This window comes from Lacticaseibacillus sp. 53-4, assembly GCF_016861805.1.
In the GTDB taxonomy this organism is placed as follows: domain Bacteria; phylum Bacillota; class Bacilli; order Lactobacillales; family Lactobacillaceae; genus Lacticaseibacillus.
In genome coordinates this window covers 1-53,510 of record NZ_BOLT01000017.1, presented here as the reverse complement: position 1 = coordinate 53,510, position 53,510 = coordinate 1, and the positions used below count along the sequence as shown (strand labels likewise).

Sequence of the window (53,510 nt, the reverse complement as noted above, 5' to 3'; positions counted from 1 at the left end):
ACTCCACCCGCACAGCGGGTGGTTTTGAGCCTCGCGCGTCTCCGCGCGAGCCCGGCTAAAGCCTCTATAAAAAAAACACCCACCCGACAAAAGTCGGATGGGTGTTTCCCAACGCTGTAGATTACAGCTTTGTAACGTTAGCAGCTTGTGGGCCGCGGTCGCTTTGTTCTACTTCGAAGCTAACAGCTTGGCCTTCGTCAAGCGTCTTGTAGCCGTCGCCTTGGATGGCGGAGAAGTGAACAAATACGTCCTTGCCGTCTTCACCAGTGATGAAGCCGTAACCCTTATCAGCGTTGAACCATTTAACAGTACCCTGTTGCATAATGTGTGAATCTCCTTCATTAATACTAAAGTGACAAAACAACTTGGTAATCGCTGAAAGAAATCCATTATGCTAGCACAACTGTTTCAGTTCATCAATTACTTGAACCTAGTATAACACGGACCACCAAGAAAAACTAATCAAATGTCCACGCAAACGAAAAGATTCGCGTTACAATCAAAAGCAGCGCTATTACATAGCAGAAAGCAGGTCTTTTTTTGAACGACATTAAACCTCTTACGATCAAGCCCAATCTCTTTCACCTGTTCTTCCAGCTGCTGGTCGGTTTCGCGCTGGTGTTCGCGGCCGGCGTCATTGTGACCCGCCAAGGCGCCGTCATCGGCGGCGGGGTCGGCCGCACGATCATGATCGCCGGCTGGGCGATTCTGGCCGTCGCCATTGCCTACTTCATCGTCCAGCTGCTTTCCGGCCTCAGCCACCCGAGCCTGATTTTTGACCACGCGGGCATCACCGACAACACGGCGGTGTTCGCCTGGCGCGGCAATTTCCTGCCCTGGGAAAAAGTGTCCGGCATGGCGGTGATTCACTCGACGTTGATCCTCAAAGTGAAAAATCCCCCGCGCCAGCGCCGCAACGCCTTGATGAAGCAGCTCAGCCGCGAGTTTGACGCCAATTACACAATTGACATCAACCTGATTGCCGAAGCGGACCTGGAAGCCATCAAGACCATCGCCAACCAACTCGATCAAAAAACTGGTGTCTGGCAGCACCTCGGTGAAAATGACTAAATGAACGCCTGACCGTCTGCAACTTCGCAGACGGTTTTCTTTTTCCGCCAGCAAAAAGGCGCTTGCTTCGCGGCAAGCGCCTAAAACTCATTCCATCAGCTTACCAGCCCTGGGCCATCATCGCGTCGGCGACCTTGGTGAAGCCGGCAATGTTCGCGCCGGCATCGTAATCCTCACCCAAGTCGTATTCCTTGGCCGCGGCCACGGACTTTTGGAAAATGTTGACCATAATGTCTTTCAGCTCGCCGTCGACGGTCGCAAAGCTGTCGGCCTGGCGCCGCGAATTCTGACTCATTTCCAGCTCGGACACCGCAACGCCGCCGGCATTGGCAGCCTTGGCCGGACCGAACAGCAAACCGGCCTTCTGGTACTCGGCGATGGCTTCAGGGGTGCTCGGCATGTTGGCGCCTTCGGCCACGGCGATTGCACCGGCCTTAGCAATGCGCGCCGCCTGCTCGCCGTTAATTTCATTTTGGGTCGCACACGGCAGCGCGATGTCGTACGTCAGGCCTTCCGCATCCCACAGCGACCCGGTATGGTACGTCGCGCCGGACACGGCGTTGGCATAGTCGCTCATGCGGCCGCGCTTGACCTCCTTGACCTTTTTCAGCGTCGGCAAATCGATGCCGGCTTCTTGGATCACATAGCCGGTGGAGTCGGACGCGGAAATTACCGTTGCGCCCAGCTCTTGGGCCTTTTGAATCGCATAAATGGCGACATTGCCAGCGCCAGAAACCACGACGCGCTTGCCCGCCAGCGTCTGGTCATTGTGCTTCAGCATCTCGTCGAGGTAATACAGCAGGCCAAACCCGGTTGCTTCAGTGCGGGCCAAGGACCCGCCGTAGCTGAGGCCCTTGCCGGTCAGCACGCCGCGGTCGGACTCGCGCAGCCGCTTGTACATGCCGTACAGGTAACCGATCTCGCGACCGCCAACGCCAATGTCACCGGCCGGCACATCGAGGTCAGGACCGATGTATTTTTGCAGCTCGATCATAAAGCTCTGGCAAAAGCGCATAATCTCGGCGTCGGACTTGCCCTTGGGGTCAAAATCCGAGCCGCCCTTGGCACCACCGATTGGCAGGCCAGTCAGCGAATTTTTGAAGATCTGCTCAAAGCCCAAAAACTTGACGATGGACAGGTTGACCGACGGGTGCAAGCGCAAACCGCCCTTGTACGGGCCGATGGCAGAGTTGAACTGCACGCGAAACCCGCGATTGACCTGCATGTGGCCCTGATCATCCTGCCAGGCGACTTGGAACTGAACCGCGCGCTCGGGCTCGGTCAGGCGTTCCAGAATGCTTGCCGCGATGTACTCGGGGTGCTTGTCGAACACCGGGGTCACCGCATCAAGAAAATTGAACACTGCCTCTTGAAACTCGGGCTGATTTGGGTCGCGCCGCTGAATCGTCTGCTTCACTGCCTCAATATATGCCGTTGCTTGACTCATCGTATCACCTATCTTTCGTTAGATTGCTCAAAGTTTACCATAATCAGGCTGGTAATGACGGCGCTTACCGAAAAAAATCAGGGCCGTTTCCTATTTGAGCCAAAAAAAGTCGCTGCACTCTGGGTGCAGCGGCCGGTTTGTGCAATTAGTTTTCTTGAGGGGCGGCGTCGCGCAGCGCGTCATCCGGTTCAGGCTGGTGTTCAGCGGCGCGCACGGCCGCCTTCATGTCGACCGGGTGGCCATTTTTACGGGCGTCGGCGTATTCGGCCGTTGCGGTGAACAGCAGGTCTGAAGCGGAGTTGACCGCTGTTTCCACGGAGTCCTGGATGACCCCAATGATGAAGCCGATGCCGACCACCTGCATCGCAATATCATTGTTGATGCCAAACAGCGAAGCCGCCATGGGAATGATCAACAGCGACCCGCCGGCAATGCCGGAGGCGCCGGTGGCGGCCAGCGCGGTCAGCAGGCACAGCAGAAACGCGAGTGGGAAGGACACGTGAATGCCCAACGTGGTGCAGGCGGCCAGGGTCATCACCGAAACCGTGATGGCTGCGCCGCCGCTGTTGGCGGAGCCACCGAGCGGAATCGAGACCGAGTAAGACGACTTGTTTAGCCCGAGATCCTCGCAGGCCTGCAGGTTGATTGGAATGTTGACGGCCGAGCTTCGGGTGAAGAACGCGGGAATGCCCGAGCGCTTCAAGGTCCACAGCGTCAGCGGGTAAGGATTCTGATGCGTCAGGCCAAACACCATCAAGGGATACACGACCAGGTAGACAAACGTCATCGTTCCGACCAAAAGCAGCACCAGCTGGCCATAACGCGCGACGCCGGCAAACCCGGTTTCGCTGATAGTGTTGTAAATCAGGCCGGCGATCCCGAACGGCGCGAACTGGATGACCGTTTGCGCCACGCCGGTGATGGCGCCGGAAATCTCCTTGATCACCGAGCGCGTCTGCTTGGAGGTCAGCCGCAGCGCAAAGCCGATCATTAGCGCCCAAAACAAAATCGACAGGTAGTTGGCGTTGACGATCGCGGCCAAGGGGTTCCCCACCGCGTTTGTCAGCAGATCAGACAGGACTTTGCCCAAACTTTTGGGGGCAGCGGCCGCCGCGACGTGCGCTGCTTTAGGCAAAACCAGGTGAACTGGGAACAGGTAGGAGGCGCCGACTGCGGCAAATGCCGAGAGCAAGGTCGCGCTCAGGTACAAAATGATCACAGTGCCGAAGTGATTCGTGGCGCCGGACTTGTACCCCGAGACTGCCGACATGATCAGGAAGAAAACCATGACCGGCGCGATACCCTTCAACGCGCCGACAAAGAGTTGGCCTAAAATGCCGATTGCTGTCCATGAAGGAACCAGCCAGGCCAGTAGCGACCCCACGGCCAGCCCAATAATGATGCGAACAATCAACGACACAGATTTGTACTTGGCATACATACGCCTCGCCCCTATCAGAAGTAATAAACCGTATTGTACTCGTATCATAAACGACTGTCCAGCAATTAAACACATAAAGCGATTAATTCAAGGATTTATGCCAGGCTTCAGACGCCGTGAGCGCTGACTTTACAGCATAGGTAGCGGTTTCTCACCAGGAGCGCTATTCTAAAGGGGAAACATTTTTGAAAGGCGGGACAAGTATGATTTTAGGTTCGATCGAAGCAGGCGGCACCAAGTTCGTCTGCGCGACAGGCACGGCAGACGGCAAGGTGGAAAAGCAGGTCCGCATCCCCACGGGTACGCCCGAAGAAACTATTCCGGCAGTGATCAAGTTTTTCCAGGACAACCCGGTGGACGCCATTGGGATTGGGACATTCGGCCCAGCCGACATCGACCCGGGCAGCCCCACATACGGCTATATCACGTCGACCCCTAAGCCCGGCTGGCGCGACTACAATTTTCTCGGTGCGATGAAAGCCGCGATCGACGTGCCATACGCCTTCACCACCGACGTCAACGAGGCCGGCTACGCGGAGTGGCGCGCCGGCGCGGGTAAAGGTCACAAGAATATGTTGTACTGGACCGTCGGCACCGGCATCGGCGCCGGCTACATCCACGATGGCAAGCTGCTGCAGGGCTTCTCGAACCCAGAAATGGGCCACATCATGATGCCGCAGCTGCCTGGTGACACCTACAAGGGCCGCTGCCCATACCACGCGAACCACTGTTTGGAAGGCCTGGCGGCCGGTCCCGCCGTTGAGGAACGCGCCGGCAAAAAAGGCACAGAGCTGGCGCCAGACGACCCGGCCTGGGACCTGGAAGCCGACTACCTGGCAATTGCCTGCGTCAACGCGGCCATGATCCTGTCGCCTGACATCATCGTCTTTGGCGGCGGCATCATGCACCAAAAGCAGCTCCTGCCAAAGATTCGCGCCAAGTTTGCCGAGCACAACAACGGCTATGTCGCGACCCCTGACTTGGACGATTACATCGTTCGCATCGGCCTGAACGACGAAGCCGGCGTAATGGGTGGGTTCTTCCTGGCCGCCGACGCATTGAAATAAGTCAAAACGAGCGGCTCACTGAAATTTTCAGTGAGCCGCTCGTTTTATTTTACCTGACGGTCTTTCTCATCACGCCACAAAGCCCAAATCACAAACGGCGTGAACAGCCCAGACACGACCAACTCCATCCATAGATCACCATTAAGTCCATGCGCGAAGTACTGCCAACCCAGCAGCGCTGAGAGCACGATGATTATCAGTAAGCTCCGTTTGACCCACCCCGTTTGCTGGTGATGGCTCATGTCAAAATATCGTTTTTTGACTGCCGGCAATACCGTGATATTGGCTAACAGCATCACGGCAATCAGCAGACCGCCAAGAGGTGTCGTTTTGACTCCGTTCCAGCCAACCAAATTGGCCGCCAAAAAGAAGGTCAAAATCACATCGATCAGCAGCGATGCGCGATACACCTTCCGCGCGTTTTTAACAATTCGTTCTTGGTTCTTCAGATCCTCAACCATATCGGATCCCTCCTTCAATAAAGTATCGAGGGAGACGTGATACAGTCGGCTCAAGTTCAGCAGGCTTTGAATATCCGGAAACGAGCGACCCGTCTCCCAACTGGACACGGTTTGCCGCGCCATGTGCAGATCATCTGCGACCTATTGCTGGGTGAAGTGAAGCTGCTTTCTCGCCTGACTGAGTTGTGCACCGATTGTGATCATATTTGCCTCCGCGACTAAAATTAAAGGAACTTGTCCAAGCATACTAGCAACCAGCTGTGGCGACTAGTATTTCTCGGGAAATGATCGCGCCAAGTTTCTCAGCATCACGCAAAAAGCCGCCTGCGACGTGCGGTCGCAAGCGACTTGATCAAATCAAAAGTAGTTAGGCATTGTCGCCCAGGTGACGCTTCTTTGGGGCGACCTTTGCTTTATCGGCATCGGCGTCCTTGTAACCAAAGAAGTAAGTCAGCAGGAATGCGGCAACCAGTGTGACCGCCGAGGCAATCGCCCAGTTCCAGATGTTCATCGGGTGCGTCCGGCTAACGAAGGACGGGAACCCGATCAGCGAACCGGTGAAACCGTACATGTCAACACCCAAGATTCCGTTGACCAGACCACCGATGGCAGCCCCGATACTGGAAGTGATGAACACGCGGCCGTACTTCAAGTTGACACCATACATCGCCGGTTCCGTGATCCCGAAGAACGCGGAAATCGCGGCGGAAAGTGACAGACTCTTCAGGTTCGGGTTGTGGTGTGTCTTGACCCAAACGGCTAAGGCCCCAGCACCTTGCGCGATCATGGTGACGGACACAATCCCATTCAGGACACTGTGCGGGTCAGCGGAGGACAACTGCGCGGTGATAACAGGAATGACGGCCCAGTGCAACCCGAAGATGACGAGGACTTGGTACAGTCCGCCGATAATCATCCCCGACAGCGGCAGGCTCAAGTGCAGCAACCACTGAATGCCTGCATTTAGTCCAGCCGACAGCACGGTGATCAGTGGCCCGACAACGATCAGGACCGTCAGTCCAACCAAGAAGATCTCGACCAACGGGCTGAAGATCATCCGCAAAACGACCGGCATCCATTTCTTGATCCATGGTTCAACTTTCGATGCCATCCATGCGGCAAAAATCATTGGGAAAATTGAATAGGTGTAATTTGGAATGTGGATCGGAATGCCAAAGATATTGGAATTGATTGTCATCCCCAACACGGTCCCAAAGCTGGCCTTGCCGGTCGCGATCGACACAAGGGACGGATACATCAGAAACGCCCCAATGACCCCTACAATGACGGGATCGGCGCCGAGTTTCTGCGCAGCGGTGAAGCCGACGAGCACTGGCAGGAAGTAGAACGTCGCGTCGCCCATCGCCGAAATAATCGTGTAAGTGGAAGACTTGTCAGACATGCCGAGCATGACCAGGATCATCAAAAGACCCTTCAACATACCACTGGCAGCTAACAGCCCGATCACTGGCATCATGGAACCGGTGATGGTCCCAATCAGCGCACTTGCACCGTGCTTGATGTGGCCCCACGGGGTTATGTATTTCTTCGCGTCAGCCTCTTTTTGCGTTTCCGCCATCACTTGCGCGGTCGCTTCTGGGTTCGCCTTGTTGCTGCCCATTTGCTTAATGGCTTCATCATAAACGTCACCGACGGTTTGGCCGATCACGACTTGGTACTGACCACCGGCACGGGCGACCGAAAGTACCCCAGGAATGTTGGACACTTTGTCGTCATCCGGAATTTGATCGTCCTTCAGGTAAAAGCGCAACCGCGTGATGCAGTGGATCAGGCTGTTGACGTTTTCCTTGCCGCCGACATCCGCGATGACCTGGCGGGCGATGCGGGCGTACTCGTTGTCATCCTTAGCCCCAACTTCGACCTGTGCCTGCTTGACGTCCTTGAGCTCGAGCTCAGCCGCCTCGGCGCCGCCTCTGACTTCGCCTGGCGTCAAGGTCAGGTTCTTCAACACGTCGTTGGTGTTGGTGATTGCGACGATGATCGTGGTCTTCTTGCCGGCCGCGCGGATCGCGTCAAGATCCATCGACCCGATCGCATCGCCGGCCTTAACGACCATGTCAGCGCTGGTGTCGATTTCAAATGGGGCGCCTTTCAGCTCCACCGTGTCGATGCCGAGATGTACCAGCACCTCAACACCGTCATCGGTCCGAAAGCCGATGGCGTGTTTGGTGTCAGCCACCATGACGACCCGGCCACTGACTGGGGCGAAAATCTGACCATCAGTTGGTTCGATTCCAAAGCCATCACCCATAGTTTTGGCCGAAAAGACGGGATCTTGCACCTCGTTGATCGGCATGAGCGTCCCGGAAGTCGGGGCGTATAGTTTCACTACTCCGCTCATTGCTGTTCCTCCTTTGATTCTCTGTATAAGCCAACTGTCGTGTAGGCCGGCATCGTCATGGTGGACCCAAGCTGCAGGTCCGGCACATTGGTGATCAGCACCTGTGCATTTTGGTAAGCCGCCGGCAGCGGCACAATAATGTCATGATCCGCAAAATTATTCAGTGCCAGCAGCCGGGCATCCCCCAGCCGCCGCTCGTACCCGTACAGCCAATCGATATCGTCGCGGTACGGCCGGTAGTCGCCGTCTGCGATCACCGGATAATGCTTGCGCAGTGCGATCAGCTTTTGATAAAACGGAAAGATCTCGCCGTGGGCCAACTCGTTTTGCACGTTGATGGTTGCCTGATTGGTTGGCCGCAGCCACGGCGTGCCGGTCGTGAACCCGGCGTTTGGGCTCTCATCCCACTGCATCGGAGTGCGTGAATTGTCGCGGGCCTTGCTGTGGACGATGGCGAATGCCTCGTCCTTGGACTTACCCTGGGCGATCAAGGTACGATAGGCGTTTTGGGCTTCCACATCAATGTAATCAGCCATCGAGTGATAATCGGGATCCGTCATGCCGATCTCCTCGCCCATGTAAATGTATGGAGTGCCGCGAGAGAGGTGAATGCTGGCGGCCAGCAGCTGAGCAGAGCGGACCCGGTAATGCGCAGCGTCGCCGAAGCGGTTCAGTGCTCGCGGTTGGTCGTGGTTGTTCCAGAATAGCGCTTGCCAACCGCCGCCTTTGTCCAGGCCGGTGCCCCATTCATTGAACAAAGCCCGCAGCTTGGGAAAATCGTATCGCGCGTTCGTCCATTTCTGACCGTTCACGTAGTCCGTCTTCAGGTGGTGGAACTGGAACACCATGCTAAGCTCGTGGTTGGCAGGTTTGGTGTACGCCGTGGCACGTTCAAGGGTCGTGGAACTCATCTCACCGACCGTGATACTGGCTGGGTCCTGACCAAACGAGTTGGCCGCCAGCTCCTTGATGTCCTCTTCAACCACGGGGGTATCGGTGTACAAATATTTGCTCTGGGTCCCTGGCGCAGCATCGACTAGCTTGTCGGCCTTGCCAATGACGTTCAGAACGTCGAACCGGAAGCCGGTCACCCCCTTGTCCCGCCAGAAGTTAACGATATCCACGGCCTCTTGCCGCACCGCCGGGTTGTGCCAATCCAGGTCCGCCTGGGTGGGATCGTATAAGTGCAGATAATACTTGCCAGTATCCGCGAACGGTGCCCAGGCGGGGCCGCCGAACTTCGATTCCCAGTTCGTCGGCAGGCTGCCGTCCGGTTTCGCCGAACGAATATAGTAATACGCCTGGTACTTGGGATCACCGGCCAGCGCCTTTTGGAACCACGCGTGCTGGGTGCTGGTGTGGTTCAGCACCATGTCGAGCATCACCTCGATATGGGCGTTTTTGAGCGCCGCCATCAGGTCCTCGAAGTCCTGCATCGTGCCGAACCGAGGATCGATGCGGCGGTAATCCGCCACGTCGTAACCGTTGTCATTTTGCGGCGAAACAAAGAACGGGTTGAACCAGATCATGTCGACGTGCAGGGACTTCAAGTAGTTAAGCTTGGCAATAATGCCGCGCAGATCACCGATGCCGTCGCCGTCGCTGTCATAAAAAGACTTGGGATAAAGCTGATAAATCACCTTTTGTCCGAGGGTCATGTTGCGCCTCCTTAAAACTGAAAAATACCGTGAAACTAAATCCGCCGGGCAAACTCCTGGAACCGGAAACGGTCCGGCCGGTGCCGCGACTCGGTGTACTGAAAGGTCGTCGTGTCCGTTAGCGAGGTGGCACTGCGCACCACCACGACCACCGCGTTTTCGCCCAGGTGCAGTAGTGCCTGGTCTTGCGCAGTTGCAGGCTCAACGGTGATCTCCTTTTTTGCATAGGCTATCACCAGGTGCAGCTCCCCTTCAAAGTATTGATACAATGAATCCTCCGCGACCGCTTTGCTGATGCTCGGCACCACCGCGGAATCGATGTAGTCGGTATCGATGATCACCGGCTCGTCGTTTACGATCCGCAGGCGGGTAAGCTTATGGGTCATGATCGGCTTGCAGTGGGCATCGACGTCCTCGAACACGTCTGCCGGCAACTTGGCATCCACCTGCTCGATCAGGCGGGTCTTAGAGTTGATGTGTTGGCGCGTGATCAGCTCTTTATAACTGACCACGCCACCAACTGGGAAAACGTACTGCTGCCGGTTAATAACGGTCGAGCCCTTGCCTTTTTGCGATTGAATGTAGCCTTCGCTTTTCAGGCGGGCCAATGCCTTGCGAATCGTGTCCCGCGAGGCCCCGTAAAGCGTCATCAGCTGGCTTTCACTCGGCAGCAGAGCATCGGTCGCGTATACGCCTTGATTAATTTTCTCCATTAAATCCGAGTGGACTAAATCGATTTTGGTCATTTCACGCCTCCTGTAACCGTTTTCCATGGTTCTATCGTATACCTGTACGTACAATCTGTCAAAGCTTTAAGCCTTATTATATAGGCACTTGTACCGTCCTGTACGTACAGATTCTTTCAAAAAAAAGGGCCACTGCACCCAGCCGACGCCAGCGCCTTGACCTAGCGGTACGAAGGAAGCCGGCTACACCGGGCTTTTGCCCGAACCACAAAAAAATTGGCCTGTCCCTTGGTGCACACCAGGTCAGGCCAAGCAAAAAGGCGACCGCGGCCGCCTACGTATGACTATTCAAACACCATTTGGTTCCGGTACAACTCGGCGTAAAAACCGTGCTGAGCCAGCAGTTCCTGATGACTGCCCTGCTCGATGATACGGCCGTGTTGCAGCACCACAATGCGATCCGCGTTGAGAATCGTCTTCAGCCGGTGCGCGATGACAAAACTGGTGCGCCCCTGGATCACGTTATCCATCGCCGCTTGGATCTTGGCCTCGGTGACGGTGTCGACGTTCGACGTGGCCTCGTCGAGGATCAGCAGCCGCGGATCGGTCAAAATCGTGCGGGCGATGCTCATCAGCTGCTTTTGGCCGGCCGAGAAAATGTTCTGTTCATCGGACACCTTGGTCTCGTATCCTTCCGGCAGGCTTTCGATAAAGTCGTGAATGTTGGCCTGCTTGGCCGCGTCGATCACGCGGTCCATCCCCGCCTCCGGTTCGCCGAAGCGAATGTTATCGGCAATGGTGCCGGTGAAAAGCTGCGGGTCCTGGAGCACGATACCGACTGTGTGCCGCAGCTGCGCCAGGTCGAACTCGCGCAGGTCGGTGCCATCGATGGTGATGCTGCCGGAATCCACATCGTAGAAGCGATTAAGCAGGTTCATCACGGTTGTTTTGCCGGAACCAGTGGGACCGACTAACGCCACCATCTGCCCTTTTTGCACGTCGATGGTCACGCCGTGAAGAATCTCCTTGCCCGGCAGGTAGGAAAAGCGGACGTCATCGATTTTCAGGGCATGGTCGATGTGGTCGATCGGTTTCCCATTGGCCGGCCGAACCTCGTCAGGCTGGCTGCGAACCTCGTCGACCCGCCGCGCGCCAGTGATGGCCAGCTGGATCATGCCGTACAGGCTGGTCAGCGTGATGATCGGCTGATAGTACTGCTGGGCGTAGTTGACGAACACCACGACCAGCGCCAGCGCCGCACCGGTGCTCAAACTGCCGCCCAGTGCCAGCCACGAGCCGGCAAAAATCACGATGGCGGTGTTGAGCAGTGACATCCCGGACAACAGCGGGCTGAGAATCCCGGACCAGATTTGGCCCTGAGTCGCCGTCTTGCGCACGCGCTGGTTGTAGGTGTTGAAGCCTTCAACCGAGTCGTGCTGCAGGCCGTTGGTGATGATCACCTTCTGGCCGGTGACCTGCTCGTTGATGTAGCCGTTCAAGGCGCCAATGTCGGTTTGCTGCTGATCCACGGCGACGGCGGCTTTTTTCATCACCAGCGCCGCAATCAGCAGCGCCACTGGCGTCGTGCTCATCGTCACCCAGGCCATGGTGGTGCTTTGGTTGAACATCATAATGAGAATGCCGATCATCTGGGCGATCGCCAGCAGAAAGTCGATCAGGGCCTGGTTCAGCGCGTTGAAAATGTTATCCAAATCACTGGTGTAGCGCGCGAGAATGTCCCCGTCGGAGTGCTGATCGAAGTACTCGACCTTCATCCGCTGCATCTTGCGAAACAGCCCGATGCGCATGGTCCCGGTCGAATACGCAGTGACCTTGGCCAGCAGCCACGACGCAATCAAAAGCGACGACGCATCACCGAAGTAAAACAGCATGTAAAACAGCAGCGTGTGGTGGAACGTGGTCAGGCTGGCGCCGGCCCGCGTGGCCGGGTTCGTCCAGGCCTGCACATAGGTGGTCAGCTCGCTGATGGCACGGCCCAGGTAGGTCGGGGCGATCACGACGCAGGCCGTGCTGATGCCAATGAGCACCGCACTCCAGAAGAACGGCCAGCCGTAAGGTTTGAGGTAATGCCAGTAGTAACGCCCGGCAAGTTTGATGTCTTTCATTACGCCGGCAGCCTCCCTTCCTTAGCTTTTTGCGTTTGGTAAATTTCCTGATAAATCGCATTATCGCGCACCAGCTCCTGGTGCGTGCCCTCGCCGACCACGCGGCCGCCGTCCAGCACCAGGATCGAGTCCGCGCGAATGATTGACGAGATCTTTTCGGCGATGACCACCGTGGTCGTGTGCTTCAGGTCGCGGTCCAGCGCTTCCTGCACCAGCTTCTCCGACTTGGCGTCCAGCGCCGAGGTTGCGTCATCCAGGATCAAAATCTCGGGATTGGCAATCACGCCGCGCGTGATGGCCAGACGCTGCTTTTGCCCGCCGGAAAAATTGGCGGAGCGCTCTTCGACCGGTGCGTCGTACGTTTCCGGCAGGCGCTCGATAAACTCAGCGGCCTGGGCGATTTCCGCGGCGCGGTGCATGCTGGCGGCCGTTGCCTCTTTTTTGACCTGGCGCAAGTTCTGGGCGATGGTGCCGGAAAACAGCGTCGAACGCTGCAGCACAAAAGCTACGGCGTCGCGCAGGGTCGCTTCCGGCAGCTCGCGCACGTCGACGCCGCCAATCAACACGCGCCCGGAATCCGGATCAAACAGCCGCGCGATCAGCTGGGCCAGGGTCGTTTTACCCGACCCAGTCGCGCCGACAATGCCAAGCATTTGGCCGGCCGGCACAGTGAAGGACACGTCTTTCAGCGTTGGCGTTTCGTCGCCGGGATACGTGAAAGTGACGTGGTCGAACGTGATGTCACCGGCGACCTTTTTTTCCGGGCCGTCCACGAAGTGCATGCTCGGCTGGTGATCAAACACCTCTTTCACCCGCCCCATTGAAATGAACGCACGCGAGGCGAAGGTCATGATGAACGAACCGTTGATCACGGCAAAGAGAATCTGGCCGAGGTACGAGGTGAAGCTGGACACCGCGGCGATGTACGCCGGGTGCGCCAGGACCTGCGTGCCGACCAGGTAGACCGAACCGGCAATGGCCACGTTGGCGGTCAGGAAAAAGGTCGGCATCAGCACGGCGAACAGCTCACCGATGCGCGTGGTGACATCGCGCAGCTCATCAGACGGCTTGGCGAAAGTTTTGATCTGGTTGTCCTCCTGCACGAAGGACTTGACCACGCGAATGCCCATCAGATTTTCCCGGGCGACGGTGTTGACGTTTTCGATCAGCTGCTGGGTGCGGCCAAAGAGGCTGCTCATCTGCCGAAAGGCGACCACGGCGACCAGGACGATAATCACCAGCATGGCGAGGATCACCCACCACTGCTGCGGCATCGTGGTCAGCGCCAGGGCCAGCGCGCCAAAAAACAGCAGCGGAATGCGCGTCACCTGCTGAAAGGCGGCCATCACCGCCCCTTGGATCTGCTGCACGTCGTTGGTCATCCGCACCACCAAATTGGACGCCGAGAAAGTCTCGATGTCCGCGTACGCGAACGACTGGACGTGGCGGTAAATGTCGGCCCGCAGATCGGTGGCCACACCCAGCGCCAGGCGCGCCGAGTACACGGTGTTGACGATCCCGCCGGCAATGCCGACCACTGCCAGCACAATCAGCCAGATGCCGTTTTGCCACACCGCCGTGCGGTCATGCGCCATGATGGCGGTCATCACCGTTTGCAACAGCCGCGGCTGCCACAGGGTCGCAAAGACCAGCACCAGCACGGCCAGCGTCGAAATAAGGGCGTCCTTTCGGTATTTTTTCAGGTACGGTAAAAGCACTTTCATGTGGTTTCTCCTTAAAATCTCAGTTTGACCAGCTTACCCGAATTTTTAATAACTAGCAAGTCAAAAAGGGGCCGGTGCTGCTGCCAGCGCCGAACCCCCCAAACCTTCACATAAACTTTTCTGCACTTCCGGCCGGCACGCGCACCAAGTCGCGTGCGACCAGTTCCTCAGCGATTTGCACCGCGTTCCAGGCTGCACCTTTCAGCAGGTTGTCCGACACGACCCAGAGGTTGTACGCGCCTGGGGTCTCCTGGTCCGGCCGGATGCGGCCAACAAAGGTGTCGCGCGACCCCGCCGCGTTGATCGGCTGCGGGTAAACCTGGTTAGCCGGGTCATCCTGGACGACCAGGCCCGGAAAGCCGCTCATGGCCGCGCGCAGGTCGTCGGCACTCGGCGTATTGCCCTCGCCAACTTCAAACCACACGGACTCGCCGTGCGCGATCGGCACCGGCACGCGGACGCAGGTCGCGGTGACCTTGATGGCCGGCGAGTTCTTGTCACCCAGCATGATTTTCTTGGTTTCGTGGATCATTTTCCACTCTTCATGCGTGTAGCCGTCTTCCTCGAACACGTCGATCTGCGGCAACAGGTTGAACGCCAGTGGGTAGGGGTGCTCGGCGCCTTTCACAGGCAGCACGGCCGCGTTCATCGGCTTGCCTGCCAGGTAATCGCGGGCCTCGTCTTCGAGTTCATTGATGGCGCTTTGCCCGGCACCACTGGCCGCCTGGTAGGTCGAGACAATGATGCGGCGCAGGCCGAACGCGCGGCGCACGGGCTCCAGGGCCATCATCATCTGGATGGTCGAGCAGTTGGGGTCAGCGATGATGCCGTTGTGGTGGTTGAGCGCGTCGGGATTGACCTCGGGCACGACCAGCGGCACGTTGTCGTCCATGCGAAAATGTGACGTGTTGTCCACGCACACGGCGCCGCGTTTAACGGCCTCGGGCAAGAGCTTGGCGGAAACCGAACCACCAGCAGAGGCCAGCACCAAGTCGACGCCGTTAAAGGAATCGGGTGTCGCTTCCTCGACCGTCACCGGCTGGCCCTTGAAGGTCAGCGTTTTGCCGGCAGAGCGCGACGACGCCAACAGGTGGACTTCCTTGACGGGAATCGTCGACTGTTCGAGTTGTTCGATCATGCGCGTGCCGACCGCGCCGGTCGCGCCTAAAATTGCCACCACATATGCTTTTGCCATTGTGCTACTCCTTTTGGGCCACGAAGCGCTGGATGCGCCTTGCCGCCTCAGTCAAATTCTCGGTCGACGCCGCGTACGACAGGCGCACGTGCCCCTCCCCGCCTGGGCCAAACACCGAGCCGGGCACCAGCCCGACCTTGGCGTGTTCAGCCAGGTCGTACACGAACTGCACATCATCGGTGCCAAATTGGGCCGGCAGCTTGGCGAAAATGTAAAACGCCCCGGCCGGCTTTGGCGCTGAAAAGCCGACCTGCGTCAGGGCCGCCATCATGAGGTCGCGCCGCTGTTGGTAGACTTTTTTCATTGCCTCGGCATCGCCGTCTCCAGCCGGGCTCATCGCCTCTTCAGCCGCCTTCATCATCGGGCTGGCCGCCGTCGTCACCATAAACTGGTGCATTTTGCCGGCCAGCTTGATCAGCCGCGCCGGGCCGGCCAGATAGCCGATGCGGTAGCCGGTCATCGCGTGGGACTTGGAGAGACCGGAAATCAGCAGGGTCTGGGACGGCAACAGGTGCGCCAAGCTGAGGTGCTTTTCCTCGTAGCTGAGTTCGGCGTAAATCTCGTCGGACAGCACCAGCAGGTCGGTATCGGCGATCACCGCCGCCAGCGCGCGCAGCTGCGCGTGCGTGTAGGTCGCCCCGGTCGGGTTGCTCGGGTAATTCAGGACCAGCCCCTTGGCGTCTGGGTGCGCCGCCAGCGTGGTTTGCAGCAGCTGCGGCGTCAGCAAGTAATCCGGCGCGGTGTTGACCTGCACCACGTTCAGGCCAGCCACGGTCGCGACCGCCTCGTACAGTGGAAACGTCGGCGTGGGAATGATGATGGTGTCGCCGGGGTTGAACAGCCCCGCGATGGCCGCGTGAATGCCTTCGGTGGCGCCAACGCTCACGACGACTTCGCTTTGCGCGTCGTAATGCGCGTCAAACGTGGTCGCCAGGTAATCGGCGATCTCCTGGCGCAGCTTTGCGTAGCCAAACGACGGCGCGTAATGCGACCAGTCGGCATCGATGGCGGCGTCCGTCGCCTGTTTAATGTGCTCGGGTACCGCAAAGTCCGGCTCGCCCAGGGTCAGCTTGATGATCCCAGGAATCGGGGAAATTTTGTTGTCGACCTCGCGGATGGCGCTGGGCGGCACGGCCGCCACCTGGCGATTGCCGAGGCCGGCCAGACTTTTTTTCAATTCAGGCATAATCAGTTTTCCTTCTATCTAATGAATTTACAGCAGTGCATCCAGACCCACGGTCAAACCGACCGGCAGCGTCTTGACCTGGCGCGCGGCCAAGGCCACGCCCGCCATGAAGCTCGAGCGGTCAAAAGAGACCTGCTTGATCGACAGGCTTTCCCCTGCGGCCCCGAACACGACTTCCTCCTGGGCCACATAGCCCGGCAGGCGCAGCGCGTGCACTGGCACGTCGTCCAGCCACTCGCCGCGCGCCGGCGCATCTTGGTGCGGGGCAGCCGGCTTTTTGGTCCGAGCGTCGGCAATCAGCTTGGCGGTCGCCTTAGCGGTGCCGGACGGCGCGTCCAGCTTGTCGGAATGGTGCGCCTCAACGACCTCGGCGTCCGGGAAGTACTTGGCAGCCTTGGCGGCAAATTGCATCATCAACACCGCCGAAATGGCAAAGTTCGGCACGATCAACAGGCTTTGCTCGTTGCCCTGGGCAATCGCGCCCAGCGCCTCTTGGTCGCCTTGGCTCAGCCCACTGGTGCCAATCACGGCGTTCATGCCGTGGCTGAGCGCATACTCGGCGTTGGCGCGCGCGGCCTGTGGCAAGGTAAAGTCCACCCAGACGTCGGCTTGAACGGTGATGTCAGCCAGGCTGGTGAAAACCGGAAACGCGGCCTGCTCTTTGGCCTCCGGCGCCAAACCGCCAACGATCGTCAGGTCCTGTTCGCCGGCCATCATGGCTGCGACCTGCCTGCCCATTTTGCCGAAAACGCCGGCTAGAAAGACGGTTGTCATTGCGCGACCTCCAATTCTCCCAGTGAATCTAGGACGACCTGAGTTTCCGTTTCGTTCAGCGGCACCATCGGCAGGCGCAGGCGGTTTTGAATCTCGCCGCGCCGGCCCAGCGCCATTTTCACCGGTGCCGGGGACGGATAGGCAAACAGCGCGTGCATCCGCGGCGTCAGCCAGGCCATCTGCTGATCGGCGGCCGTGATCGCACCGGCGGCCAGTTCGTCGATCACTTGCTGCATCTGGTTGCCGTACAGGTGCGACGCGACGGAAATCACGCCGCGCGCCCCCACTTTCAGCGCGTCTTCGAACTGATCGTCGTCGCCAGTGTACACGGCAAAGTCCTTTGGCAGGTGCTGGACCAGCCAGGCGAGGTCTTCAACCGTCGTGCATTGCTTGACGCCTTGAATGTTCGGGTGCTTGGCCAGCTGCGCAAGCGAAACGTTCGACAGCTGGACCACCGAACGGCCCGGAATGTTGTAAATGATGACGGGTTTGGCACTGGCGTCGGCAATCGCCGTGAAGTGGGCGATCATCCCTGCCTGGCCAGGCTTGTTGTAGTACGGCACCACGGCGAGCACTGCGGTGATGGCGGAAATCGATGAAACCTCCTTGGCAAACGCGACAGACTCACGCGTGGAGTTGGTGCCAATGTTGGCGACCAGCGCCGCGCGGCCTTTGAGAACCTGACCGACGTGCTCGAACAGGCTGACTTTTTCCACGTGCGACAGCGTTGGCGATTCGCCGGTGGTCGCGCCGACCACCAGCCCCGTGGTGTGCTCGGCGAGCAGCCGCTCGATCAATTTGTCGAGCGCCGGGTAGTCAATTTCGTCGTGTTCATTAAACGGCGTAATCAGCGCTGTCAGGATCGGATGATTTTCTAACATATTATGCTTCCTCCATGCGATGCTTTAAAAAGCCAACAAACGCGTCCACGCCCGGTTTCAGGGCCGCCTCGTCGGGGGTGAGCTCAGCCGAATGCAAGCTGTGCGCCGGATCGTTCACGCCCAGCCACACCATGGTGCCGGGAAACTGCTGCAGTAAGAACCCAAAGTCCTCACCGGTCATGGCCGGGGCAATGTCGGCAAAATCAACGGCTGGCGCCTGCTTCATGTAACTGATCAAGTCGGCGGTTTGCGCCGGGGCGTTTTCCACTGGCATGTAGCCGCCTTGGATCAGCTTCAGGTCGGCCTTGACGCCGTATGTGGCAGCGACGCCTTCTGCAATCTGCCGCACGCGGGCTTGCATCATTTCGATGTCGGCTTGGCGAAAGGCGCGAATCGTACCGTCCAGCCGTGCCGATCCGGCGATCACGTTGCCGATGGTGCCGGCGTGGAAGGTGCCCAGGGTGACCACCCCGCCGCGGACCGGATCGACATTGCGCGACACAATGGTTTGCACCTGCATCACGAACGCGGCGGCCGCCACGATGGCGTCATTGGCCTTTTGGGGAAAAGCGGCGTGACCACTTTTGCCAGTGAACGTCAGGTGAATCTCCGTCGTGCCGGCAAACAAGGTGCCCATGCGGGTCGCGATTTGGCCGGCCGGCAGCGCGGGATTGTCGTGCAGCCCGTAAAATTCGTCGGGCCGCCACTGGCCCTTGAAGGCGCCGGCGTCAAACACGCGCTTGCCGCCGTACTCCGCCTCTTCCGCTGGCTGGAAAAAGAACACCAGGTTGTCCTTGGGCTGATGGGTGGCAAAATACGCCAGAATGCCCAGCGCGACCGTCATGTGCACATCGTGGCCGCAGGCGTGCATCACGCCTGGGTGGTTCGAGGCGAACGGCAGGCCCGTTTTTTCCTCGACCGGCAGCGCGTCGATGTCGGTGCGGTAGCCCAGCGTACGGCGCGGCGCCGTGCCAGCCAGGTGCACCAGCAGCGCGGTTGGCACCTCCTCGACGTGCTTGACCGTCAGCCACGAGCAGTCCAGGTGCTGCACAAATTCTTCGATGTACGCCTGAGTTTGGACCTCGTGCAGCGCCAGTTCCGGAATGCGATGCAACGCGCGCCGCACCGCGATCAGTTCGGCTTCAGTTAAAGTGGCCATGAATTTGCCTTCCTATAGTTTGCGCAGCGCATCGATCAGGCCGGTTTCGCCTGCGGTCTTCGCGTCCTTCATCTTGATCACCTTGGCCGGGACGCCGGCGACGACCGCACCCTCCGGCACGTCGTCGATGACAATGGCCCCGGCTGCCACGACCGCCCCTTTGCCGACGTGCACGCCTTCAATCACCACGGCATTGGCACCAACCAGCACGTCATCTTCAATGATCACCGGGGTGGCGCTGGCTGGCTCAACGACGCCGGCCAGGACCGCACCGGCCCCGATGTGGCAGTGTTTGCCAACCGTGGCGCGGCCGCCCAGCACGGCGCCCATGTCGATCATCGACCCGGCCCCAATCTTGGCGCCGATGTTGATAATGGCACCCATCATGATCACGGCGTTGTCGTCGATGGTGACATGCTCGCGGATGATGGCGCCAGGCTCGATCCGTGCGTTGATTTTGCTGATGTCCAGCATTGGCACGCCGGTGTTGCGGCCTGTGGTTTCAACCCGCAGCTGCGAGATAGCGTCGCGGTTTTCAGCCAGCCACGGTGAGAGCTTGGCGGCATCCCCGTATAGCTGGCCGGTTTTAACGTCGAGAAAAGCCTGGACGCCGGCCGGCACCGCCGTGAGCTTTTCAATGTCCCCTGCCAACGTCACGTGCATCGGTGTGGTTTTCGGGGCGCTGGCGATGTAGTCAATAATTTGTTCCGCGTTGAATTCAGCCATGTTTTTTCCTCCTAGAAAATGAAAAAGTCCATCCGGCAACGCTCGCCAGATGGACAGCAAATAGTCCAATTAATTGACGATAGCGCCCCGCATTGCTGCGACAGTCCGCCGGATCTTCTCCAGCGGCCCAACCGCTCACCGTTAACACGCCGGTGAGGATTTCGGCGGTGTTCCCTTTTGCCTGCCTTCAACGCATGTGCTTTGCTCGGGCAGGTTACTGATGGCGACCGCAACCTCTATCTTTTTCGTATGTGATTGACATTAGCTTACGATTAAAATACCTAGCCGTCAACCCTTGACATGGACCGACCCCTTTGGTTATGTTGGAGCCAATTGATTAGAGAACGGGGAGACAAAAATGAAGGTCATCAAATTTGGGGGCTCATCGCTGGCAACTGGGGCGCAGCTGGCTAAGGTCATTAAAATTGTGCAGGCCGACCCAACGCGCCAGGTCGTGGTCGTTTCGGCGCCGGGCAAGCGCGACAAAACCGACGTGAAGGTCACCGACCTGCTGGGCCAGCTGGCCGACCAAGTCCTCGCGGGCAAGGACCCGGCGGCACTGATTGAAACCATTCTGGCACGCTACACTGAGATTCAGCAGCATTTTGGCCTGACCGATGACGTGGTGGCGCGCCTGCGTCAGCACCTGCAGCAGCTCGCTAAGGCGACCTACCCCGGCGTGGACTACCTGCGCTCCGCCTTCATGGCGCAAGGCGAGCACATGAACGCGCAGCTGGTTGCCGCCGTGATGGCGAACCTGGGCATGAGCGCCCGGTTCGTCAGCCCCAAAACGCTTGGCATCACCCTCACCGGCAAGCCCGGCGCCGCCCTGGTGGCAGACGACAGCTATGCCCGCCTCGCGCAGTTCACGCTGCAGCCAGGCGAGGTCATTGTCGTACCCGGCTTTTACGCTTACGACGCGGCCGGCAACGTACTGACCTTCGCGCGCGGCGGCTCGGACATCACTGGCTCGATCCTGGCCAAGGGGCTTTCCGCTGACCTGTACGAAAACTTCACCGACGTCTCCTGGGTGTACGCCGCTGACCCCGGCATCGTTGACCACCCGCGGGCCATCAGCACCCTGACTTACCGGGAAATGCGGGAGCTCGCCTACGCCGGCTTTTCCGTGTTCAATGACGAGGCACTGATTCCCGTGATCGAAGCGGGCATTCGCGTCAACATTAAGAACACCAACGCGCCGAACGACCCGGGCACCATCATCGCGCCGACCAAAAACGTGCAGCACCACCATCACATCACCGGCGTCGCGGCCAAAAAAGGCTTCACCGCCTTGTACCTGCACCACTACCTGATCAACCAGGAAGTCGGCTTCACCCTGAAGCTCCTGCAGATTCTCGCCAAGTACGGTGTCTCGTACGAGCACATGCCATCCGGGATCGACGATTTGACCCTGATCATCGACGAAAATCAGCTGACGCCGCAAATCAAGGACCAGATCGCTGCCGAAGTCCGCGCCCAGATCCACCCCGACGAGCTGGAATGGCTGCCGGACTTTGCCATCGTCATGGTCGTCGGCGAGGGCCTGTACGCGCGGCCGGACCTAGTCGCTCGCATCATGGTCGCGCTGGCCGACGCCGGCATCGAGCCGTCTGTCATCAACCAAGGCGCCTCAAAAATCGGGTTGATGCTGACGGTGCCAACGGCCAAGGCCGCAGCCGCCGTCTCCGCGATTTACGCGCTCAGCTGCAATAAGCAAACCGCCGCGGCCAAGTAACCGGCCGCACGCAAAAACCGGCCAGACTGACGAGAAACGGTGTCAGTCTGGCCGGTTTTTAGTTCGACCAGGTAAAAATGCCCCAGCGCTTAGTCGTCTTCGGCGGCTTGAGCGTCTCAAACCGCTTGACCGCAATGCCGGACGTGGCCTCGGCCCGGGCGTCGACTGCCAGCAGAAAGTCCACCAGCTGCGCCGTGAGTTCGTCCGTGTAACCTGGCGACTGCACCAGTCGGGCATCCAGCCACGCGCTGGGGATCCGGTAATCATCGTACCAGCGCCGCACCCCGTCGGCCGGCTCTTCGTCAAAGCGCAGCACCCCGTCGATCTGGCGCGCGACCTTGGCAATGTCCATCTTCCTGACCTGCGGGCCGAACAGCCAGCGCACCTCAAAGTCTTTTTCCGGCTCAAAATCGTAGAGCCCGGCCAGGGAGTACTTGTCCTGCAGGCTGCGAATGCCCATTTTTTCCAGGCTGGCGGTCGCGGCCTGCCAGCCCTTATCTGTCCGCGAGGCGCCGTACACCAAAATCTCCAGGTCCTTGTCGGCCGCCTTGGTCGCAAACGCCCCGGCGGTCGACCCGCGCATCAGGTCCAGCGTGATCAAGATCCCAGTGAGCATTTCGCCGCCCTTCACCGGATCCATCATGCCAAAAAGCCGACTGGGAATATCCTGCACAATGGTCGGGTAATTGGCCAGGTAACGCTTCAGGTAAGGCGTGCGGAAGCGGACCTGCGGCGCCACCAGCACCGCATCGATGTGGGTGCCGATGTCGTACGCGGTGTCCGGCCGGACCGCGTCCACGCTGCCGTAAGTGAACACTAAGTCCGTGGTCGAAACCCGCTCATCCTGAAGAAAACTGCGAATGTCGTCCATGCGGGCGGTCAGGCTGGGCTCAATCGTGTTGATGCCCTTGACCATCCGGGCGCAAAACAGGCTGGAGGAGCCGCCGCCTGCACAGCAGAATAATAGATTCAAATGGCCGCCTCCCCGTATTCGTTGCCTTCTATTTTATCACATAAAAACAGCGGACCGGCGCAACCAATCCGCTGCTTCAGGCTTTTGGGAACGGTCTTAGAACTTGTAGTTCCAGGCCGGCACTTCGGTACTCTTGTACGTCTTCTTGATCACGTTGGCCACGGCCTTCGTCTGGTAGGCCTTCACGATCTTCTTGTACGTCTTGTTGTTCTTGTCCTGCTTGCGGGCCACGATGATGTTGATCCATGGCTGCGACTTCTTGGTGATCTTCTCGCGGTAAATCGCTTTTTCCGGGTTCAGCTTGGCATCGACGGCAATACCGGAATTGATGACCGATGCGTCAACGTCAGAAAGAGTGCGCGGCAGCTGAGCGGCGTCCAGTGGCTTGACGTTCAGGTCCAGCTTGTTGGTCTTGATGTCGGCCGGGGTTGGCAGCTCGGTGTTCTTGAGCGTGATGAACCCAGCGGTTTCGAGCAGTTCAAGCGCGCGGCCTTCGTTGGTCGGGTCGTTCGGGATCGAGACCGTATCGCCTTTTTTCAGATCCTTCAGGCTGGAGATTTTCTTGGAGTAAACGGCCAGCGGCGCCAGAATGGTCTTGCCGATGCTGACCAAACTGCCCTTGTTGGACTTGTTCCAGTTATCCAGGAAAAACTGGTGCTGGAAGGCGTTCAGGTCGATGTCGCCAGCCTGCAGGGACGAATTTGGCTGGTTGTAATCGCCGAATTCCTTAATCTTCAGGTTGATGTGCGCATTTTCCTTATCCAGCTGCTTTTGCACGGCCGCCCACACGGTCTTATCCGCGCCGACAATGCCGACCGAGACGTTTTGCGTCTTCGGCGCCGCAGAAGCGCTCTTGCCGCATCCGGCCAACAACGTGCCCAACGCAACGGCTGCAACAGCCAAAACCTTAAAACGTAATTTCATGATGATTCCTCCTCGTATTTTCCCTTGTGGGTGAAACGATATTGAATGGGTGATGGTCCCCGTGCTTCTCTAGTCGCTCGTGCAAGCACGAGCGCCGTCGAGTGGCAGGCTGTAAACGGCAAAGCCGTTAACAGCCTGCTCAAAAAAGTCCGCCCACTTCTAACATGGTTAGTTAGAAGTGAGCGGACCCACGGTACCATTCTAATTCGGCTGGCGAACCAGCCCTCAGCAACAGACAAACATCTGTGTGCGAGATAATGGTCGCCGTCCATCACAGCCTTGCTTGCGCTCGGTGTGCCTATTATGTCGAGCCATCTTCGCGCTGCCTCACTACCCCGCTCTCATCAACTCGGGTTTTCTGGTCAGTCCCAGCTGCGCTACTCACTCAACGTCGTTTCAGTAATTTTTAACTTAAGGCCAGAATAGCACAGCAAATTTTAATGTCAACCATTGCATTTTAAAAAGTTTACGCCTATGTTTTGATGCGAAGGAGTGATCACAACATGGACGAAGCAACAGCATTTTTGCAGCAATTAGTACAAATTGATACCAGTACGGCAACAACCAACGAATCACAAGTCGCGCACGTGATTCAACAAAAACTGGCAGCGGCCGGGATCGACAGCAAGCTGATCCCTTACGCCAAAAACCGTGACAACCTGGTCGCCGAATTTGGGACCGGCAAGCCGATTTTTGCCTTCACCGGACACCAGGACGTCGTCAACGTCGGCGACCTCAGCAAGTGGACTTACCCGCCGTTTGAGGCCCACATCGAAGACGGCAAACTGTACGGGCGCGGCGCCTCAGACATGAAGTCCGGGCTGGCCGCCGAGGTGCTGGCGTTCATCGCGCTCAAGCAAAGCGGCTTCGACCACCACGTCCGCCTGATTCTCACCATCGGCGAAGAGTACGGCGCGATGGGTGCCCAGCAGCTGACAGACGCCGGTTACGCCGACGACATTGACGCGTTGCTGGTCGGCGAGCCGACTGCCGGAAAGATTGAGTACGGCCACGCGGGCTCATACAACTACAAGGTCAAGAGCTACGGCAAGTCCGCCCACTCGTCCCTCCCGGCGCTGGGCACCAACGCCATCGTCAAGCTGACCGATTTCATCGTGGCCGAGCGTCACCTGTTTGACGACGTCCCGGTCGATCCGGTCATCGGGCCGCTGGTTCACAGCGTCACTGTGCTGAAGGCCGGCGACCAAGTCAACACCATCCCCGACTACGCGGAACTGGCAGGCAATATCCGGCCGACCCCGAGCTTCATCAACGAGAAAGTCACCGCGCGGCTCAAGGACGCCGTGGCCAAAATCGATGCCAAGGGCGATGGTTCGCTGAAGTTTGAACTGACCCACACCTTCTACCCGGTGCTCACGCCCACCGACAGCAAACTGGTCACCCGCGCCAACGAGGCCATCGAGTCCGTTTCCGGCAGCAAACTGCCGCTAACGGTTTCCCATGGCGCCACCGACGCCTCTGACTTCACCAAGTCCAAGAACAAGTTCGAGACCATCATTTATGGTCCCGGCAACGAGGACAAGATGCTCAGCCACCAGGTCAACGAGTACGTCTCCCTGGACCGCTTCCACACGGTGATCAAGGAGTACGAGGCCATCGCGCGGCACTACTTCGACTAACGCTCGGGCAATCAAAAAGGCGAGGAATCCGCTGATCCCTCGCCTTTTGTGTGGCCGTAAGAATTAATTTTGGCCCAGCAATTCTTTCAGTGTTGGCGCCTTTGAATCCTTTTCCGACAGCTGCTCGCGGTCGGTAGGGTCAATTGCGATTGGCCAGTCCACGCCCAGCGCCGGGTCCAGCGGGGTCAGCGCGGTGCCGGCCATCCCCTTGACCCATTCGTTGTCGAAGAAGTACAGGTACTCGGTGCCATCTTCCAGCGCCTGGAATCCGTTGCAGACCCCTTGAGGCACGAAGACCTGAACGCCCGGCTTAAGCGGCACGGTGGCCACTGCACCCAGCGTCTTGCTGTTTGGCCGCGTGTCCACGTAAACGCCCAGCGCTGACCCGTAAGCCACCGTGACCAGCTTGTCCATCGCCTCACCGTGCAGGCCGCGTACGGCGCCGCGCTTGGAGCGGGTCAAGTTGATCTGCCGCCAGGCGCCAATCGTTTCCGGCAGGATATCGGCATAACTGCTGCCGCGGTATAATTCGCGCACCGTGCCGCGGTCATCTGTCACCATTTTGGCGCTGATGACCTTCAGGCCGTCAATCTTTGAGTCCTTTTGTGCTAAAGGTTCGATCTTGGTTTCCATTTTGCTGCTCCTCATCATTCAATTGGCCCGGCCGCTGACTTACCGGCGGGTCCAGTGTTCTATTTTATCATTCGTGGCAATCAGCACCTCGTCGGTCATGCCCAAAAACAAGCCGTGCTCGACGACGCCGACTGTGCTGTCCAGCATCGCGGCCAGCCCCGCCGGAATTGGCAACGGATCGACGTGCAAATCGATGATGTAGTTGCCGTAGTGCGTCACGTAGCGGCTGCCATCGGCCTTTTGGCGAAACGCGGGCTTTAAGCCTTGCGCGTCAAAGCGGCGAAAGTTCTGCTCACAGGACACCGGCAGGACCTCGACCGGCAGCGGAAAACCGCCAAGCCGGTCGACCACCTTGCTTTGGTCAACGATCCACACGTTGTGCTTGGCGTTGATCGCCACGTTTTTCTCTAGCGTCAGCGCCCCGCCGCCGCCTTTGATGCCGTCGAGGTGATGATCCACCCGATCGGCGCCATCGACGCACAGGTCCACCTGGTCAATATCGGCCAGCTCGCTGACCGTGAAGCCGTTTTGCTCGAGCTGCTGCTTGGAGCGGTTCGACGTCGTGACGATTGCCTTCAGATTCAGCGGTGTCTGCTTGTTGCGCGCGCCCAGCAGATCAATGAAAAACGCCACCGTTGAGCCGGTGCCGACCCCGAGCACGGTGTGCGGCTGCACCATCGCGACCGCCTGGGCGGCCGCTTGCTTCTTCAGTTCATCCTGAGTTGCCATGATTGCCTCCTATCGTGATTAAATGTCCTTACTCAGTGTATCGAGCGGCGCAGGCCTGCGCAAATTTTTTTGACCGCGGATATGAAATAAAATTTCAACGGTGGGCCGAGTGCGCTATCATTAAGGGAAAAGGAGGCAGCTTCTATGTTAGCAGTCGGATTGATGTCAGGGACGTCCCTAGATGGCGTGGACGCCGCGCTAGTCGAGCTCACCGGCACCAGTGAACAAACCAAGGTCAGCTTGAAAGAATTTATCACGGTACCTTTTAGTGCGACAGAAAAAGCACAGATTCAGGCACAGCTGGCCAACGCGACGTCCAGCGTCGAGGGCTTGTGTAGCCTCGACTTTGCGCTGGGCCGCAGCTTTGGCCAGGCGGTGCTGGCAGTTTGCCAAAAGGCTGGGATTTCCAGCGATAATCTTGTCTTTGTCGCCAGCCACGGCCAAACGCTTTACCACCTGCCGGATCCCCCGGAGGGCGAAACGCGTAGCACCATGCAGCTGGGCAACGCAGCGATTATCGCCGAGCTCACCCACACTACTGTGGTGTCGGATTTTCGCGCCCGCGACATGGCCGTGGGTGGCCAAGGTGCACCCATCGTGCCGTACTCCGAGTACGTGCTATATCGCAGCCCTGATCACACCCGCATCTTGCAAAATATCGGCGGCATCGGCAACGCCACCATCATCAAGCAAAACGCCAAGCTCGAAGACCTGTTTGCCTTCGACACCGGTCCGGGCAATATGGTGATCGACGAACTGTGCCGCCACTTTTTCCATGAGGAGTACGATGACGGCGGCAAACACGGCGCGGCGGGCACGGTTAATCAGACCGTGCTGCAGGCACTGCTGAAGCATCCCTACTTCGCCGAACAACCGCCCAAAACGACGGGCCGTGAGGTGTTCGGCAAGCAATACACCGAAGCGCTGCTGGCCAACTATGACTTGAAAGCAGACGACTGGATCGCGACAGCCACCGCGCTGACGGCTCAAACCATTGCCGATGCGATCAAGCCGTTCGCGCCAGCTGGCACGCAGCTCATCGTGGGCGGCGGTGGCAGCTACAACCCGACCCTGCTCGCCATGATAGCCAAAGCCGCCCAGGGCGTTGAGGTCCTGACTCAAGAGCAGCTGGGCTTGCGCTCCGACGCCAAGGAGGCCATTGCCATGACCATTCTTGGCAACCAAACCTTGCACCATCTGCCAAGCAACGTGCCCAGCGCCACCGGAGCCAGCCGGCCCGTGATCTTGGGCAGCATGACTTACTACGATTAAGCTTCCGGCTTCCGGCCTGCCGCAGCACTGCGGTAGGCATTTTTTTGACCGCGCCGCCATGCAAAAAGGCCGCCGACAAGTCGGCGACCTTCGCGTGCTGCTGTATCTTTACATGTGACCCTTCTTCAGGAAGTAACTGTGCTCTTCGGTCATGAAAATCACCGCGAACAAAGCGCAAAAACCGTAAAGGATCGTCGAAGCCACACTGTTCATGTGCGGCCAAATCAGATACGGGATGATCATCACCAGAAACGATGACAATGCCCAAATCCAGCGGTTAATGTTGATATTCCGCGCTTTCAGCCCGGCGATGGCCCACTGACTCAAGGCAAACACAATCAGAAAGCCAGCGAAGACGAGTATCCAGTAAAACATATCAACACCTCAAATTCTTTTAGTCAGTGGCAGCTGCGGCGTCACGCTTAGCCTGGGATTCAGAATCCTGACCGTTGCCATTGATTTCGTCAGAGTACATCTTGTTATCGTAAGCCTTCACGAACGGGAAGTAAATCACGGTCGCAACCACCAGGTTGAACAAGATCAGCACAACCATGCGCCAGTCGTTCCCAGCAGACAGGTAACCACCAATTGGTGCTGGCAGTGTCCAGGCTGGAATCGTGGTGAAGCCGTTGACCAGGCCGAACTTAACGGCGAAGTAGGAAATCGTGGTCAGAACCAGCGGTACTAAGTTGAACGGAATAAACATGTACGGGTTCAGCATCATTGGCGCACCGAAGATCATCGGCTCGTTGATGTTAAAGATCGCAGGCACGATGGAGAACCGACCAACTTCCTTCAAGAACTTCGACTTGCAGATCGTCAGGAACATCATCGCGACGACCAAAGTTGCGCCGGCACCACCGATGGTAACCGTCCACTGATAGAACTGTTCAGGGGCAATGTATGGCAGCTTGGTTGCAGCTGTGCCCTTCGCAAGGGCATCGGCGTTGGCGTTCAGCATGATCAGCCACATTGGCCGAACCACGGAACCGACGATCGACATCCCGTGAATCCCGAAGCTCCACAGCAGGTGGATCAGGAACATTGGCAGCAGCGCGCCCAGCAGGTTGTTGCCCAAAATGTTGGTCAGCGGCTGGAACAGCATCAGCAGTGCGGCGTTTACGTCGAAGCCCAGGACATCCCGGATCAACCACACAAACGTGAGAATCACAGCGCCAGGAATCAGCGCTTCAAACGAACGGGCAACGGCCGGTGGCACTTGCTCCGGCATTTTGATCGTGACGTTGTGCGTCTTGAAGAACCGGTAAGTCTCAACCGCAAAGATCATGGCCAAGATGCCACCGAACATCCCGGATGCACCCAGGTTGGCCATTGGAATCACGAAGCCAAGCGGCTTTGCCTTCGGGGTCAAGACGTTGATCGGCTGCTGCAACATGAAGAATGCACCCAGCGACAAGATCCCGCCGGTCACGCCATCCAAGTTGTAGGACTTCGCCAAGTCCTGCCCCATGACAAACGTTGCGTAAATCGCCATCAGACCCATGGTCATCCGGTAAGGAATCACGATGGTCGCCGAGTACGGTGCCAACGCATCAGCCCACGCCTTAATTGGCAGGTTGATGAAGACCATGAAGAAGGTCCCAATTAAAACCAGAGACAGCGAGGAAACAACCCCGTTACGAATGGCAAGCAGATGGCGCTGAGTCCCGATCTTCGCCATTGGTGGGACGAGTTTTTGCTCGACCCACTTCATCATCTTATCCAAACTACTCACTCCTAACCTAATTTGAGAATAATTGCTGCTAGGTGATTTTTGAAATCGCCTTCACCATGAAGTGTACCAGCCTGAAATTATATTTCAACCAGTTTGGCTAAAAAATCTGAAATTCTGTCATTTCATTTTATAGCCGGAATTGGTATATTCCATTAAAGCAGACGCTTCTTGTAATCGCGAATGACCTGGTGCGAATCCGCCAGAGCCTTCGAGGTTTGCTTGAAGTTGCAACTGACAAAGTCATAAAAAATGATGTCAACAATCATAAATTGCGCCAGCAGTGAGTTGGTCGCCGCAATGCGGTTTGCCGCCTCCTTAGGCTGCGAGGTGTGAACCGCGATGTCCGACTGTTTGGCCAGACTATTATTGCCAAAGCGCGTCAGCGAGATCAGCTTGACGCCGATTTTCTTGGCAAACTGTGCAGCCACTAGCACCTCAGGCGTCTCGCCCGAGTTGGAGATCAGCCACAGCACATCCCCCGGCCGGGCGTTGACCAGTTTGGGCAGCAGCGAGTTGAGGTCATTGTCGGCAACCGCCGGCGTACCGATGCGATTCCACTTCTGGCAAATGTTTTCTGCCGTCAAATTCGACGCGCCGATGCCGAACACAAACAGCTGCTTGGCCTTGCTCACCGCCTTGACCAGCGCCGTCACCTCATCTTGGTTGACCTGGTCCGTGGTTTCCCGGATCGATTGCAAGGCGCTGGACAGCAGCTTGCTTTTGATCGAAGGCAGGGGCTCATTGGGCGTGATGTCCGCAAAATTCTGCGGGTCATCCGGCGTCTTGGTGAGATCTGACGACAGCAGGATCTTCAGCGTGGTGAAGCCGTCAATGTCCAGACTCTTAGTCAGTCTGATCACCGAGGCGGGACTGGAGCCCGCCGCCTTGGCCAAGCTAGCCGCAGTCATGCCAATCACCTGCTCTGGGTGGGCTAGGATGAATTTCGCCACCTTATCCTCCGCCTCGGATAATTCTGCCCGGGCATTCAGGATCCGTCCCCGTACTGACATTGGTATACCTCCTTTGTAAACAAGAATAAGTGCCCACCAATAACGTGACAAGCGATTTTGTTAGTTTTCCTGACAATTCATGAAAAACTATTTCAGAATTTTCAGCGCCTTGGCGATGAAGCCGTCGCTTTGCTGCAGTGCGGCCTTAGCCTGGGCCAGATCCGTGTCGCCGTCAATCATGACGATGGCGACCTTAGGCTCGTGCTCCGCGGCTTCGTAGTACTTCTCAGCCGTTGCATAATCCACCCCGGTGGCCGCCATGATGATGCGCTTGGCCCGGTCGACCAACTTGATGTTCGTCGGCTTCACATCGACCATTAAGTTGCCGTACACCTTGCCCAGCTTGATCATGGCGGTGGTGGAAATCATGTTCAGCAGCAGCTTTTCCACGGTTCCCGCCTTCATGCGCGTCGAGCCAGTCACGACCTCCGGCCCAACCACGGCTTCGATCACCAAATCGGCGTGCGCCGAAATGGCTGCGCCTCGATTGCAGGAGAGAGCGCCAGTACCGGCGCCGACGCTTTTGGCGTAGTCGAGCCCACCAATCACATACGGCGTACGTCCGGAAGCCGCCAGGCCAAGCACAAAATCTTTGGCGCTTAAAGCATGCGCCTTGAGGTCAGCCGCGCCGCCTTCCTGGCTGTCTTCGGCGCCCTCGACGGCCTCGGTCATCGCGCTTTGGCCGCCGGCAATCAGGCCCTGCACCATTTCCGGGGAGACGCCAAAAGTCGGCACACACTCGGCCGCGTCCAGTACGCCCAGCCGGCCACTGGTGCCGGCGCCAATGTAGAAAAGCCGCCCGCCTTCGCGAAAGCTGGCGACGACTTGGTCCACGATGTGCGTCAGCGGCGTCATGACTTCAGGGGCCGCAATGACTGCTGGCACTTGCTGGTCCTGCTGGTTGATCGTTTTCAAAATCTCTGCCGTGCTCATCACGTCAATGTGAGTCGTCGCGGGATTACGTGCCTCAGTTGTGTTTTCCATTGTTATGCTCCTTACTTGAATCAAATAACCATGTCCAGGCTTGCGCTAACGCCTGATTCCAGAAGAACCAGTCATGCTCGCCCGGACCGGTTTGATACGTGACCCCAAGTCCAAGGTCGTGGGTCAAAAAATCGTTGAAGGCATCGTTGGCCTGCTTCATAAAATCGCTGTCGCCGATGGTGTGATACCACCGCATCCGCTGAAGTGCGGCCTGGTCTGCTTGCTTCAATGCGCGCCGCAGCTGGTCAGCCGGCACCTTTTCGCCAAACACGCGGCGGTAGTCGGGCATGATGCTTGGCACGACGCCCAGGTCGACCACCGGTGAGATAGCCACCACCGCACTGAACCAGTCCGGGTGAGCCGCCGCCAGCATCATCGCCCCAAAACCGCCCATGGAATTGCCGGCGACAATGTTGTTGTCAGGGCTGGCATCCAGCGGCAAAAGCTTTCGCATGGTTGGTATCAGCTCCTGGGTGAGATAATCATAGTATGGCGCACCGGTCACCTCATTTTGATAGAAGCTGCGATCCATTTCCGGCATCACCACCGCCACGTTATCGCGCACCGCCAGCGGTTCAATGGCCGTTTTGCGCTGCCATCCGGAGCCGTCGTCGCCCAAGCCATGGAATAGCCACACCGTGCGCAGCGGTCGGTCCGGCAGCTGGTCTGGCAGTACCACGGTTGTCCGCATCTGGTTTTGCAGCCGCTGCGACGCCCGGGTTAATGTAATCAAGGCCATTTTGACCAAGTCCTTTCTTCTTTACTCGTTCTCTTTATAAAACAAAAAACCATATAATTCAATAAAACCTTGAAAAAATATTTCACGTTGCTAATATGTAAGGGTAATCAAGCCAGGACAACTCAACACAGGGAGGCAGCACCATGACGTATCAAATCGGCATCGATAGCGGCGGCACCCATATTGTCGCCACTGCCTGGGATAACAGCGGCAAGCAGCTGGCGCAAACCACCGCCGGCCCGGGCAACATCCTGATCGACGGGCCAGGGACAATGCGCAACCTGCATCGCGTGATTGAGAAGCTGACCGCAGAGCTGGATGGTCAGGCTTGCACCCAGATCCTAGCTGGCATCGCCGGAAGTGCGACAACAGGCAACGGTGACAGCGTGGCCGCTCAGCTTCAAAAGGACTTCAGCATCCCCACCGCGGTGGTCAACGACGCGGAGCTGGCGCTGCTGAACGGACTGGAAGGGGCGGACGGCACACTGGTCATCGCCGGCACCGGCTCCATCACGTACGGCCGGCAAAACGGTCAGTTTTTGCGCGTCGGCGGCTGGGGTCAGCTGCTCGGCGATACCGGGTCTGCTTACCAGATTTTCGCGTTGGCCATGAAAAAGGCGCTCGCCGCTCATGACCGCGGCGAGGCCAGCCCGCTCATCACCTTGTGTCAGTCGCTCCTTGAAGCAAACTCGATGCCAGCCGCCGTGCGCCGCTTCTACCAGTTGGACCGCGCCCACCTCGCCGCGTTTGCCGCTAAGATTGCTGTTGCGGCCGATGACGGAGACGAAGCGGCTCAGGCCGTGATCACCGAATCGGCGCAGGCACTGGCCCAGGAAGTCTTGGTTTTGCTAGACCGCTACGATCAGCCGACGCCGCTTAAACTGGCGCTTTCCGGATCGGTACTGGTCCATAACCAAAGTTTCCGCGGCACCCTGGTCGCGGCCATCCGCGAGCGCTACCCAGTCGAGGCCCAGGTGGTCTCCACCAACAACTCGCGCGGTGTGCTGTTCTGGCACCGGTGGCAGGAACCAAAAGAATCGTAGGCGCGCTTTTTCGTTCAACGCAGCGCAGCCGTGTAATTAGGAGGAATGAATCAATGACAATGCGTCAACTTGGCCTTTCGATTTACCCGGATCACAGTGATTTCGAGAAGAATAAGGCCTATCTGGAACTTGGTAAGAAGTACGGGTTCACCCGCCTGTTCATGAGCATGCTCGAAGCTGGTAATTCGGTTGAGGAAACCCAGGCGAAGTATCAAACAATCGTCGGCGTGGCCAAGCAGCTCGGCTACCAAACCATCATCGATGTGTCTCCGCGCATTTTCGACCAGCTGGGGATCTCGTACTCGGACCTCAAGTTCTTCGCGGACCTGCACGTCGACGGCATTCGGCTCGACCAGGGCTTTGACGGGGCCACGGAAGCCCTGCTTTCGTACAACCCGTATGGCCTGATCATCGAGCTGAACATGTCCAACAACGTGGATTACCTCAACAACATCATTAGCTACCAGGCGAACACGCCTTACCTGTACGGCTGCCACAACCTCTACCCACAAGTTGGCACCGCGCTGCCTTACGATTTCTTTGAGGCCTGTTCCCAGCGGTTCCGGAAGTTCAACATTCACAGCGCCGCGTTCGTCGCCAGTCAAGTCGGCAACATGGGCCCGTGGAACGTCAACGACGGCCTGCCGACTCTTGAAGCCGACCGGCGCCTGCCGATTGAAGTTCAGGCCAAGCACCTGTGGGCCTCGGGGCTGATCGATGACGTGCTGATCGGCAACGCGTACGCCAGCGAGGACGAGCTGAAGCGGCTCAGCGAGATCAACCGCTACCAGGTGCAGTTCCACATCGATTTCGTCAAGGACGTCAATGACATTGAAAAAACGGTCGCTCTGACGCCGCAACATTTCCGCCGTGGCGACATCAACCCCAACGTGATCCGCTCGACTCAGCCGCGTGTCACCTACAAGGCCGTGCCGAACGCCCCACACGATAATGAGCAGGAATTCCAGCGCGGCGACGTGCTGGTCGGCAACGACGGCTTCGGCATCTACAAGAACGAGCTGCAGATTGTCCTCCAGCCGCACAAGGAGCCGCGCAAAAATAAAATCGGCAGCATTGCCCCGGAAGAGCTGATGCTGCTGGACTTCATCAAACCATGGAGTAAGTTCAAGTTCATCGGCTGATCACTTTTTGAAGAAAAACGCTTGACGGGTCATCAATCTAACCGTATACTCATTTTCAACAAATCAAATTGCCATGAGAAAGACCAGTAATCGATCATCCCCATTCAGCGAGCTTCGTTAGGTGCAAGGAAGCATGGGCCCGGTCGGTGAATATCCCTTTCGAGCAGGGCCCCGAACCAAGAGTAACGGGTCATGGCTGCCACCCATTACAGTGGCCGTGTATCGCCTGCGGGCCGTACATGTCGAGGCGAAGCTGGCGACAGTTTCGCGTACTCAAGGTGGTAACGTGCACAAGCACCCTTGATCTCCAGGTGGAGATCGGGGTGCTTTTTCTTTTTCTCATGGCAAGCGCATTAGCGCAGGAGGAATGTTTGATGGACTCATTGACGGAACCAAAACTGAAAACGCGCGACTATGTGGTGGTCGCTTCAATGCTGTTCGGCCTGTTCTTCGGCGCCGGCAACCTGATCTTCCCGCTGCACCTTGGCCAGCTCGCCGGGGCCAACTGGCTGCCGGCCGCACTGGGCTTTCTGGTGACCGCGGTAGTCCTGCCGCTGCTGTCGGTGCTCGCCATTTCCGCCACGCACGCCAAGGGGGTCTATGACGTCGGCCGACCGCTGGGCAAGTGGTTCGCCCTAGCCTTCATGATCCTGATCCACGCCACCATCGGCCCGCTGTTCGGCACGCCACGCACGGCAACGGTCGCCTTCACCACCGGGGTCGCGCCGATGCTGCCAAAAGCCGCGGCGCAAGGCGGCCTGCTGGTCTTCTCCGCGCTGTTTTTCCTGGCGGCGTTCCTGCTGTCGTACAAGGAAAATAAAATCACTAGCGCGGTTGGCAAGGTGCTGAACCCGACCTTCCTGGTGCTACTGTTCGTGCTGTTTTTCGCCGGTTACCTGAACCGCATGGGCAGCGTCGGGGCCGCCGCCGTGACGGCTGATTACAAGTCTGCCGGCTTTCTGAACGGCTTCTTGCAGGGCTATAACACGATGGACGCGCTGGCCGGCCTGGCCTTCGGGGTCACGGTCGTCACCGCGGTGCGCGGCCTCGGCCTGAAAAAAGACGGCGAGGTCGCCAAGTTCACCGCCAAGGCCGGCGTGCTTGCCACTGCCGCCATCGGCCTCGTGTACCTCCTGCTGATCGGGCTGGGCGCCATGTCCGTCAACCGCTTCGCCGTCAGCTCCGAAGGCGGCACCGCGTTCAACCAAATTGTCACCTATTACTTCGGCGCCAGCGGCCACGCGCTGCTGGCCGCGATGCTGACCTTGACCTGCCTGACCACTGCGGTCGGCCTGGTTGCGGCGTTCGCGCAGGACTTCCACAAGCATTTTCCCAAGGTCAGCTACCGCGCCTGGCTGGCGATGATGAGCTTTGCGTCGTTCCTGACCGCGAACTTCGGCCTGGACACCATCATCCAGTGGTCGACGCCAATGCTGATGTTCCTGTACCCGCTGGCGATGGTGCTGATCGGCCTGTCCGTTGCCTCGCACCTGTTCCACCGCGACCCGGTCGTCTACGGCTTCGTCGTTGCCTTCACCGTTGTGCCCGCGCTGTTTGACATGGTCGCCTCGTTCCCGGCCGTCGTTTCGAAAAGTGCGTTCGGGCTGGCGGTCACCCACCTGCGCGATGCCTACCTGCCGTTTGCCAGTCTCGGCCTGGGCTGGGTCGCACCGGCGTTGGTCGGCCTGGCGATTGGTCTGACGATCCACTTCGTCCGCCAGCACCAGACTGCGGCGGCCTCCGAGCTGGACTAGCCGCCCCGCCCAAGTGTCGCCAGCAGCCCTAGCTTGCCGCTTTGAAGTTTTTCCCAAAAGCCGAAGCGGCAGCCTTGTGCAAAAAGGTTTATGTCAATTACGTAAATGCCGGCCCAAACGGTTGGCATTTTTTTACGAACGTGAGATACTAACTTTAAGTCAGCGCCACCCAAGGAGAAAATATGGATGCACAACTCACCAATTACCTCATCAATCAGGCCAGCGGCGTGGTGATTGCGTACCTGCTGATCACCCGTGTGGAGCATCGCCTCGACGTGCTGATTGAAGAGGTCACCAAGCTGACCAAGGAAATCGCCGCCGTCGGGAAGTTGGGAAGTGAACTCAATGGCTGAACTAGTCGCTGATGTCTCCTCCTGGAACCCGGACACCGCCGTCTTCTTCCAGACCCTGAAAAAAGTCGGGACCAAGGCCGTGATCGTCAAGCTGTCTGAAGGGACCAGCTACCGCAACCCGAAGGCGCCGGCCCAGATCAAAAACGCCTGGGCCGCGGGCATGCATGTTCACGGCTACCACTACGCCAAGTTCCAAACCGTCGACCAGGCCAAGGCCGAGGCGCGCTACTTCGCCGCCACGGCTAAGCTGCGCGGCCTCAACCACACCAGCGTAATGGCGCTGGATCTGGAGGACGCGAGTATCAAAGGCGATACGACTGCGCGCGTGGCCGCGTTCATCACCACGCTGAAGCAGGCCGGCTACTCGAAAGTCGACCTGTACACCAGTGCCAGCTGGATCTGGTACAAGCGCGTGAACCTGGCGCAGCTGGTGAAGCTGAACCTCTGGATCGCCCGCTACCAGGCCAACCAGCCCGGCGTGAACAACGTGGGCACCTGGCAGTTCACGTCCGACTTTCACGGCCTGAAAGTCGACATGAGCTACGATTTCTTTGGTTATTACAGCAAGGTTTAGACACTGCAGCGCCCGTCATCCCTAAGCGATGGCGGGCGCTGTTTGCGATTATTTATGGAAAAACTTGGCGACCTGTTCAACGTACCCGTGCTCGGCGTTGACCCGGCGCAGCAGCGGCAGGTCGTGCGTTGACGTCTCGCCAGTTTCGCGCAGGTGCCGGTACAGATCAGGGTATGGCACGTTTTGCTGAATCGCGCGCTGAATCTCCTTTTGAATGTCGTATTCGACCTTACGGAACTCAACGTCCACGCGGCCGAGGCGGTCGACGTGCAGCAGCGCGTAATGCGCCCGCTGGTCGGCGAAAAACTTGTGCCACGGCGAGTATGGCTGGCCGACCGCACCGGGATTGACCACGAGCTGGCCTGCAGAGGTCGGCCGCATCAGCTGCTGGTGCGTGTGCCCGTACACGGCGAGGTCCTGGTCTGCAGTCAGGAACTGGTCAAAATGGTCCTGCGGCTGCGTCGGGTAAAGGTCGCGGCCGCCGGGACGCGTGCGCTGATTGTGCGCCACGCCGATTTTCAGGCCGTTGACTGTGCGCTCGCCGGCGATTGGATGCACCTGCAGCGCCTGCCATTGGGCGGCGCTGACATGCTCGCACGCGTATTCGACCAGGCGCGCCACGTAAACATCCCCCGGATTGTCCAGATGGAACCGGCCCGCCATGATTGCATACATGTCCAGCTCCCAGTTGCCATTCAGCCACACATCGGGATGAACTGTTTCCAACAACTTGATCAGCGCCACGTCGGCGGGTCCGGGCAGAAACAAATCGCCCAGGAACCAGTACCGCGTGGCGACGTGCTTTTTCGCGTCGGCCAGCACCGCCTCAAGCGCCGTCTGGTTACCGTGCACATCAGCCATTACCGCAATCGTTTCGTCTTGCATTGCCCCCGCCTCCTTGAGGTAATCATACGAAATGGCGCACCGCTGTCAAGCGGCCGGCCTTGCCTCAGTGCAAGCCAAAATTTTTGAATTTTCGCGCCATCGCGGTTAAGCTGACCCTGGAGGTGGTAGCATGCAAATCAAACATGATGTCGTTTACGACGCGGCCAACCACTTGACCCTGGACCTTTATGGGCCGGACGGCGTAGCGCGCGGCGGAATCATTCAGATCCACGGCGGCGGCTGGTTCCGCGGCGACAAGGCCAAGGATGAGGACTGGGCCGAGCGCTGGGCGGCGCGCCAGTACGTGGTCCTGGTACCGAACTACCGCATCGCCCCGGCCTTCCACTACCCGGCAGCCCAGGACGACATGGACACGCTGATGGCCTGGGTCAAAACCGCCCAGCTGCCGTTTGATAAAAATCACCTGGCGGCGGTCGGCAGCTCTGCCGGCGGCAACATGTCAGTCGAGCTCGCCATCAAGTACGGCATCCCCGCCATTTCGCTGTCCGGCATTTTGGACATCGGCGACTGGCTGAGCAAGCACGAGGCCGTCGACGCGGCGGAAGGCGACACCAGTGACTTTAACCAGCGGGCCAGCGCGACCATTAATCAGGACGGGCCTAACGATCCGTTTTACAAATGGTTCATGACCAACTACATCGCCCCGGCCGACTACGCGAAAGCAACACCCGCGCCGCGTGTCACCGCCAAAACCGGCCCGCTGTACCTAGCCAACTCGCTGAACGAGTTCGTGCCAACCAGCGGCCTGTTTCAAATGGGCAAGGCGCTGAGTCAGGCTCAGGTGCCGTTCACCCTGCGGACGGTGACCGGCAGTCGCCACGCTAAGGGTTACCTCGATGATGTCTTCGATGAGCTCAACCTATTCTTGAATAAGGTCATTTAACCAACATGAGACGTCTTGCCGCCAGCGATTCGCGAGCGGCTAGGCGTCTTTTTACGCCTTCAGCGGTATTTGATTCACCCGTTGAATTTTTCTCTGGTGCTCAGGGCGCTCACTGTGATACACTTCACATAAGCCATGAAAACGCTTTTATAGGGAGGACTTTTTTATGAAGAAGATCACGATTATCGGGGCGACCGTGCTCATGACACTTAGCCTAGCCGCATGCGGCAACAGCTCCAGCTCGTCTGATAGCAGCAGCAAGACCAGCACCTCGAAGACCGCGCCCAAAGCGGCCAAAGTGAAAATCAGCACCGGCGCCGTCAAGGACGCGACCGTGCCGGGCCAAGGCACCCTGGTGATGCGCCAGCTGTACGCAGCACCGCACGGCAAGCAGTCATTCGCCGCCGTGACGGTCACCCTGAACGGGGACACCATCGTCAACGCGAAGATCGACGAGTTCCAGTACGTGGCCAAAAGCGCCGACTGGACCGCCGTGCCAAACGGCGATTCGGACTTCGGCAAGGGCTTTCCGAAGGGCCAGATTCTGATCGGCAAGTACCAAAACAGCAAGCCGTACTCCGCTTTGATGAAAAAGGAAGCCAAGGCGACTCACACCTGGCAGGAGAACGCGACGGCAATCGAGGACTTCGTCAAGGGCAAGACCATTGACGAGGTAAAGGCCGCAGTCGGCGACGTGGCCGCAACCAAGAAGGTCAGCGACGTGGTTTCCGGCGCCACCTTCGTCGACACCAAGGGCTATCTGCAGTCCATTTACGACGCGGCGACCACCGGTATGGTCTCCACCGGCATCGAAACGACGGACAACAATATCGTGACCGGCCAGACCCTTGCCGCCCCTCACGGCAAGCAGTCCTTCGCCATCGTGACCGTGGCGATGCAAGGCGACAAGATTGCCGACACCTTCGTCGACGAGTTCCAGTACGTGCCAAGCAGCAGCTTCGGCGGCGTGCCGAATTCCGACAGCGACTTTGGCAAGACCACAAAGGCCGGCACCGTCCTCGGCTCCAAGCGCGCCAATGACACGGCGTACTCCGACCTGATGAAAAAGGAAGCCAAGGCGACCCACACCTGGCAGGAAAACGCCGACGCCATCAACGATTTCGCCAAGGGCAAGACGATTGCCGAACTTGAGGCCGCAACCGCAACGCTCGATGGCAAGACCAAGAAGAGCGACATCACCGATGTTGTCTCCGGTGCGACCTTCGCCGACACCCAAGGCTACCTGAAGGCCATCATCGACGCCGCCAAGTTGGCAAAATAAGCTTCACTAGAATCGAATAGGCATCCCGGCCGAACCGCCGAGATGCCTATTTGCTTGCCTTCATTTTCTGCCTACTGCAGGCCGCCGCCTTGAAAATCGGCCGGGCGATACCAGGCGCGCACTGCGTCGGCAATCGACTGTTCCAAGTAACTGACCTCGATGTTCTCGTTGCCGTCGCCTTTGCGCACGTTGACCACCAGGTGGGCCACCTGCTTCTTGGCCAGCCAGTAACTGGTGTTGACCTCCAGCGACTGAATGTTGGCACGCCGCACGAAGAAGCGCTGCCGGCGCCACCAGCCGCCCTTTTGCAGGACCAGCAGATCTGGCGAGAGAATCTTCACCCCGGCGTTGCGCGCGGCGTACGTCCCTTGAAAGGCGGTGAAGGCCACCCAGACCAGGCTGAGGCCAATCGCGATGGCCAGCCACTTCGCCTGCCAAAAATAAATCGCGAGCGAGAGCCCGACCGCCAGCCCCAACCCAGTCAGCACCGAGTTGCGGATGTAGTACCAATAGCGGCGACGCTGGACCGGCTGCAGCGGTGGCACCGCGGCCGGCAGCCATGTGATGAAGCGGCGCATGGTCGGCAGCGTCTGGTCCTCCTTGACCACCGGCATCAGGACCATCGCATCAGAGGTTTCGTCGTCTGACGCATTCGAGGCGATCAGCCCCTGCACCGTAGTCAGGTGAAACAGTTGGCGCAGTACCGTCTGGGAAAAGCGCACCGCCTGCAGCTGGTGCAGCCGCGTGCTGACCTGCGTCCGCTTCAGCAGGCCACGGGCCGCGGTCAGCGTGTCCCCATTTTGCGTCAGGGTGAACTGGTAGTATTTTTGCAGCAAACGTAGGTAGGAAATCAGGATGCCGATGATCAGTGCGAACACGATGAGCGCCAGCAAGGCCGCGGCGGCCAGCTGCGCCATGTAGTGATCAATGTTGCGCTCCCAGCCATTAGGCACGATGTCGTCGAACTTGTCCCACAGCCACAGCGCCCCAGTTAGAATCGGGATAAACCCCAGCGAGGTCAGGGCGTAGACGTTCAGGTCATGGGCGGAAATCGTGTAGCGCGCGGTTCGCGAATCGACTTCAGCCGGAGCAGAACTGACAGTTGCAACTGGCGCATCCTCCGCTCCGGCGATGTCCGCCTCGGCTGCAGCCGCCTGAGCCACAGCAGCTTGTTCGCCGCGCATCATTTTCCGCCGGGCCTCGATTTCCGCGCCCACTGCCGGGGCCACGGCGTACAGCTGCGCCTCGCCTTCCTTGCCATTCTTACTGGAGGTCTCGATCACCAGACTTTCCAAGTTGAATGGTTTGAGGAAAAACCACTGCTGGTGGCGCAGCGTCTGAATTTTGGCGTATGGAATATGGCGGGTCTTGCGCACAAACAGGCCAGATTTGATGACGACTTGGGAATCGGCAAGCCGGTAGGTAAACCGCAGGTACCGCACCAAGGTACTGGCGACCACCAGAAGGAAGCCAGCCCCGACCAAGAGCCAGACGATCCAGCCGCCATCGGCCCGGTCCCGAAACCCGATCACGACCAGGCCAATGACATAAATCACGCTATTATAGAGGCTCTGGCCGAGCATCAAAATCAGCGCGGCCCGCGGCAGACGTTCATCCTTCATCGCGGGCCTCCTGCGCCAGCTGCATGATCCGGTCCCGCAGCTCGGCCGCCACCTCCTGCGTCACGCCGGCGATCGAATCGGTCGTCGAGGCCGTTTGTACCTGCACCTCTTGCAGCCCTTGCCACTGCATGATTGGCCCAGACTCCAGCATGACGTTTTGAATGCGGCTGATTGGCACCGCCTTTTCCGAACGAAAAATGTAGCCGCTGCGCAAATACACCGCGGTTGGTGTGATCAGATAACGCCAGAACTGATACCGGTACGGAATCAGCACCAGGTGGATCCCCGCGTGCAAAATCGCCGCGGCAAAGGTGATGGCGGCCGGCCACCACGGCCAGTGCCACAACTGCCACGCCACCACCAGAAAAATGGTGATTGCCAGCCAAACGGCGCCGTCAATCAGCGCTTTCGTGCGCCAGACCGTCTTGATCTGGGCTGGTAAGTGTTCCCCTTTCATCCCCATCAACTCCTCTTTCCGGTAGTATACCCCGAAAGCGATTGCAACGGGGTGACATGACAATTCTGTTCGCTATCTCAATTATTCCTGGTTGGCCATGTGCCCAAACAAAAGCCTGCCCCGGAGATAAATCGGGGCAGGCATGTCAATCACAGACCTATGCTATTGCATCTGTGTCTTCAATTATTTTGAGACTTAACTTTCATTAATCATCTCGGTTCTTAAAACCGGCGTAGTTGGTTGCCACTTCGGTGATTCGATAAACATCGAGTTCTTGCTGAAAGGCCGGTTCATGAAGTTTGATTGCGTCCTCGAACTCAATCCATTCTTGTTCTGCTTCCTGCTGATGTCCCCCAGCTTGCAATGCCAGCGCATGCGCGAGCCTAGAGAATACTTGGCGATGATAGTCCAGAATTCGCCAATTCTGGTGAGAAACCCCTGTTGAGGCCGCAAGTCCTGCCTGAATTTCAGGCAAAAATTTCGTCATATTATCAACAATGGCGGTGAAGTGAGCCGCTTGATTGGCGTTCACCCGAGGCCCGATTGCATTGAAGTAATCACTACTCGACAGAGCGGAAATTCGTTCCAAATAGTCAACCACTTGATGTACGCGAGAACCAAATGCAGCCTTAAAATATTCATCTCGCAACGTCTGATAGGACAAGGACTTGTCCCACAACGTCCGACCCATGACATAGTTTGGAAGCGTCGTTGGAAAACCAGCCCGCAGCTCCTGACAACTGATATAGCCGTTTAGGTGTAACTTACTCAAGTATTGAACATCGCGGCTGATGATCTGGCTAATTTTCATGTAGCCTAAATCCCCATAGTGCGCACGACCAAGGGGATAATCATAAACAAAGCTATCACCCTTGAACATCTTTTGCCAGGCGAACAAGAAGGACAAGTTTTCCTCCAACGAGTTCGGCAGGGTCGTGTGATTACGAACGTATGGAGTGGGCTCGGGAATGCCATGCGCGTAATCGACATCCGCATAACTCTTCTCAAAAGTCCGGCTGATTGGCGCGAACATCATCACGAAGCGTTCCGGATGCTCAATTGTCGCACTTTCCGGGGCAAATAACAGCTCGTGGTAAAGCAGAAAACAAATCTTAGTGTTTAACCCGGCCGCTGTTAGCTGTTCATCCAGGTAGTTCAAAAACTCAACATATTGGTCTGACGGCAGCACCTTCTGACAGTCATCACATTCGCAGACGTTGTTATCGCCATCTGAAAGCCAGACATGCAGATAGTCGACCTCTGAGTGCTGTCTAGCATAGTCAACAATTACCTGCGCCATCTTCTGGTTAACCGTCGAATTAGACATGTCAAGATTAGTAAAAATTGGTGTGCCTTGGATCAGGTCGCGCTTACCATTGACTTCTGCCACCAATGACTTCTTGGACTCGGGAAGCTTTTTGCCATCCTCCCAGCCAAACTCGGAAGAGTAACCTAGCACCTCACCGGTCCAGCCATGGCCAACCCGGTGATGCCGCAAATCTCGCTTGGCAATTTCAGCGTCAACTTTTGCGCTCATCTCACGAATCTCATCATTTGAGAGGTCTTTGCCTGTTAAGGAGTGGTTGAATTGATGACTGTACCAACGTTTCAGGAACGTGTATGGGTTAGCAAACTGGATAAAGAAGCTGTTGAAACCATTTTTTGGCAGCCAATCAATAAAATCGACAATGTTTTCAAGGGAATCCGCACCTTCAATGCAAACACCACGATGTTTATAACTGGCTGTGTGATCATAATGCTGCTCTGTCTGAAGCATTGCCATGCCAGGCTTGGGAACCACCTCATTGGCACGTCCCGGTCTCAGAAAGCGGGCACCTTGATCATGTAGATATTGATAGAGTCCAATTAGTAAAGCCACAGGACGGTTACCGACAATGGTCACCTTGCCGCCGACCTGATCATAACGCGCGTGATCGAGGACCTGATCATCCGGAGCGACGTTCAAAACAATATCGGCGGCCTGAGAATTCTCGACTGCTTTAGTTGTCTCCCCGGTCATCTTGCTAAAGTAATACTGTGCCTCTTGATTCGCAAACAAGGTTGTTTGATTCTGCCGGTCTGAAAAGATGGTGATACTCATACCTCGGCCCCCTTTACTGGCGCTGTCTTGCCCTTGGCTTCTTCCTCGAGCCGCGCATTATCTGCAGCCTTGAAGAATGGGTAGTAAATGGCAACAGAAAGCACAACACAGATAAATTGCAGAATTGCTGCTGCAACACTGCCACCGCAAGCAAGGAATCCACCAATAATCGGCGGCATGGTCCATGGCAACACGACCCCAGTGGTTAAAGGTACCAGCCCTGACAGCATGGCAAAATAGGTAATTGTTGCGTTTGCCAGTGGTGCCAGCAGGAATGGAATCAACATAATAGGGTTCAAAACTGTCGGAAAACTGAATAGGATCGCAGTATTGATGTTAAAAATGGCAGGAATCCCAGAAATTCTACCCAGTGTCTTGTACTCATGACTCTTGCTGAAGAACATTAAGCAAAGAGCCAGTCCGATGGTCGCACCGCCACCGCCCATGTAAACAAACAGATCAATGAATGGTTGCGTAATAATATTTGGCAAGTGCGCAGCCCCTTGAGCCATCGCGACCCGGTTAGCGTCAGTGAACTGCAACCAGATTGGCTGCATCACGGTATTCACAATTTGACCACCATTGACGCCACAGAACCAGAACAGAGAGTTGAGCAGGATCGCAACAAATGTGCCGACCAATGAGCCGCCAATCAAGCTGAGTGGTTTACCGATAATGATGGCAAGCAGATTGTTCAGGCTACCAATCCCAACAGTACGAATAGTCCAGGTCACTGCTTCAAAGAAAATCAAAATGACAGTGCCTGGCACCAGTGCCATAAATGACTTACCGACCACATCCGGGACACTGTCCGGCATCTTGATCGTAATGTTTTTTTGAATGAACCAACGAAAGATTTCTGCGGTAATGAAACCGACAATAATTGCGGTGAACAACCCCTGGCCGCCTAAGCCAGCGTAAGGAATACCTGCTGCCCCAGTCTTATCAGTGAGTGACGGTGTTGTGAGCAACATACTTGCCAGCGCCAAGGCACCCGCCGATAGGCCATCTGTGTTATAGGAAGTGGCCAACCGATAGGCCACCCCGAAACATGTGAATAAGGCAATTAATCCAAAACTATTGCTGACCAAATTATTGAGGACAACATCCATCCCAACCTGGTGGAGCCAGTTAGTCCAACTGGTCACTGGAAAGCTGACAATTACTTGGAAAATCGAACCAATCAAGACCAGCGGCATCGCCAGCATAAAACCTTCACGTAACGCCTTGAGATGACGCTGTTTACTGATACGTTCACCCAAAGGAGCTAGCTTGTTTTGCAAAAAAGCCATAAACGCGTGCATAATGACATCTCCCTTTTATTTTTAAATCCGAACTTATACTATAATGAAAGCGCTTATTAGTCAATGCAATTTTTTACCTTTTAAAATTTAAACCGTGCAAGTAATGGCTTGCATTTGCCAATTTAAGTCCAATATTGCAGCGTCAACTGAATCATTTGATTTTTTTATTTTCTAAAGATAAACTTGAACTAAGGGAGACATCATAATGGCAGATTCGTTTAATACTAACCAGATCAACGTCGTTCAGTACCTGTACAGGCACCCTGCAGCAAGCAGAACCGACATTACGCAGACGCTCAACATTACACCAGCCACGGTTTCGGCCGTGATTGCTCAGCTCATTTCATTTCATCTGGTAGTAGAAACCGGAGAAGAAATTGCGCGGGCTACTGGTTCAGGACGAAAGCAAAAAATCATTTCACTAGACCCGAACTATGGCTGTCTGATCGGGGTCGATTTCACTCTGGCTGGGTTTGCCGCCTACGCGACCGACCTAACCGGGCATCATATCGATCACTCTTATCAACCGTATGAGGAGATTGCAGGCCAATCGCTCAACCGCAGCGTGGCCAATGCAATCAACAACTTGGTCAGCGCACATCCAGAGCGACACTTTATTGGGGTTGGCCTCTCGATTCCCGGACATTACGATTCGGAGAATCATACGCTTATTTCAAACAATCAAATGTGGCAAGGCTTTGACCTTAAAATCATCGCGGCTGATATCAATCTGCCAATTGTCGCAGAGAACAACGTTGAGTGCATGGCCATGGCCCAATACCTGTTTGACGTCGAAAGCACGCCCGAGAACTTTCTGTTCATGCATGCAGGTTTTGGTCTATACTGTGCTTTTCTTCAATCGAAGGGCTTACATCCAAAGCGCAATTACTATATTGGTGAAATTGGTCATACAGTCGTCGATCCGGAAGGCTTTCAGTGTGAGTGTGGGAAGCGTGGCTGTCTCCAGACCTATATCTCCGAAACTTGGCTGGTTAAGCGTGCCAGGGACCTCTACCAATCTTCTTCAATCACTGTTCTCCGCTCTTTGGTCAAATCACCGGATAAAATCAATTTGGACACCATTCTCGCGGCATACAGGCTGGGCGATTCCTACATCACTAAGATGCTGCAAGATGGCCTACATTACTTGGCAATCGCTGTCGCCAACTTACTGATGATGTCTGACGCCGACGCCATCTACCTTAATAGTCGACTGCTCCAAGATCCCGCCTTTAGCGACCAGGTTCTCGCCACCATCAATAATCAACTCCGGTTTATTCCAACGAAGAAAAATACTTCAGTGGAGGTCGTTAAGTATGACAACACCCGTGCCGCTCGAGGGGCGTGTGCATTAGCTGCGCTGGCGTTTGTTGTGCAAAATCCGGGCTATCAAGCAATTGCACTCTCCGCAAGTACTAATCACCATTAATTGATGTGCTGGATAGCTCACTGTATCAACAGACTGTCATCAAACCAATAAAAAATCAGGATTCTCCAGTAAGACACGGGAGAGTCCTGATTTTTTGGCTCAAATAAGATTAAAACTTGAACAGGTCGGTCGACAAATACCGCTCGCCGTTATCCGGCACCACGGTGACCACGGTCTTGCCCGCGCCCAGCTTCTTGGCCAGCTCAATGGCGCCAAAAATGTTCGCGCCAGCGGAAATGCCAGGCAGGAACCCTTCCTCGCGGCTGACCTGCTTGGCCATCGCGAAGGCTTGGTCAGAAGTGACCTCCACCACATCCTGGTACAAGCTGGTGTCCAAAACGGCTGGGACAAATCCGGCGGAAATGCCTTGAATCTTGTGCTTGCCGCCGTGGCCGTCCTTGAGCACGGGACTTTCGGCCGCCTCCAGCGCGTAAATCTGCACGGCTGAGTTAGCCTTCTTCAGGGCCCGACCGACCCCGGTCAGTGTGCCGCCGGTGCCGACGCCCGCAACGAACGCGTCCGGCGTCTTACCGCCGAAGTCCGCGATGATCTCCTCGCCGGTCGTTTTCTCGTGAATGTCGGGGTTGGCCGGGTTGTCGAACTGACTTGGCATGAAGTAGCCATGTGCCTGCGCCAGTGCTTTGGCCTTCTGGATTGCGCCAGGCATGCCATCGGCGCCCGGCGTCAGAATCAGCTCGGTACCGTAGCCCTGGATCAGCGCACGGCGCTCAATGCTCATGCTGTCAGGCATCACAATAATCATGTGGTAGCCCTTGGCCGCGGCGACCATCGACAGGCCGATGCCGGTATTGCCAGACGTGGCCTCAATCAGCGTGCCACCTGGCTTGAGCGCGCCGCTGCGCTCGGCGGCTTCGATCATGGACAGCCCGATGCGGTCCTTCACGGAGCCGCCGGGGTTGAAGAACTCCAGCTTGACGTAAACGTCCGCGGCGCCGGCTGGCACCACGTGATTCAGCTTGACCATCGGAGTCTTGCCAATCAATTCCGTAATGTTGTTTGCAATCATAAAATGCGCTCCTTTTCTTGTTGTTCCTTCGCCACACGCGCCACCCACTGGTCGAAAAAGACGTGCTGGGTCTGTTCCCATTTAAACTGTGGCCCACTCATGGTCGCGGGATCCGCAAAGTAATTCTCGGGCTTACGGTAGAACCGATCCGGATGCGCCGCGACCTCACGCTGGTACTCGTGCAGTAACCCTTTTTGCCCGTACTCCAGGTGGGCAAACATGAAGGTCTGTCGCGCCTGACGGTTGCCCGCCAAAAACAGTGCGCCGGCCGTGGTCGTGGCCTCCAGCCGCAGCCGCGGATCCGCCTCGATCTGGGCGCGGTCCATTTCGGCGTAGCGCGCATGCGCCGCATAAAAGCCTTCAGGTAGGCCCTGAAGCAAGCTCGATGGCGCGATTAGGTGGTGCGGATACACGCCGAACAGCTTGTGGGGCAGCATGTGTTTCTTAATGCCGTAAAAATGATCCAGCGCGGCCATCCCGCCCCAGCACAAGTACAGCTGAGTCACTCGTCGTGCCGCCAGGACGTCCATCAGCGCCCGCGCCTCGTCGATGTATGTCACGTAATCGAAAGCGAACTTCTCGATTGGGGCTCCGGTGATGATGAACCCGTCCATCCGAGCCGCGGCGGCCAGATCCAGCGGCGCTAGAATGCGGCTGACGTCAGCCGGTACGCCGCCAGGGTAGTGTGTTTTAGGGTAGTAGAAATGCAGCTCGACCGGCACGCCGGCATGCGTCAGCACCTTGGTAAAACGCGCATTAGTTTCGGCTTTGTCGTGCATGACATTCAGAATTCCGATTTTCAGCGGTTGCATACCCCGCCCCCTTTCGTAGCCTTACAGTCTACCTGACTGGCCGAAAAAAACAAGATAATTTTGTAATCGCTTACTCGCCCATCTTATCGCATCGAGACCCAAAAAATCCGGCAGGCCGCTTGGCCGTGCCGGATCTTCAAAACTGCAAGATTAAAGTTTCAAGCTCATCGCGTTCAGTGCCACGATCACCGTGGACGCGGACATGACCAGCGCACCGACCGCCGGGCTTAAAATAATCCCGATCCCGGCCAAGACGCCGGCCGCCAGCGGCAGCGCCAGAATGTTGTAACCAGCGCCCCACCAGAGGTTCTGAATCATCTTGCGGGTCGTGACGCGACCCAGATGCAGGAACGTCAGGATGTCCTGCGGGTCACTTTTAACCAGCACGACATCCGCTGAATCGATGGCGACATCCGTGCCGGCGCCAATCGCGATGCCAATCTCTGCTCGAGCCAGGGCCGGCGCGTCGTTCACGCCGTCGCCGACCATCGCGACCTTGTGCCCCTGACTCTGATACTGCCGCACGATTTTGGCCTTGTCCTCCGGCTTCAGCTCGGCGTGAACCTGAATGTCGCCCAAGCGATGCGCCACCACGGCCGCGGCCGCCTGGTTGTCCCCGGTCAGCATCACCGGTTCAATGCCTTGCGCGCGCAGCCCGTCGATCAGTGCCTGCGCATCCGGCTTGATTTCATCTCCCTGTGCAATCAGTCCAAGTACGGTCTGACCCGCCAGCAAAAATGAAATCGAGTTGCCGGCTGAGGCAAGCTTGTCGAACGCATCCAAATCGTAGCCGATGCCGTGCTCGCTCAAGTAGTTGGCGGTAACGATGGCATATTCGGTGCCGTCGACCGTGCCTTGCAGCCCGACGCCTTGCAGCGTCTGCACATTCTCGGCCGCCGGGGTCTTAACCTTGCGTGCCTTGGCTTCAGCGAGAATGCCGGTGGCCAGCGGGTGACTTGAGCCAGCTTCGAGGGCCGCAAACAGTCCCAGTACTGTGTTCTCGTCTGCGCTGTCAGTGAAGGACTCAACCGCGTTGACCTTGAACGTGCCTTCGGTCAACGTGCCGGTTTTGTCCATCAGCATGGTGTCGATTTTACCGGCGGTTTCCAGCGCCTGGCGGTTGCGAACCAGCAGACCCCGGCCAGCGGCCAGACTTGTCGAGCGCGCCACGACCAGCGGAATCGCCAAGCCCAGCGCGTGAGGGCAAGCGATGACCAGCACCGTCACCAGCCGGTTGAGCCCCGTGTCTAGGCCGGCGATCCCAGTCCAAACGAAGAATGAAATCAGCCCAATCAACAGCGCCGCGTAGAACAGGTAGCGCGACACGACGTCTGCCATCGTCTCGGCGCGCGACTTGTCGGCCTGCGCGTCGGCCACCAGCTTGGCGACCTGCGCCAGGTAGCCCGATTCGCCGGTCCCGGTGACTTGGACGGTGAGCGTCCCATTGCCGTTGACCGCGCCGCCAATCACCTGGTCGCCGACGTGTTTTTCAATGGCCTTGGCCTCACCAGTGACCAGCGCCTCGTTGACCGCGCTAGTTCCGGCCTTAACAATCCCGTCAGCCGGAATCTTTTCCCCGGCCTGCACGAGCACCGAAGCGCCTTCTTGCAGCTTAGCCAGCGCGATGTCAGCCGTGGTCCCGTCCGCCTGCAGCATATGCGCTGAGCCTGGCAGCAGCGCCGCCATTTTCGACATCACGTCGCCAGCGTTCATCACCGCATTCATTTCGATCCAGTGACCCAGCAGCATAATGACGATCAGGCTGGCGAGCTCCCAGAAGAAGTCCATCGTGTGCGCGCCTGGGCTCACGAAGTGGTTCATCACGAAGGCGTACACACTGTAGAGGTAAGCAACGCTGATGCCCATTGCAATCAGGGTCATCATCGCTGGTGCCTTGTCCTTGAGCTCCCCTTTAGCGCCGCTCAGAAACGGCTGCCCGCCGTAAAAGTACAGGAAGGTCGACAGCGCGAGCACCAGCCAGTCGGAGCCCGGAAAAGTGAACTGGAACGGCAGGTGCAAGCCCATGAATGGGGACAGCACGAACACTGGAATCGCTGCGACCAGCGACAGCCAGAATTTCTGCTTGAAGGCGCCCATGTTCATGTGGCCCATGCCTGGCATATCCATGTCCATGTCATCCATGTCCATTCCTGCCATATCCGCATCTTCAGCCATGTTCATGTCACTCATGTCGTCCATGTCAGTCCCATGGCTCATCGTGGCTTCTGCAGCGTGCTTGGCGTTGTGGTGAGCCGCCGAAGCAGCCTGGTGGTCGGTGGTCTCAATCTTTTTCGCAGTTTCTTTCAAGGTAGTTCCTCCTAACAGTCGCAGTCAGCATTGGGGGTCGCATTCGGGTTCGGCGGCAAGCAGTCGCACGGAACCTTCTCCGGCGCCGTCTTCGCTTTTGCAGCCAAAATGTCTTGAAGGCGGGCAATGTCTTTTGCCGCCAGTGGCGTCTTTTCGATCAAATTGGCCAGCGTCTCGCCCTTCTTCATCGCGCACAGGTGGGCAAATAGCTCCGTGACAGTTTCGTCCATCGCCTCGGCTTCTTCAACCGTGGCGTGGTAGACAAACTTGCGGCCTTCTTTGGTCGTGGCCAACAGGCCTTTTTTGACCAGCCGACCCAGCAGCGTCTTGATGGTCGAATCCGACCAGTCGCGCTTGCGCTGAAGCAGCGTAAGCAGCTCGCTCGTCTGCACACTGCCCTTGGTCCAAACAATGCGCATCAAGTCCCACTCGCTCGGCGTGATTTCGTCTATTTTTGTGTCCATCATATTTGCTCCCTTACGTCTACATTTGTAAACCTTGATTTCAGTATAGCACTTCGTTTACATCTGTCAACGAAAACAAGTAAAAGGCAACGAATAAAGACCCCGTCATTACCGACTTGCCGGTAGTGGTGGAAACCTCTTGATCCGTGTCATTCAGTTGGAACATGCTGGACTGGTTTGCTTCACACTTGCGCCGAATACCCGCTGCACCAAGCAGCGAGACTGCCAGTGCGCCCCCAAGTGTGACTGCACGCGCATTGTCATTCCCAGTTTCAGAAAGCGTCGACACCTTACGACGGTTGCAAGCCGCACCTGTTTTGACCGCATTTCCATCCGTTTGCTTCTACAGCGGGCTCCTTGGCTAGTTAGCGCGCCGGCAGGGCACTGCCGACCGTCACCATGACCGGCTTGACTTGTTGAGGCGCCATCATCAGGTACCCGTGGTTGAGTCTCGGTATCAGAGTCAGGTTTCTCACCAGTTGACAGTTTGTCAGTGTGATCATCCTGTTTAACCGATGCTTATCGGTCGGATGTTCGGACTGAGTGCCCGGATTGGGCCCTGGCGGTTTACCTTTGGCCATGTTGTCGTAATAGTCGCTTGCACTCACCGATGGCGGATTATCTAACACCTGGCCTACAGGAAGCAGATCAACGGGCACCTCAATCGTTGCTGGCGTATCTGCTGGATCACTGACAAACGCCTGCAGGACAGCCTTAATTGATTGGCCGGCTGGGATGGCTCTACTATCGGTGGTCAAACCGTTAAATTCGGTCTCTGCACGCCAGCCAGCGGTGCCTGAGCTAACGGTATACTGAACGCCGTAATCGGGATGAATCGTGTACGAGGGCGAGAAAAAGACACAGGTGTGCCTGCACCAATTGTTTCGTTTAAATCCTTAGCATTCAGTGGCTGGATCGTGGTCACCTTGGTTGCGGCTTCGTGCGTACTGATCACGTGGAACACTGGGTTAGTAGGCCAAAAAATGGCGTAATTGGGATACTTGGCCGCGATTCTCGCCTGGAGGGCCTGGGTATTAGCGCAGTTGATGGTCAGGCCACGCTGCCAAGTGGCCCCGTCAGTAGTCCCAACGTTTCGTTTACTCAAAACCTCAGACATTTAATCGTTCGCCCACGAATCTGGCATTTCGACGATGAAAGCCGGCCGACTAGCAGCTGCTGCTGCACCGGTCAGTTGTAGTTGCCAAATCGCGTTTTGATACTTGTCAAACCCAATCACTCTGAAAGAGACAGAAGCTTCACGTTTTTCCGTCTGAACAACCGACGCATCCCCTTTGAGCCCAGCAACTTTGACCGCTTGACCCCTGCCCCCCAACTGTCCCGAGTACAAGGCTCAACACCGTAGTGGTGGCTTAAAACATTGTTTTCCTCGATTTGTAGATCATATAATACCACCCCGCATCGCGCAGCCTTGCCATTAAATCTGTCCGTTCTACTTGTTTCATTGATGTTCGCCCTTCCCCTTAGGAAGGCCGTCATTATAGCCAATATCCCGACAGTTTCATGTTTGATACAAGTAGAATAATTGGGATTATCTAATAAGCTAATGGATTATTAGAGCTTTATAATTATAGAGTTGGGATCAATAGTGAGAACCAGCTTTGAATTGGAATTAAGTAGTGGATACTGAATATTTGTAAGTGCCTTGTTTTCATGGGAACCGTTCCGTTACTGTCGTATAATGAATGCAGAGG

46 protein-coding genes, 1 pseudogene and 1 riboswitch are annotated in these 53,510 nt (G+C 57.2%); of the genes and pseudogenes, 13 read left to right on the top strand and 34 right to left on the bottom strand.

Annotated elements, in window-relative coordinates; genetic code table 11:
• Window positions 1–121: 121 nt before the first annotated feature.
• Window positions 122–322: a cold-shock protein gene (locus tag JUF21_RS08055; protein WP_054662248.1), complete on the bottom strand. Its 201-nt coding sequence runs from the start codon at window positions 320–322 to the stop codon at window positions 122–124.
• 218 nt (window positions 323–540) lie between these two features.
• Here JUF21_RS08055 and JUF21_RS08050 point away from each other — a divergent pair, with 218 nt between their 5' ends.
• On the top strand, window positions 541–1,071 hold the full coding sequence (locus JUF21_RS08050) for a hypothetical protein (protein ID WP_125756595.1): 531 nt from the start codon (window positions 541–543) through the stop codon (window positions 1,069–1,071).
• 100 nt (window positions 1,072–1,171) lie between these two features.
• On the opposite strand, the gene gdhA is transcribed toward JUF21_RS08050, so the two are convergent.
• Both gdhA and sstT read right to left on the bottom strand, forming a co-directional pair.
• On the bottom strand, window positions 1,172–2,518 hold the full coding sequence (gene gdhA / locus JUF21_RS08045; protein WP_125756597.1) for an NADP-specific glutamate dehydrogenase: 1,347 nt from the start codon (window positions 2,516–2,518) through the stop codon (window positions 1,172–1,174).
• A 145-nt stretch (window positions 2,519–2,663) separates the two neighbouring features.
• Window positions 2,664–3,959 (bottom strand): serine/threonine transporter SstT, encoded by a 1,296-nt coding sequence (gene sstT / locus JUF21_RS08040; protein WP_203623449.1) that lies wholly within the window; start codon window positions 3,957–3,959, stop codon window positions 2,664–2,666.
• Window positions 3,960–4,162: 203 nt separating this feature from the next.
• Here sstT and JUF21_RS08035 point away from each other — a divergent pair, with 203 nt between their 5' ends.
• Window positions 4,163–5,026 (top strand): ROK family protein, encoded by an 864-nt coding sequence (locus tag JUF21_RS08035; protein WP_203623450.1) that lies wholly within the window; start codon window positions 4,163–4,165, stop codon window positions 5,024–5,026.
• A 44-nt stretch (window positions 5,027–5,070) separates the two neighbouring features.
• Here JUF21_RS08035 and JUF21_RS08030 read toward each other — a convergent pair whose 3' ends face one another.
• From JUF21_RS08030 to dapD, 12 genes are all read right to left on the bottom strand, one after another.
• Window positions 5,071–5,616 carry a helix-turn-helix domain-containing protein gene (locus JUF21_RS08030; protein ID WP_304599155.1) on the bottom strand — a complete coding sequence of 182 codons (546 nt, stop codon included), beginning with the start codon at window positions 5,614–5,616 and terminating at the stop codon, window positions 5,071–5,073.
• Window positions 5,617–5,854: 238 nt separating this feature from the next.
• A complete protein-coding gene (locus JUF21_RS08025; RefSeq protein ID WP_203623452.1) occupies window positions 5,855–7,849 on the bottom strand; it encodes a PTS glucose transporter subunit IIABC in 1,995 nt (664 codons plus the stop codon).
• Complete coding sequence (treC, locus tag JUF21_RS08020) at window positions 7,846–9,507, bottom strand: alpha,alpha-phosphotrehalase (protein WP_203623453.1); 1,662 nt, start codon at window positions 9,505–9,507, stop codon at window positions 7,846–7,848. The genes JUF21_RS08025 and treC overlap by 4 nt, the downstream gene beginning before the upstream one ends.
• A gap of 35 nt (window positions 9,508–9,542) precedes the next feature.
• Window positions 9,543–10,253 carry a trehalose operon repressor gene (treR, locus tag JUF21_RS08015; protein ID WP_203623454.1) on the bottom strand — a complete coding sequence of 237 codons (711 nt, stop codon included), beginning with the start codon at window positions 10,251–10,253 and terminating at the stop codon, window positions 9,543–9,545.
• Window positions 10,254–10,537: 284 nt separating this feature from the next.
• A complete protein-coding gene (locus tag JUF21_RS08010) occupies window positions 10,538–12,319 on the bottom strand; it encodes an ABC transporter ATP-binding protein (protein WP_203623455.1) in 1,782 nt (593 codons plus the stop codon).
• Entirely contained in the window at window positions 12,319–14,043 is a 1,725-nt protein-coding gene (locus JUF21_RS08005) for an ABC transporter ATP-binding protein (RefSeq protein WP_203663907.1), read from the bottom strand. The genes JUF21_RS08010 and JUF21_RS08005 overlap by 1 nt, the downstream gene beginning before the upstream one ends.
• 106 nt (window positions 14,044–14,149) lie before the next feature.
• On the bottom strand, window positions 14,150–15,238 hold the full coding sequence (locus JUF21_RS08000; RefSeq protein ID WP_203663905.1) for an aspartate-semialdehyde dehydrogenase: 1,089 nt from the start codon (window positions 15,236–15,238) through the stop codon (window positions 14,150–14,152).
• 4 nt (window positions 15,239–15,242) lie between these two features.
• Window positions 15,243–16,424 (bottom strand): aminotransferase class I/II-fold pyridoxal phosphate-dependent enzyme, encoded by a 1,182-nt coding sequence (locus JUF21_RS07995; RefSeq protein WP_203623458.1) that lies wholly within the window; start codon window positions 16,422–16,424, stop codon window positions 15,243–15,245.
• A gap of 27 nt (window positions 16,425–16,451) precedes the next feature.
• Window positions 16,452–17,198 carry a 4-hydroxy-tetrahydrodipicolinate reductase gene (dapB, locus tag JUF21_RS07990; protein ID WP_203623459.1) on the bottom strand — a complete coding sequence of 249 codons (747 nt, stop codon included), beginning with the start codon at window positions 17,196–17,198 and terminating at the stop codon, window positions 16,452–16,454.
• Window positions 17,195–18,079, bottom strand: a complete 885-nt coding sequence (gene dapA, locus JUF21_RS07985) for a 4-hydroxy-tetrahydrodipicolinate synthase (RefSeq protein WP_203623460.1) — start codon at window positions 18,077–18,079, stop codon at window positions 17,195–17,197. Before dapA ends, dapB begins: the two co-directional genes overlap by 4 nt.
• A gap of 1 nt (window position 18,080) precedes the next feature.
• A complete protein-coding gene (locus tag JUF21_RS07980; protein ID WP_203623461.1) occupies window positions 18,081–19,238 on the bottom strand; it encodes an N-acetyldiaminopimelate deacetylase in 1,158 nt (385 codons plus the stop codon).
• A gap of 12 nt (window positions 19,239–19,250) precedes the next feature.
• Window positions 19,251–19,964 (bottom strand): 2,3,4,5-tetrahydropyridine-2,6-dicarboxylate N-acetyltransferase, encoded by a 714-nt coding sequence (dapD, locus tag JUF21_RS07975; protein WP_203623462.1) that lies wholly within the window; start codon window positions 19,962–19,964, stop codon window positions 19,251–19,253.
• 72 nt (window positions 19,965–20,036) lie between these two features.
• A riboswitch (Lysine riboswitch) is annotated at window positions 20,037–20,211 on the bottom strand.
• 111 nt (window positions 20,212–20,322) lie between these two features.
• Between dapD and JUF21_RS07970 the strand changes: the two genes are divergently transcribed.
• Window positions 20,323–21,699 carry an aspartate kinase gene (locus tag JUF21_RS07970; RefSeq protein ID WP_203623463.1) on the top strand — a complete coding sequence of 459 codons (1,377 nt, stop codon included), beginning with the start codon at window positions 20,323–20,325 and terminating at the stop codon, window positions 21,697–21,699.
• 58 nt (window positions 21,700–21,757) lie between these two features.
• Here JUF21_RS07970 and JUF21_RS07965 read toward each other — a convergent pair whose 3' ends face one another.
• Together JUF21_RS07965 and JUF21_RS07960 are read right to left on the bottom strand one after the other, a co-directional pair.
• On the bottom strand, window positions 21,758–22,672 hold the full coding sequence (locus JUF21_RS07965; RefSeq protein WP_203663896.1) for a PTS sugar transporter subunit IIB: 915 nt from the start codon (window positions 22,670–22,672) through the stop codon (window positions 21,758–21,760).
• A gap of 96 nt (window positions 22,673–22,768) precedes the next feature.
• Entirely contained in the window at window positions 22,769–23,596 is an 828-nt protein-coding gene (locus tag JUF21_RS07960; RefSeq protein ID WP_125756623.1) for a MetQ/NlpA family ABC transporter substrate-binding protein, read from the bottom strand.
• A gap of 503 nt (window positions 23,597–24,099) precedes the next feature.
• Between JUF21_RS07960 and JUF21_RS07955 the strand changes: the two genes are divergently transcribed.
• Window positions 24,100–25,236 (top strand): ArgE/DapE family deacylase, encoded by a 1,137-nt coding sequence (locus JUF21_RS07955; protein ID WP_203623465.1) that lies wholly within the window; start codon window positions 24,100–24,102, stop codon window positions 25,234–25,236.
• 63 nt (window positions 25,237–25,299) lie between these two features.
• Here the strand turns inward: JUF21_RS07955 and JUF21_RS07950 are convergent, their stop codons facing one another.
• Window positions 25,300–25,869: a dTDP-4-dehydrorhamnose 3,5-epimerase family protein gene (locus JUF21_RS07950; protein ID WP_203623466.1), complete on the bottom strand. Its 570-nt coding sequence runs from the start codon at window positions 25,867–25,869 to the stop codon at window positions 25,300–25,302.
• A gap of 39 nt (window positions 25,870–25,908) precedes the next feature.
• Window positions 25,909–26,598 (bottom strand): ribose-5-phosphate isomerase RpiA, encoded by a 690-nt coding sequence (gene rpiA, locus JUF21_RS07945; RefSeq protein ID WP_203623467.1) that lies wholly within the window; start codon window positions 26,596–26,598, stop codon window positions 25,909–25,911.
• Window positions 26,599–26,739: 141 nt separating this feature from the next.
• On the opposite strand from rpiA, the pseudogene anmK reads away from it, so the two are divergent.
• Window positions 26,740–27,870 (top strand): annotated as a pseudogene (gene anmK / locus JUF21_RS07940) (anhydro-N-acetylmuramic acid kinase AnmK); the annotation flags it as partial.
• A 108-nt stretch (window positions 27,871–27,978) separates the two neighbouring features.
• On the opposite strand, the gene JUF21_RS07935 reads toward anmK, so the two are convergent.
• The 5 genes from JUF21_RS07935 to JUF21_RS07915 form a co-directional block, all read right to left on the bottom strand.
• Complete coding sequence (locus JUF21_RS07935; protein ID WP_203623469.1) at window positions 27,979–28,245, bottom strand: diacylglycerol kinase; 267 nt, start codon at window positions 28,243–28,245, stop codon at window positions 27,979–27,981.
• Window positions 28,246–28,264: 19 nt separating this feature from the next.
• On the bottom strand, window positions 28,265–29,596 hold the full coding sequence (locus JUF21_RS07930) for a PTS sugar transporter subunit IIC (RefSeq protein WP_203623470.1): 1,332 nt from the start codon (window positions 29,594–29,596) through the stop codon (window positions 28,265–28,267).
• Between the two features lie 161 nt (window positions 29,597–29,757).
• The gene (locus JUF21_RS07925) at window positions 29,758–30,615 is read right to left on the bottom strand and encodes a MurR/RpiR family transcriptional regulator (protein ID WP_203623471.1); all 858 of its coding nucleotides are present in this window, start codon (window positions 30,613–30,615) and stop codon (window positions 29,758–29,760) included.
• 87 nt (window positions 30,616–30,702) lie between these two features.
• Window positions 30,703–31,599 carry an N-acetylmuramic acid 6-phosphate etherase gene (gene murQ / locus JUF21_RS07920; RefSeq protein WP_203663894.1) on the bottom strand — a complete coding sequence of 299 codons (897 nt, stop codon included), beginning with the start codon at window positions 31,597–31,599 and terminating at the stop codon, window positions 30,703–30,705.
• Window positions 31,583–32,338, bottom strand: a complete 756-nt coding sequence (locus JUF21_RS07915) for an alpha/beta hydrolase family protein (RefSeq protein WP_203623473.1) — start codon at window positions 32,336–32,338, stop codon at window positions 31,583–31,585. Before JUF21_RS07915 ends, murQ begins: the two co-directional genes overlap by 17 nt.
• A 143-nt stretch (window positions 32,339–32,481) precedes the next feature.
• On the opposite strand from JUF21_RS07915, the gene JUF21_RS07910 reads away from it, so the two are divergent.
• The 5 genes from JUF21_RS07910 (at window position 32,482) to JUF21_RS07890 (ending at window position 37,204) form a co-directional block, all read left to right on the top strand.
• The gene (locus JUF21_RS07910; RefSeq protein ID WP_203623474.1) at window positions 32,482–33,381 is read left to right on the top strand and encodes an N-acetylglucosamine kinase; all 900 of its coding nucleotides are present in this window, start codon (window positions 32,482–32,484) and stop codon (window positions 33,379–33,381) included.
• A gap of 53 nt (window positions 33,382–33,434) precedes the next feature.
• Complete coding sequence (locus JUF21_RS07905; protein WP_203663886.1) at window positions 33,435–34,523, top strand: DUF871 domain-containing protein; 1,089 nt, start codon at window positions 33,435–33,437, stop codon at window positions 34,521–34,523.
• A gap of 374 nt (window positions 34,524–34,897) precedes the next feature.
• Window positions 34,898–36,277 carry a branched-chain amino acid transport system II carrier protein gene (gene brnQ / locus JUF21_RS07900; RefSeq protein WP_203623476.1) on the top strand — a complete coding sequence of 460 codons (1,380 nt, stop codon included), beginning with the start codon at window positions 34,898–34,900 and terminating at the stop codon, window positions 36,275–36,277.
• A 182-nt stretch (window positions 36,278–36,459) separates the two neighbouring features.
• Window positions 36,460–36,630 carry a YvrJ family protein gene (locus JUF21_RS11945; RefSeq protein WP_225350801.1) on the top strand — a complete coding sequence of 57 codons (171 nt, stop codon included), beginning with the start codon at window positions 36,460–36,462 and terminating at the stop codon, window positions 36,628–36,630.
• Window positions 36,623–37,204 carry a GH25 family lysozyme gene (locus tag JUF21_RS07890; RefSeq protein ID WP_203623477.1) on the top strand — a complete coding sequence of 194 codons (582 nt, stop codon included), beginning with the start codon at window positions 36,623–36,625 and terminating at the stop codon, window positions 37,202–37,204. The genes JUF21_RS11945 and JUF21_RS07890 overlap by 8 nt, the downstream gene beginning before the upstream one ends.
• Before the next feature lie 48 nt (window positions 37,205–37,252).
• On the opposite strand, the gene JUF21_RS07885 is transcribed toward JUF21_RS07890, so the two are convergent.
• Window positions 37,253–38,089, bottom strand: a complete 837-nt coding sequence (locus JUF21_RS07885) for a metallophosphoesterase (protein WP_203623478.1) — start codon at window positions 38,087–38,089, stop codon at window positions 37,253–37,255.
• A 130-nt stretch (window positions 38,090–38,219) separates the two neighbouring features.
• Here JUF21_RS07885 and JUF21_RS07880 point away from each other — a divergent pair, with 130 nt between their 5' ends.
• Together JUF21_RS07880 and JUF21_RS07875 are read left to right on the top strand one after the other, a co-directional pair.
• Window positions 38,220–38,993 (top strand): alpha/beta hydrolase, encoded by a 774-nt coding sequence (locus JUF21_RS07880; RefSeq protein WP_203623479.1) that lies wholly within the window; start codon window positions 38,220–38,222, stop codon window positions 38,991–38,993.
• 166 nt (window positions 38,994–39,159) lie between these two features.
• Complete coding sequence (locus JUF21_RS07875) at window positions 39,160–40,275, top strand: peptidoglycan-binding protein (RefSeq protein ID WP_203623480.1); 1,116 nt, start codon at window positions 39,160–39,162, stop codon at window positions 40,273–40,275.
• A 71-nt stretch (window positions 40,276–40,346) separates the two neighbouring features.
• Here JUF21_RS07875 and JUF21_RS07870 read toward each other — a convergent pair whose 3' ends face one another.
• From JUF21_RS07870 to JUF21_RS07855, 4 genes are all read right to left on the bottom strand, one after another.
• Window positions 40,347–41,897, bottom strand: coding sequence for a PH domain-containing protein (locus tag JUF21_RS07870; protein ID WP_203623481.1), 1,551 nt, complete (start codon window positions 41,895–41,897; stop codon window positions 40,347–40,349).
• Entirely contained in the window at window positions 41,887–42,354 is a 468-nt protein-coding gene (locus JUF21_RS07865; RefSeq protein ID WP_239061436.1) for a PH domain-containing protein, read from the bottom strand. The genes JUF21_RS07870 and JUF21_RS07865 overlap by 11 nt, the downstream gene beginning before the upstream one ends.
• A 205-nt stretch (window positions 42,355–42,559) precedes the next feature.
• A complete protein-coding gene (locus JUF21_RS07860; RefSeq protein WP_203663874.1) occupies window positions 42,560–44,455 on the bottom strand; it encodes a DUF4838 domain-containing protein in 1,896 nt (631 codons plus the stop codon).
• Entirely contained in the window at window positions 44,452–45,759 is a 1,308-nt protein-coding gene (locus tag JUF21_RS07855) for a PTS sugar transporter subunit IIC (RefSeq protein WP_203623484.1), read from the bottom strand. Before JUF21_RS07855 ends, JUF21_RS07860 begins: the two co-directional genes overlap by 4 nt.
• Window positions 45,760–45,964: 205 nt before the next feature.
• On the opposite strand from JUF21_RS07855, the gene JUF21_RS07850 reads away from it, so the two are divergent.
• Complete coding sequence (locus tag JUF21_RS07850) at window positions 45,965–47,188, top strand: ROK family transcriptional regulator (RefSeq protein WP_203623485.1); 1,224 nt, start codon at window positions 45,965–45,967, stop codon at window positions 47,186–47,188.
• A gap of 109 nt (window positions 47,189–47,297) precedes the next feature.
• On the opposite strand, the gene cysK is transcribed toward JUF21_RS07850, so the two are convergent.
• From cysK to JUF21_RS07825, 5 genes are all read right to left on the bottom strand, one after another.
• Complete coding sequence (gene cysK / locus JUF21_RS07845; protein ID WP_203623486.1) at window positions 47,298–48,215, bottom strand: cysteine synthase A; 918 nt, start codon at window positions 48,213–48,215, stop codon at window positions 47,298–47,300.
• Window positions 48,212–49,027, bottom strand: a complete 816-nt coding sequence (locus JUF21_RS07840; protein WP_203623487.1) for a homoserine O-succinyltransferase — start codon at window positions 49,025–49,027, stop codon at window positions 48,212–48,214. The genes cysK and JUF21_RS07840 overlap by 4 nt, the downstream gene beginning before the upstream one ends.
• A gap of 150 nt (window positions 49,028–49,177) precedes the next feature.
• The gene (locus JUF21_RS07835; protein ID WP_374706446.1) at window positions 49,178–51,244 is read right to left on the bottom strand and encodes a heavy metal translocating P-type ATPase; all 2,067 of its coding nucleotides are present in this window, start codon (window positions 51,242–51,244) and stop codon (window positions 49,178–49,180) included.
• A gap of 101 nt (window positions 51,245–51,345) precedes the next feature.
• Window positions 51,346–51,801: a CopY/TcrY family copper transport repressor gene (locus JUF21_RS07830; RefSeq protein WP_203623488.1), complete on the bottom strand. Its 456-nt coding sequence runs from the start codon at window positions 51,799–51,801 to the stop codon at window positions 51,346–51,348.
• A gap of 362 nt (window positions 51,802–52,163) precedes the next feature.
• Window positions 52,164–52,556 (bottom strand): hypothetical protein, encoded by a 393-nt coding sequence (locus JUF21_RS07825; RefSeq protein ID WP_203623489.1) that lies wholly within the window; start codon window positions 52,554–52,556, stop codon window positions 52,164–52,166.
• Window positions 52,557–53,510: the final 954 nt, after the last annotated feature.

Coding starts and splice junctions, on each gene's coding strand:
- JUF21_RS07980 (WP_203623461.1), bottom strand. CDS start 19,238: ATGGCCACTTTAACTGAAGCCGAACTGATCGCGGTGCGGCGCGCGTTG.
- JUF21_RS07865 (WP_239061436.1), bottom strand. CDS start 42,354: ATGAAAGGGGAACACTTACCAGCCCAGATCAAGACGGTCTGGCGCACG.
- JUF21_RS07950 (WP_203623466.1), bottom strand. CDS start 25,869: ATGGAAACCAAGATCGAACCTTTAGCACAAAAGGACTCAAAGATTGAC.
- JUF21_RS07925 (WP_203623471.1), bottom strand. CDS start 30,615: ATGTCAGTACGGGGACGGATCCTGAATGCCCGGGCAGAATTATCCGAG.
- rpiA (WP_203623467.1), bottom strand. CDS start 26,598: ATGGCAACTCAGGATGAACTGAAGAAGCAAGCGGCCGCCCAGGCGGTC.
- JUF21_RS08000 (WP_203663905.1), bottom strand. CDS start 15,238: ATGGCAAAAGCATATGTGGTGGCAATTTTAGGCGCGACCGGCGCGGTC.
- dapA (WP_203623460.1), bottom strand. CDS start 18,079: ATGTTAGAAAATCATCCGATCCTGACAGCGCTGATTACGCCGTTTAAT.
- dapB (WP_203623459.1), bottom strand. CDS start 17,198: ATGACAACCGTCTTTCTAGCCGGCGTTTTCGGCAAAATGGGCAGGCAG.
- JUF21_RS11945 (WP_225350801.1), top strand. CDS start 36,460: ATGGATGCACAACTCACCAATTACCTCATCAATCAGGCCAGCGGCGTG.
- brnQ (WP_203623476.1), top strand. CDS start 34,898: ATGGACTCATTGACGGAACCAAAACTGAAAACGCGCGACTATGTGGTG.
- JUF21_RS07830 (WP_203623488.1), bottom strand. CDS start 51,801: ATGATGGACACAAAAATAGACGAAATCACGCCGAGCGAGTGGGACTTG.
- JUF21_RS07935 (WP_203623469.1), bottom strand. CDS start 28,245: ATGTTTTACTGGATACTCGTCTTCGCTGGCTTTCTGATTGTGTTTGCC.
- JUF21_RS07870 (WP_203623481.1), bottom strand. CDS start 41,897: ATGAAGGATGAACGTCTGCCGCGGGCCGCGCTGATTTTGATGCTCGGC.
- JUF21_RS08025 (WP_203623452.1), bottom strand. CDS start 7,849: ATGAGCGGAGTAGTGAAACTATACGCCCCGACTTCCGGGACGCTCATG.
- cysK (WP_203623486.1), bottom strand. CDS start 48,215: ATGATTGCAAACAACATTACGGAATTGATTGGCAAGACTCCGATGGTC.
- JUF21_RS07835 (WP_374706446.1), bottom strand. CDS start 51,244: ATGAGCCATGGGACTGACATGGACGACATGAGTGACATGAACATGGCT.
- JUF21_RS07915 (WP_203623473.1), bottom strand. CDS start 32,338: ATGGCCTTGATTACATTAACCCGGGCGTCGCAGCGGCTGCAAAACCAG.
- JUF21_RS07885 (WP_203623478.1), bottom strand. CDS start 38,089: ATGCAAGACGAAACGATTGCGGTAATGGCTGATGTGCACGGTAACCAG.
- treR (WP_203623454.1), bottom strand. CDS start 10,253: ATGACCAAAATCGATTTAGTCCACTCGGATTTAATGGAGAAAATTAAT.
- JUF21_RS08035 (WP_203623450.1), top strand. CDS start 4,163: ATGATTTTAGGTTCGATCGAAGCAGGCGGCACCAAGTTCGTCTGCGCG.
- JUF21_RS07840 (WP_203623487.1), bottom strand. CDS start 49,027: ATGCAACCGCTGAAAATCGGAATTCTGAATGTCATGCACGACAAAGCC.
- JUF21_RS07890 (WP_203623477.1), top strand. CDS start 36,623: ATGGCTGAACTAGTCGCTGATGTCTCCTCCTGGAACCCGGACACCGCC.
- JUF21_RS08005 (WP_203663907.1), bottom strand. CDS start 14,043: ATGAAAGTGCTTTTACCGTACCTGAAAAAATACCGAAAGGACGCCCTT.
- gdhA (WP_125756597.1), bottom strand. CDS start 2,518: ATGAGTCAAGCAACGGCATATATTGAGGCAGTGAAGCAGACGATTCAG.
- JUF21_RS07875 (WP_203623480.1), top strand. CDS start 39,160: ATGAAGAAGATCACGATTATCGGGGCGACCGTGCTCATGACACTTAGC.
- JUF21_RS07880 (WP_203623479.1), top strand. CDS start 38,220: ATGCAAATCAAACATGATGTCGTTTACGACGCGGCCAACCACTTGACC.
- JUF21_RS07970 (WP_203623463.1), top strand. CDS start 20,323: ATGAAGGTCATCAAATTTGGGGGCTCATCGCTGGCAACTGGGGCGCAG.
- JUF21_RS08010 (WP_203623455.1), bottom strand. CDS start 12,319: ATGAAAGACATCAAACTTGCCGGGCGTTACTACTGGCATTACCTCAAA.
- JUF21_RS07855 (WP_203623484.1), bottom strand. CDS start 45,759: ATGCACGCGTTTATGGCTTTTTTGCAAAACAAGCTAGCTCCTTTGGGT.
- JUF21_RS07995 (WP_203623458.1), bottom strand. CDS start 16,424: ATGCCTGAATTGAAAAAAAGTCTGGCCGGCCTCGGCAATCGCCAGGTG.
- dapD (WP_203623462.1), bottom strand. CDS start 19,964: ATGGCTGAATTCAACGCGGAACAAATTATTGACTACATCGCCAGCGCC.
- murQ (WP_203663894.1), bottom strand. CDS start 31,599: ATGGAAAACACAACTGAGGCACGTAATCCCGCGACGACTCACATTGAC.
- JUF21_RS08055 (WP_054662248.1), bottom strand. CDS start 322: ATGCAACAGGGTACTGTTAAATGGTTCAACGCTGATAAGGGTTACGGC.
- JUF21_RS07905 (WP_203663886.1), top strand. CDS start 33,435: ATGACAATGCGTCAACTTGGCCTTTCGATTTACCCGGATCACAGTGAT.
- JUF21_RS07860 (WP_203663874.1), bottom strand. CDS start 44,455: ATGAGTATCACCATCTTTTCAGACCGGCAGAATCAAACAACCTTGTTT.
- JUF21_RS07850 (WP_203623485.1), top strand. CDS start 45,965: ATGGCAGATTCGTTTAATACTAACCAGATCAACGTCGTTCAGTACCTG.
- treC (WP_203623453.1), bottom strand. CDS start 9,507: ATGACCCTCGGACAAAAGGTGATTTATCAGCTTTATCCCAAGTCTTTT.
- sstT (WP_203623449.1), bottom strand. CDS start 3,959: ATGTATGCCAAGTACAAATCTGTGTCGTTGATTGTTCGCATCATTATT.
- JUF21_RS07910 (WP_203623474.1), top strand. CDS start 32,482: ATGACGTATCAAATCGGCATCGATAGCGGCGGCACCCATATTGTCGCC.
- JUF21_RS07955 (WP_203623465.1), top strand. CDS start 24,100: ATGGACGAAGCAACAGCATTTTTGCAGCAATTAGTACAAATTGATACC.
- JUF21_RS07960 (WP_125756623.1), bottom strand. CDS start 23,596: ATGAAATTACGTTTTAAGGTTTTGGCTGTTGCAGCCGTTGCGTTGGGC.